The sequence below is a fragment of the Kitasatospora sp. NPDC001540 genome, assembly GCF_042894345.1.
GTDB classification, from domain to species: domain Bacteria; phylum Actinomycetota; class Actinomycetes; order Streptomycetales; family Streptomycetaceae; genus Kitasatospora; species Kitasatospora phosalacinea_C.
This window is the reverse complement of record NZ_JBIAVO010000015.1, coordinates 56,084-112,130: the sequence shown is the minus strand read 5'-3', so window position 1 is coordinate 112,130 and position 56,047 is coordinate 56,084. Positions and strand designations below refer to the sequence as shown.

The 56,047-nt window shown below is 73.6% G+C and carries 49 protein-coding genes, 7 tRNA genes and 2 pseudogenes (2 of these 58 cut by a window edge); 14 read left to right on the top strand and 44 right to left on the bottom strand.

From position 1 onward, the window contains the following. From ACFY00_RS19525 to pgsA, 16 genes and pseudogenes are all read right to left on the bottom strand, one after another. A pseudogene (locus ACFY00_RS19525) lies at window positions 1-1,173 on the bottom strand (RelA/SpoT family protein); its annotated part reaches 1,119 nt to the left of the window's first position; the annotation flags it as partial. A 188-nt stretch (window positions 1,174-1,361) separates the two neighbouring features. Further along, window positions 1,362-1,916: an adenine phosphoribosyltransferase gene (locus ACFY00_RS19520; protein WP_388032737.1), complete on the bottom strand. Its 555-nt coding sequence runs from the start codon at window positions 1,914-1,916 to the stop codon at window positions 1,362-1,364. A gap of 19 nt (window positions 1,917-1,935) precedes the next feature. Beyond that, entirely contained in the window at window positions 1,936-3,048 is a 1,113-nt protein-coding gene (gene secF / locus ACFY00_RS19515; protein ID WP_388032736.1) for a protein translocase subunit SecF, read from the bottom strand. Between the two features lie 3 nt (window positions 3,049-3,051). After that, a complete protein-coding gene (secD, locus tag ACFY00_RS19510) occupies window positions 3,052-4,845 on the bottom strand; it encodes a protein translocase subunit SecD (protein ID WP_388032735.1) in 1,794 nt (597 codons plus the stop codon). Between the two features lie 147 nt (window positions 4,846-4,992). Further along, window positions 4,993-5,394, bottom strand: a complete 402-nt coding sequence (gene yajC / locus ACFY00_RS19505) for a preprotein translocase subunit YajC (protein WP_388032734.1) — start codon at window positions 5,392-5,394, stop codon at window positions 4,993-4,995. Between the two features lie 215 nt (window positions 5,395-5,609). After that, window positions 5,610-6,713 carry a Holliday junction branch migration DNA helicase RuvB gene (gene ruvB, locus ACFY00_RS19500; protein WP_388032733.1) on the bottom strand — a complete coding sequence of 368 codons (1,104 nt, stop codon included), beginning with the start codon at window positions 6,711-6,713 and terminating at the stop codon, window positions 5,610-5,612. Between the two features lie 40 nt (window positions 6,714-6,753). Then, complete coding sequence (gene ruvA / locus ACFY00_RS19495) at window positions 6,754-7,365, bottom strand: Holliday junction branch migration protein RuvA (protein WP_388032732.1); 612 nt, start codon at window positions 7,363-7,365, stop codon at window positions 6,754-6,756. A 51-nt stretch (window positions 7,366-7,416) separates the two neighbouring features. Then, entirely contained in the window at window positions 7,417-7,989 is a 573-nt protein-coding gene (gene ruvC / locus ACFY00_RS19490; RefSeq protein WP_388032731.1) for a crossover junction endodeoxyribonuclease RuvC, read from the bottom strand. 115 nt (window positions 7,990-8,104) lie between these two features. Continuing rightward, window positions 8,105-8,860, bottom strand: a complete 756-nt coding sequence (locus ACFY00_RS19485) for a YebC/PmpR family DNA-binding transcriptional regulator (RefSeq protein ID WP_388032730.1) — start codon at window positions 8,858-8,860, stop codon at window positions 8,105-8,107. Window positions 8,861-8,958: 98 nt separating this feature from the next. Further along, the gene (pdxT, locus tag ACFY00_RS19480; RefSeq protein WP_388032729.1) at window positions 8,959-9,567 is read right to left on the bottom strand and encodes a pyridoxal 5'-phosphate synthase glutaminase subunit PdxT; all 609 of its coding nucleotides are present in this window, start codon (window positions 9,565-9,567) and stop codon (window positions 8,959-8,961) included. Window positions 9,568-9,666: 99 nt separating this feature from the next. Next, on the bottom strand, window positions 9,667-10,578 hold the full coding sequence (gene pdxS / locus ACFY00_RS19475; protein WP_285738255.1) for a pyridoxal 5'-phosphate synthase lyase subunit PdxS: 912 nt from the start codon (window positions 10,576-10,578) through the stop codon (window positions 9,667-9,669). Window positions 10,579-10,724: 146 nt separating this feature from the next. Then, window positions 10,725-11,270 carry a hypothetical protein gene (locus ACFY00_RS19470; RefSeq protein ID WP_388032728.1) on the bottom strand — a complete coding sequence of 182 codons (546 nt, stop codon included), beginning with the start codon at window positions 11,268-11,270 and terminating at the stop codon, window positions 10,725-10,727. A 19-nt stretch (window positions 11,271-11,289) separates the two neighbouring features. Beyond that, a complete protein-coding gene (locus tag ACFY00_RS19465; protein ID WP_388032727.1) occupies window positions 11,290-11,652 on the bottom strand; it encodes an isomerase in 363 nt (120 codons plus the stop codon). A 65-nt stretch (window positions 11,653-11,717) separates the two neighbouring features. Further along, the gene (locus ACFY00_RS19460) at window positions 11,718-12,890 is read right to left on the bottom strand and encodes a glycosyltransferase family 4 protein (RefSeq protein ID WP_388032726.1); all 1,173 of its coding nucleotides are present in this window, start codon (window positions 12,888-12,890) and stop codon (window positions 11,718-11,720) included. Next, window positions 12,887-13,792, bottom strand: a complete 906-nt coding sequence (locus ACFY00_RS19455; RefSeq protein WP_388032725.1) for a phosphatidylinositol mannoside acyltransferase — start codon at window positions 13,790-13,792, stop codon at window positions 12,887-12,889. The genes ACFY00_RS19460 and ACFY00_RS19455 overlap by 4 nt, the downstream gene beginning before the upstream one ends. Beyond that, window positions 13,789-14,445 (bottom strand): phosphatidylinositol phosphate synthase, encoded by a 657-nt coding sequence (pgsA, locus tag ACFY00_RS19450; RefSeq protein ID WP_388032724.1) that lies wholly within the window; start codon window positions 14,443-14,445, stop codon window positions 13,789-13,791. Before pgsA ends, ACFY00_RS19455 begins: the two co-directional genes overlap by 4 nt. 127 nt (window positions 14,446-14,572) lie before the next feature. Between pgsA and ACFY00_RS19445 the strand changes: the two genes are divergently transcribed. Continuing rightward, window positions 14,573-16,597 (top strand): elongation factor G, encoded by a 2,025-nt coding sequence (locus ACFY00_RS19445; protein WP_388032723.1) that lies wholly within the window; start codon window positions 14,573-14,575, stop codon window positions 16,595-16,597. A gap of 16 nt (window positions 16,598-16,613) precedes the next feature. Here the strand turns inward: ACFY00_RS19445 and ACFY00_RS19440 are convergent, their stop codons facing one another. Then, a complete protein-coding gene (locus tag ACFY00_RS19440) occupies window positions 16,614-17,036 on the bottom strand; it encodes a thiol-disulfide oxidoreductase DCC family protein (RefSeq protein WP_388032722.1) in 423 nt (140 codons plus the stop codon). Between the two features lie 191 nt (window positions 17,037-17,227). Here ACFY00_RS19440 and ACFY00_RS19435 point away from each other — a divergent pair, with 191 nt between their 5' ends. Continuing rightward, window positions 17,228-18,871, top strand: a complete 1,644-nt coding sequence (locus tag ACFY00_RS19435; RefSeq protein WP_388032721.1) for a hypothetical protein — start codon at window positions 17,228-17,230, stop codon at window positions 18,869-18,871. A 66-nt stretch (window positions 18,872-18,937) separates the two neighbouring features. Here ACFY00_RS19435 and ACFY00_RS19430 read toward each other — a convergent pair whose 3' ends face one another. Together ACFY00_RS19430 and thrS are read right to left on the bottom strand one after the other, a co-directional pair. Next, the gene (locus tag ACFY00_RS19430; protein WP_388032787.1) at window positions 18,938-19,495 is read right to left on the bottom strand and encodes an HIT family protein; all 558 of its coding nucleotides are present in this window, start codon (window positions 19,493-19,495) and stop codon (window positions 18,938-18,940) included. Between the two features lie 83 nt (window positions 19,496-19,578). Next, window positions 19,579-21,558 (bottom strand): threonine--tRNA ligase, encoded by a 1,980-nt coding sequence (thrS, locus tag ACFY00_RS19425; RefSeq protein ID WP_388032720.1) that lies wholly within the window; start codon window positions 21,556-21,558, stop codon window positions 19,579-19,581. Between the two features lie 268 nt (window positions 21,559-21,826). On the opposite strand from thrS, the gene ACFY00_RS19420 reads away from it, so the two are divergent. Continuing rightward, entirely contained in the window at window positions 21,827-22,591 is a 765-nt protein-coding gene (locus ACFY00_RS19420) for an exonuclease domain-containing protein (protein WP_388032786.1), read from the top strand. Between the two features lie 75 nt (window positions 22,592-22,666). On the opposite strand, the gene ACFY00_RS19415 is transcribed toward ACFY00_RS19420, so the two are convergent. Then, window positions 22,667-22,738, bottom strand: a tRNA-Val gene (locus tag ACFY00_RS19415). Window positions 22,739-22,935: 197 nt separating this feature from the next. Further along, window positions 22,936-23,007: transfer RNA gene (locus ACFY00_RS19410), tRNA-Val, on the bottom strand. Between the two features lie 434 nt (window positions 23,008-23,441). Between ACFY00_RS19410 and ACFY00_RS19405 the strand changes: the two genes are divergently transcribed. The 3 genes from ACFY00_RS19405 (at window position 23,442) to ACFY00_RS19395 (ending at window position 25,270) form a co-directional block, all read left to right on the top strand. Beyond that, window positions 23,442-23,855 carry an SsgA family sporulation/cell division regulator gene (locus tag ACFY00_RS19405; protein WP_030459107.1) on the top strand — a complete coding sequence of 138 codons (414 nt, stop codon included), beginning with the start codon at window positions 23,442-23,444 and terminating at the stop codon, window positions 23,853-23,855. A gap of 265 nt (window positions 23,856-24,120) precedes the next feature. Beyond that, complete coding sequence (locus ACFY00_RS19400) at window positions 24,121-24,702, top strand: CGNR zinc finger domain-containing protein (RefSeq protein WP_388032719.1); 582 nt, start codon at window positions 24,121-24,123, stop codon at window positions 24,700-24,702. A gap of 79 nt (window positions 24,703-24,781) precedes the next feature. Beyond that, a complete protein-coding gene (locus ACFY00_RS19395; RefSeq protein WP_388032718.1) occupies window positions 24,782-25,270 on the top strand; it encodes a DsbA family protein in 489 nt (162 codons plus the stop codon). A gap of 33 nt (window positions 25,271-25,303) precedes the next feature. On the opposite strand, the gene ACFY00_RS19390 is transcribed toward ACFY00_RS19395, so the two are convergent. From ACFY00_RS19390 to ACFY00_RS19380, 3 genes are all read right to left on the bottom strand, one after another. Then, the gene (locus ACFY00_RS19390; protein WP_388032717.1) at window positions 25,304-26,149 is read right to left on the bottom strand and encodes a GNAT family N-acetyltransferase; all 846 of its coding nucleotides are present in this window, start codon (window positions 26,147-26,149) and stop codon (window positions 25,304-25,306) included. A gap of 388 nt (window positions 26,150-26,537) precedes the next feature. Further along, complete coding sequence (locus tag ACFY00_RS19385; RefSeq protein WP_388032716.1) at window positions 26,538-27,356, bottom strand: aminotransferase class IV; 819 nt, start codon at window positions 27,354-27,356, stop codon at window positions 26,538-26,540. Beyond that, the gene (locus ACFY00_RS19380; protein ID WP_388032785.1) at window positions 27,353-28,405 is read right to left on the bottom strand and encodes a chorismate-binding protein; all 1,053 of its coding nucleotides are present in this window, start codon (window positions 28,403-28,405) and stop codon (window positions 27,353-27,355) included. Before ACFY00_RS19380 ends, ACFY00_RS19385 begins: the two co-directional genes overlap by 4 nt. A 322-nt stretch (window positions 28,406-28,727) precedes the next feature. Here ACFY00_RS19380 and ACFY00_RS19375 point away from each other — a divergent pair. The 5 genes from ACFY00_RS19375 to ACFY00_RS19355 all read left to right on the top strand — a co-directional run bounded on the left by ACFY00_RS19375 (window position 28,728) and on the right by ACFY00_RS19355 (window position 29,256). Next, window positions 28,728-28,800 (top strand) — tRNA-Gly (locus ACFY00_RS19375). Between the two features lie 57 nt (window positions 28,801-28,857). Further along, window positions 28,858-28,931 (top strand) — tRNA-Cys (locus ACFY00_RS19370). 36 nt (window positions 28,932-28,967) lie between these two features. Next, window positions 28,968-29,039, top strand: a tRNA-Val gene (locus tag ACFY00_RS19365). A 34-nt stretch (window positions 29,040-29,073) separates the two neighbouring features. Beyond that, window positions 29,074-29,145 (top strand) — tRNA-Val (locus ACFY00_RS19360). A gap of 36 nt (window positions 29,146-29,181) precedes the next feature. After that, a tRNA-Val gene (locus tag ACFY00_RS19355) sits at window positions 29,182-29,256 on the top strand. A 229-nt stretch (window positions 29,257-29,485) separates the two neighbouring features. On the opposite strand, the gene ACFY00_RS19350 is transcribed toward ACFY00_RS19355, so the two are convergent. After that, entirely contained in the window at window positions 29,486-29,662 is a 177-nt protein-coding gene (locus tag ACFY00_RS19350) for a hypothetical protein (RefSeq protein ID WP_285738240.1), read from the bottom strand. Between the two features lie 578 nt (window positions 29,663-30,240). On the opposite strand from ACFY00_RS19350, the pseudogene ACFY00_RS19345 reads away from it, so the two are divergent. After that, window positions 30,241-31,452 (top strand): annotated as a pseudogene (locus ACFY00_RS19345) (serine/threonine-protein kinase); the annotation flags it as partial. Between the two features lie 764 nt (window positions 31,453-32,216). Here ACFY00_RS19345 and ACFY00_RS19340 read toward each other — a convergent pair. Then, window positions 32,217-33,653, bottom strand: coding sequence for a hypothetical protein (locus ACFY00_RS19340; RefSeq protein ID WP_388032715.1), 1,437 nt, complete (start codon window positions 33,651-33,653; stop codon window positions 32,217-32,219). 14 nt (window positions 33,654-33,667) lie between these two features. Then, a complete protein-coding gene (locus ACFY00_RS19335; RefSeq protein WP_388032714.1) occupies window positions 33,668-34,231 on the bottom strand; it encodes a GNAT family N-acetyltransferase in 564 nt (187 codons plus the stop codon). A gap of 63 nt (window positions 34,232-34,294) precedes the next feature. On the opposite strand from ACFY00_RS19335, the gene ACFY00_RS19330 reads away from it, so the two are divergent. After that, the gene (locus ACFY00_RS19330; protein WP_388032713.1) at window positions 34,295-34,861 is read left to right on the top strand and encodes a hypothetical protein; all 567 of its coding nucleotides are present in this window, start codon (window positions 34,295-34,297) and stop codon (window positions 34,859-34,861) included. Between the two features lie 12 nt (window positions 34,862-34,873). Here ACFY00_RS19330 and ACFY00_RS19325 read toward each other — a convergent pair whose 3' ends face one another. Next, window positions 34,874-35,692, bottom strand: a complete 819-nt coding sequence (locus tag ACFY00_RS19325) for a hypothetical protein (RefSeq protein WP_388032712.1) — start codon at window positions 35,690-35,692, stop codon at window positions 34,874-34,876. 127 nt (window positions 35,693-35,819) lie between these two features. Between ACFY00_RS19325 and ACFY00_RS19320 the strand changes: the two genes are divergently transcribed. Further along, window positions 35,820-36,194, top strand: a complete 375-nt coding sequence (locus ACFY00_RS19320; protein WP_388032711.1) for a hypothetical protein — start codon at window positions 35,820-35,822, stop codon at window positions 36,192-36,194. A 16-nt stretch (window positions 36,195-36,210) separates the two neighbouring features. Here ACFY00_RS19320 and ACFY00_RS19315 read toward each other — a convergent pair whose 3' ends face one another. From ACFY00_RS19315 to argJ, 16 genes are all read right to left on the bottom strand, one after another. Beyond that, the gene (locus tag ACFY00_RS19315; protein ID WP_388032710.1) at window positions 36,211-37,014 is read right to left on the bottom strand and encodes a TrmH family RNA methyltransferase; all 804 of its coding nucleotides are present in this window, start codon (window positions 37,012-37,014) and stop codon (window positions 36,211-36,213) included. A 43-nt stretch (window positions 37,015-37,057) separates the two neighbouring features. Continuing rightward, window positions 37,058-38,290 (bottom strand): uroporphyrinogen-III C-methyltransferase, encoded by a 1,233-nt coding sequence (gene cobA / locus ACFY00_RS19310; RefSeq protein WP_388032709.1) that lies wholly within the window; start codon window positions 38,288-38,290, stop codon window positions 37,058-37,060. A 163-nt stretch (window positions 38,291-38,453) separates the two neighbouring features. Beyond that, window positions 38,454-41,987 (bottom strand): nicotinate-nucleotide--dimethylbenzimidazole phosphoribosyltransferase, encoded by a 3,534-nt coding sequence (gene cobT / locus ACFY00_RS19305; protein ID WP_388032708.1) that lies wholly within the window; start codon window positions 41,985-41,987, stop codon window positions 38,454-38,456. Between the two features lie 427 nt (window positions 41,988-42,414). After that, a complete protein-coding gene (gene cbiE, locus ACFY00_RS19300) occupies window positions 42,415-43,653 on the bottom strand; it encodes a precorrin-6y C5,15-methyltransferase (decarboxylating) subunit CbiE (RefSeq protein ID WP_388032707.1) in 1,239 nt (412 codons plus the stop codon). A gap of 89 nt (window positions 43,654-43,742) precedes the next feature. Continuing rightward, window positions 43,743-44,369, bottom strand: a complete 627-nt coding sequence (locus ACFY00_RS19295) for a GNAT family N-acetyltransferase (RefSeq protein WP_388032706.1) — start codon at window positions 44,367-44,369, stop codon at window positions 43,743-43,745. A 155-nt stretch (window positions 44,370-44,524) separates the two neighbouring features. Then, window positions 44,525-45,361, bottom strand: a complete 837-nt coding sequence (locus ACFY00_RS19290; protein ID WP_388032705.1) for a MetQ/NlpA family ABC transporter substrate-binding protein — start codon at window positions 45,359-45,361, stop codon at window positions 44,525-44,527. A gap of 74 nt (window positions 45,362-45,435) precedes the next feature. Further along, the gene (locus ACFY00_RS19285; protein ID WP_388032704.1) at window positions 45,436-46,176 is read right to left on the bottom strand and encodes a methionine ABC transporter permease; all 741 of its coding nucleotides are present in this window, start codon (window positions 46,174-46,176) and stop codon (window positions 45,436-45,438) included. After that, window positions 46,173-47,198, bottom strand: a complete 1,026-nt coding sequence (locus ACFY00_RS19280; RefSeq protein WP_388032703.1) for a methionine ABC transporter ATP-binding protein — start codon at window positions 47,196-47,198, stop codon at window positions 46,173-46,175. The genes ACFY00_RS19285 and ACFY00_RS19280 overlap by 4 nt, the downstream gene beginning before the upstream one ends. 418 nt (window positions 47,199-47,616) lie before the next feature. Beyond that, window positions 47,617-48,111 carry a GNAT family N-acetyltransferase gene (locus tag ACFY00_RS19275; protein WP_388032702.1) on the bottom strand — a complete coding sequence of 165 codons (495 nt, stop codon included), beginning with the start codon at window positions 48,109-48,111 and terminating at the stop codon, window positions 47,617-47,619. A gap of 286 nt (window positions 48,112-48,397) precedes the next feature. Continuing rightward, window positions 48,398-49,762: an FAD-binding oxidoreductase gene (locus ACFY00_RS19270; protein WP_388032701.1), complete on the bottom strand. Its 1,365-nt coding sequence runs from the start codon at window positions 49,760-49,762 to the stop codon at window positions 48,398-48,400. A gap of 239 nt (window positions 49,763-50,001) precedes the next feature. Continuing rightward, a complete protein-coding gene (argH, locus tag ACFY00_RS19265; protein WP_388032700.1) occupies window positions 50,002-51,423 on the bottom strand; it encodes an argininosuccinate lyase in 1,422 nt (473 codons plus the stop codon). 82 nt (window positions 51,424-51,505) lie between these two features. Then, the gene (locus ACFY00_RS19260) at window positions 51,506-52,699 is read right to left on the bottom strand and encodes an argininosuccinate synthase (RefSeq protein WP_388032699.1); all 1,194 of its coding nucleotides are present in this window, start codon (window positions 52,697-52,699) and stop codon (window positions 51,506-51,508) included. A gap of 111 nt (window positions 52,700-52,810) precedes the next feature. Continuing rightward, window positions 52,811-53,365: an arginine repressor gene (locus tag ACFY00_RS19255; protein ID WP_033211503.1), complete on the bottom strand. Its 555-nt coding sequence runs from the start codon at window positions 53,363-53,365 to the stop codon at window positions 52,811-52,813. Window positions 53,366-53,390: 25 nt separating this feature from the next. Further along, window positions 53,391-54,593, bottom strand: coding sequence for an acetylornithine transaminase (locus ACFY00_RS19250; RefSeq protein WP_388032698.1), 1,203 nt, complete (start codon window positions 54,591-54,593; stop codon window positions 53,391-53,393). Then, window positions 54,590-55,522 carry an acetylglutamate kinase gene (gene argB, locus ACFY00_RS19245; protein WP_388032697.1) on the bottom strand — a complete coding sequence of 311 codons (933 nt, stop codon included), beginning with the start codon at window positions 55,520-55,522 and terminating at the stop codon, window positions 54,590-54,592. The genes ACFY00_RS19250 and argB overlap by 4 nt, the downstream gene beginning before the upstream one ends. A gap of 24 nt (window positions 55,523-55,546) precedes the next feature. Beyond that, window positions 55,547-56,047 carry the 3' end of a bifunctional glutamate N-acetyltransferase/amino-acid acetyltransferase ArgJ gene (gene argJ, locus ACFY00_RS19240; protein ID WP_388032784.1) on the bottom strand. The gene runs 654 nt beyond the window's last position, so only the last 501 of its 1,155 coding nucleotides appear in the window; its start codon lies off the right edge, out of view; the stop codon is at window positions 55,547-55,549.

Sequence of the window (56,047 nt, the reverse complement as noted above, 5' to 3'; positions counted from 1 at the left end):
CCAGGCCATCTCGTTGACCGCGTCGGCCTTGTCGTGCTGCCGCCCGTGGGTGGGCGTGTCGGTGCGCACCTTGGACGCCCCGGCCACCGCGCGCTGCTTGTACTTCCAGTGCGCGGCGATGCCGTACTCGGCGCGGCGGTGCATGTCGAAGGTGCGGATCTGCAGTTCGACGGGCTTGCCGCCCGGGCCGATCACCGTGGTGTGCAGCGACTGGTACATGTTGAACTTGGGCATCGCGATGTAGTCCTTGAACCGCCCCGGCACCGGGTTCCACCGCGCGTGGATGGTGCCCAGCGCCGCGTAGCAGTCGCGGACGGTGTCGACCAGGACCCGGATGCCCACCAGGTCGTAGATCTCGGCGAAGTCCCGGCCCCGGACGATCATCTTCTGGTAGACCGAGTAGTAGTGCTTGGGGCGGCCGGTGACCTGCGCGGTGATCCGGGCCCCGCGCAGGTCGCCCTGCACCTGGTCGATCACGGTGGCCAGGTACTCGTCGCGCTTGGGGGCGCGCTCGGCCACCAGCCGGACGATCTCGTCGTACATCTTGGGGTAGAGGATGGCGAAGGCCAGGTCCTCCAGCTCCCACTTGATGGTGTTCATGCCCAGCCGGTGCGCCAGCGGGGCGTAGATCTCCAGCGTCTCGCGGGCCTTCTTCTCCTGCTTCTCCCGCTTCAGGTAGCGCATCGTGCGCATGTTGTGCAGCCGGTCGGCGAGCTTGATCACCAGGACCCGCGGGTCCTTGGCCATCGCCACGACCATCTTGCGGACGGTCTCCGCCTGCGCGGCCTCGCCGAACTTCACCCGGTCCAGCTTGGTCACGCCGTCGACCAGCAGCGCCACCGCGTCGCCGAAGTCGACCCGGAGCGTCTCCAGGCCGTAGTCGGTGTCCTCCACGGTGTCGTGCAGCAGGCCCGCCATCAGCGTCGGCGCGTCCATCCCCAGCTCGGCCAGGATGGTCGCCACCGCCAGCGGGTGGGTGATGTACGGGTCGCCGCTCTTGCGCTTCTGCCCGCGGTGCCACTTCTCCGCGACGGCGTACGCCCGCTCGATGTCCTTCAGCAGCCCGGGGTCGGCCTTGGGGTCGTTGGCCCGGATCGTCCGGAACAGCGGTTCCAGCACCGGGTTGACCATCGAACTGCGCTGACCGCCCAGCCGCGCAAGCCGAGCCCGCATCCCGCCCGGCGAGGGACGGGAACTGGCGGCAGCGGCCGTGGGCACAACCTCGTCGGGCAAGGACACTCCTACGTCGGATCAACCTTCATCGTACCGACAGCGCGCGCCCCCGCGGCGGCGCGTCCGCCCCGGGAACGCGAGCGCCCGGGAACGGTCGCGTTCCCGGGCGGCTCTCGAACAGGGCGGCGTCACACCACGACGAGGGTCTCCAGCGGTGCGCCGCGCAGGTGCGAAGCGAGCTTCGCGCGCCCCGGCAGGAAGCCGAGCTCCATCAGCACGACCACGCCGACCAGCTCGGCCCCGGCCTCCTGCACGAGGTCCAGCGAGGCGGCGATCGTCCCGCCGGTGGCCAGCACGTCGTCCACCACCAGGACCCGCTCGCCCGGCTCGAAGGCGTCGCACTGGACCTCCAGCGTCGCCGACCCGTACTCCAGGTCGTACGAGCGGGAGAACACCTCGCCGGGCAGCTTGCCCTTCTTGCGGATCGGGACGAACCCAAGGCCCGCGGCGAACGCGGCGGGCGCGGCGAGGACGAACCCCCGCGCCTCCAGCCCGACCACCTTGGTGGCACCGAGCTCCTTGGCCCGATCGGCCAGCGCCCGGGTCAGCGCGCCGAACGCCTCGGCGTCGGCGAGCAGGGGGGCGATGTCCTTGAACAGGACGCCCGGCTTCGGGTAGTCCTGCACGTCCCGGATCCGGCTGTTGAGCAGCTCGGACAGGACGGGATCGGTGGTGGAGGTCACGGGGGTTCCTTCGCGGGGGTCAGCGCTTGCCGGACGGCCGGCCCTTGCCCCTGGCGCGGCTGGTCGGCTGGTTACGCTGTCCGACCATACCGGCCGGGACCCCGTCCTCGGCGTCCTGGCCGCTGTCGGGCTCCTCACCCCGGGCGGCGGCCTCGGCCGCGGCCTTGGCCTCGGAGGCCCGGCGCTGGGCGACCCGCTTGGCCAGCGCCTTCATGTCCGGGGCCTGCTCCTTGAGCTGCGCGAGCAGCGGGGTGGCCACGCAGATGGAGGAGTAGGCACCGGCCGCGAGGCCGATGAACAGGGCCAGCGAGATGTCGTTCAGGGTGCCCGCGCCGAGCAGGCCGCCGCCGATGAACAGCAGCGCGGAGACCGGCAGCAGCGCCACGACCGTGGTGTTGATGGAGCGCACCAGGGTCTGGTTGAGGCCGTGGTTGGCGGCCTCGCTGTAGGTGCGGCGGCTCTGCTTGGTGAGGCCCCGGGTGTTCTCCTTCACGGTGTCGAAGACGACCACCGTGTCGTAGAGCGAGTAGCCGAGGATGGTCAGGAAGCCGATCACGGTGCCCGGGGTGACCTCGAAGCCGACCAGGGCGTACACGCCGATGGTGATCAGGAGGTCGTGGATCAGGGCGACCAGGGCGGCCACCGCCATCCGCCACTCGAAGGCGATCGCCATGTAGACGGTCACCAGCACCATGAAGACGATCAGGCCGGTCAGCGCCTTCTTGGAGATGTCGGCACCCCAGGAGGGGCCGATCACCTGGGCGTTGATGTCCTTCTCCTGGACGCCGATCGCCTGCGAGAACTCCTTGGTGAAGGTGGTCGCCGGGATCGACTCCTGCGCGCTGACCTGGACCCGGACGTCGCCCTTGTCCGTGGTCTGCACCAGCGCGGTCTTGGAGCCGATGATCTTGTCGGCGGTCTCCTTCGCCTGCGAGGCCGACAGGCCGGGCTTGTGCACGGTGTAGACCGAGCCGCCCTTGAACTCGATGCCCAGGTGCAGGCCCATGGCCAGGCCGACGGCCGCCACCAGGACGATCACCGCCGAGATCGAATACCAGATCTTCCGCTTGCCCACGAAGTCGAAGGAGACCTCGCCCTGGTAGAGGCGGTGACCGATGTTGCGGAGCGACATGGGTCAGACCTCCTGGGTCGTGGTGGGACGGCGGCGGGAGCCGCGGATCGGCGGACGGGCGCCGAGCCGCTTCGGGTCCAGGCCGGACATCGGGTGGCCGCCGGCGAAGAACTTGGTGCGGGCGAGCAGGCTGATCAGCGGCTTGGTGAACAGGAAGATCACCACGACGTCGAGCAGGGTGGTCAGGCCCAGCGTGAAGGCGAAGCCCTGCACCTTGCCGACCGACACCAGGTACAGCACCGCGGCGCACAGGAAGGACACGAAGTCCGAGACCAGGATGGTGCGCCGGGCCCGCGGCCAGGCGCGCTGCACGGCGGCCCGCAGCTGGGCGCCCTCGCGGACCTCGTCCCGGATGCGCTCGAAGTACACGATGAAGGAGTCCGCGGTGATGCCGATCGCGACGATCGCGCCGCAGACCGCGGGCAGGTTCAGCGCGAAGCCGATGCCCGCGCCGAGCAGGCTCATGATCGACCAGGTCAGGACCGCCGAGACGACCAGACCGGCGATCGAGACCAGGCCCAGGCCGCGGTAGTAGACCAGCGAGTACGCGACCACCAGGACCATGCCGATCAGACCGGCGACCAGGCCGGCCTTCAGCTGCTCGGAGCCGAGCTGCGGGGAGACGGTGGTGACGTCGCTCTTCACGAAGTCCAGCGGGAGCGCGCCGTAGCTCAGCACGTTCGCCAGCGACTTGGCGTCGTCCGCGGTGAAGGTGCCGCTGATCACGGCGCTGCCGCCGGTGATCGACTCCGACACGTACGGGTGCGAGACGACCTGGCCGTCCAGCACGATCGCGAACTGGTTGGCCGGGGAGGTCTGGGCGGCCAGCTGCTTGGTGGTGTCGGCGAAGGCCTTGGAGCCGGCGTCGTTGAACGACAGGTCGACCATCCAGCCCTTGCCGCCCTGGGGGTCGAGGACGGCCTGCGCCTTGGTGACGTCCGAGCCGTTCACCGCGACGCCGCCGAGCACGAACTTGTACCAGATGCCGCTCTCGGCGTCGTACGAGCAGGCGATCGCCGGGGCGCTCGGGTCGTTGGCCTTCTGGTAGTTCACCCGCTGCGACTCGTTGGTGCAGTCCAGCGCGGCGTACTGCTGCTGCAGGGCGAGGGTCGCGGCGTCCGGGGTCGGCGCGGCGCTCGGGTCGGCCGCGGGGGCCGAGGCGGCGGCGCTCGGCTGGGCCGAGGCGGAGCCGCCCGCGGAGGCGGAGGCCGACGGGTCGGCCTGCAGCGCGCCGGAGAGGGCGCGGCCGGCCTTGGTGGCGGAGGCGGAGGCGCTCGCGGAGGCGCCGGCCGAGGCGGAGGCGCCGCTGCCCGCGCTCGCGGAGGCGCTCGCGCTCGGGGCGGCCGAGGCCCCGGCGCCCGAGGAGGCGGAGGCCGACGGCTGGGGCTGCTGGGCGGCCGCGCCGGACGGCTCCAGGGTCAGCACCGGGCGGAAGTAGAGCTTGGCGGTGTCGCCGACCTTGTCGACGGACTGCTGCGTGTTACCACCGTCGGGAATGTTGACGATGATGTTCGCATTGCCCTGGGTCTGCACCTCCGCCTCGGAGACGCCCATGCCGTTGACGCGCTTCTGGATGATGCTGACCGCGGTGTCCAGATTGGTCTTGTTGACCGCGGAAGGATCATCGGACTTAGCGGTCAGCGTGACGCTGGTGCCACCGGCGAGGTCGATTCCGAGACGCGGCTTGGTGCTGCCCGTCCCGAACATGAGGGCCACAAGGCCGACGGTGACCACCAGGATGAGCGCCAGCGCCCGTCCCGGGTATCCGTCGCGCGACCGCGACTTGGGTGTTGCCACCTTGCTCGTTTCTCCCTGTCCATGCCGCCCGGCGGCCGGCCTCCGGCTCCGCGCTGGGCGGGTGCCGGAAGGCGGCGGACGCACGACGGCCCAAGAGTCCTGTTGGGCTTGCGGCGGATGCCGCTGGTCGAGGGTGCCCCGACCGTACTACTTGCTCTCGGGAGCCTCGGCGTCGGCCTTCGCCTCGTCCTTGGACAGGCTCAGCGGCTTCTCGTCGGCGTCCGCGACCTGCCCGGCGTCCTCGGCGTCCGCGACGGCCTCGTCCTCCGCGGGGCGACCGTTGATGATCGCGTCGTACTCCAGCGGCTCCAGGACGGCCGCGATCGCGCCCTTGGTGTAGTGGGCCACCACGCCGGGGGAGACCTCCAGCTCGACCGTCTCGTCGTTGACCGCCTTCACCAGCGCGTACATGCCGCCGATGGTGCGCACGCCCGACCCCGGCTGCAGCGCGGTCTGCATGCTCTGCATCTGGGCCTGACGCTTCTTCTGCGAGCGCATCATCATGAAGATGGCGAGCAGGGGGAGGAGAAGGATGATGTAAGAGAACACAGCCAGGGTCCTTTGTGGGCCGCCTTCCGGCAGCCAGTGCGTGTACGTCGGCCCGTCGGGCGAGAGGGGCGGTCCGGCGGAGTCTAGGCGACCCGCACTGAACGGACAACGCCAAGCATGCCAGTGTGCCGCCGAAAGTGGCGAGCCTTGGCATGCACATAAACTCCCGATAAGGCGCCGGAGTTATCCCCGGAACCTCCCGCGCGGCGGCCGCGTCATGCCTGGCCCTCGACCCACAGCCCGTTCTGCTGCCCGCCCGGCGCCGCCTTCGGCGCCCGCGCCGACTGCGGCGGGGTCAGCCCCAGGTGCTGCCAGGCCGCCGCGGTGGCGATCCGCCCGCGCGGGGTGCGCGCCAGCAGGCCCTCCCGGACGAGGAAAGGTTCAGCCACCTCCTCGACCGTCTCCGCCTCCTCCCCCACCGCCACCGCCAGCGTGGACAGGCCCACCGGGCCGCCGCCGAACAGCTTCAGCAGCGCCGCCAGCACCGCCCGGTCCAGCCGGTCCAGGCCGCGGGCGTCCACCTCGTAGACCTCCAGCGCCTGCGCGGCGATCTCCCGGGTGACCAGGCCGTCGTGCCGGACCTGCGCGAAATCCCTCACCCGGCGCAACAGCCGGTTGGCGATCCGCGGCGTGCCGCGCGAGCGCCCGGCGATCTCGGCCGCGCCCGCCGGGTCGATCTCCACGTCCAGCAGGCCCGCCGAGCGGTGCACCACCCGCTCCAGCTCGGCCGGGGCGTAGAACTCCATGTGGCCGGTGAAACCGAACCGGTCGCGCAGCGGCGGCGGCAGCAGACCCGCCCGGGTGGTCGCGCCGACCAGGGTGAACGGCGGCAGCTCCAGCGGGATCGCGGTGGCGCCGGGGCCCTTGCCGACGATCACGTCGACCCGGAAGTCCTCCATCGCCATGTACAGCATCTCCTCGGCGGGCCGGGACATCCGGTGGATCTCGTCGAGGAACAGCACCTCGCCCTCGGTCAGCGAGGAGAGGATCGCGGCCAGGTCGCCCGCGTGCTGGATCGCCGGGCCGGAGGTGATCCGGATCGGGGCGTTCAGCTCGGCCGCGATGATCATCGACAGGGTGGTCTTGCCCAGCCCGGGCGGGCCGCTCAGCAGCACGTGGTCCGGCGCGGCGCCGCGCTTGCGGGCCGCCTGCAGGACCAGCGAGAGCTGCTCGCGCACCCGCTCCTGCCCGATGAACTCCTCCAGCAGCTTGGGCCGCAGCGCGGCCTCCACCGCCTGGTCCTCACCGTCGGCGGACGCCGTCACCAGGCGGTCGGCGGGGTCGGACTCGTACGGGTTCATCGGGAAACCGCTCTCCATGTCGACTTGGTGACGTGTCGTCACATTGCTTCGGCGCTGTTCAGCGGGCCCGGTTCAGGCCGCGCAGGGCCAGCCGGAGCAGGGCGCCCACGTCCGGCACGGACTGCGCCTCGGCGTCCGGCGCGACCCGGGCCACCGCCTCGTCCGCCTCCCGCGGAGCGTAGCCCAGGCCCACCAGCGCGGAGTGCAACTGCTCGTGCCAGGGGGCCGGACCGGAGGCGATCGGCTTCTGCGCGGGGACGGTGCCGTGCGGGGCGCCGAGCTTGTCCTTGTACTCCAGCAGCAGCTTGGCCGCCTTCGCCTTGCCGATGCCGGGCACCGCGATCAGCGCCTTCTCGTCGCCGCCCGCGACCGCCACCCGCAGCGCCTCCGGCGAGTGCACCCCCAGGATCGCCTGGGCCAGTTTCGGCCCGACCCCGGGCGCGGCCTGCAGCACCTCGAACGTCGCCCGCTCGTCGTCGTCCACGAAGCCGAACAGCGTCAGCGAGTCCTCCCGGACCACCAGCGAGGTCGCCAGCCGGGCCACCTCCCCCACCCGCAGCGTCGCCAGCGTGGTCGGCGTGCACTGCACAGCCATCCCCACCCCGCCGACCTCCACCACGGCCACCCCGGCCCCCACCACCGCAACCGGCCCCTGCACAAAGGCGATCATGGTGAAGTCGTTCCTCTCGATGGTTCCGATGCTTGCCGTGCGCCGAGCCCGTCAGGGGCGCGGGGAACTGCGCGAGCGGCCCGGCGCCGCGCCGTGCCAGGAACCGCCGCCCGGGCCGTGGGCCTTGATCGCGGCGGTCAGGCGGTTGGTGGTGCCGCCGCGCCAGATGTGGCAGATGGCCAGGGCCAGGGCGTCCGCCGCGTCGGCGGGCTTGGGCGGGGCGTCGAGCCGCAGGATGCGGGTGACCATGGCGGTGACCTGCGCCTTGTCGGCGCGGCCGGAGCCGGTGACGGCGGCCTTGACCTCGCTGGGGGTGTGCAGCGTGACGGGGATGCCGCGGCGGGTCGCGCACAGCACGGCGACCGCGGAGGCCTGCGCGGTGCCCATCACGGTGCGCACGTTGTGCTGGGCGAACACCCGCTCCACCGCGACGAGTTCGGGCTCGTACCGGTCGAGCCAGGACTCCAGGCCCTGCTCGATGGCGAGCAGCCGCGGACCGATCTCGTCCTCCGCGGGCGTGCGCACCACGCCGACGCCGAGCATCGCCAACTGCCGCCCGGGCAGCCCTTCGACCACCCCGACGCCGCACCTGGTCAGCCCAGGGTCCACACCCAGCACTCGCACGGCCCCGCCTCTCTCCGACCTGCGCAGGTTACCCCCGGCCACCGACAACCGGTCCCGGACACGCCTCCGCCCGGCGGCCACCAGCGGGCCGCCGGGCGGGGTTGCCGGAGCGGACTCAGGCGTCCAGCTCGGCCATGACCTCGTCGGAGACGTCGAAGTTGGCGAAGACGTTCTGCACGTCGTCGCTGTCCTCCAGCGCGTCGATCAGCTTGAAGATCTTGCGGGCGCCCTCGGCGTCCAGCTCGACCTGCATGCTGGGGACGAAGTTGGCGTCGGCGGAGTCGTAGTCGATGCCCGCGTCGACCAGCGCGGTGCGGACCGCGACCATGTCGGTGGCCTCGGACATCACCTCGAAGGCCTCGCCGAGGTCGTTGACCTCCTCGGCACCGGCGTCCAGCACGACGTCCAGGATCTTGTCCTCGTCCACGCCGTCGGCCTTGGGGACGATCACGACGCCCTTGCGGTTGAACAGGTAGGAGACCGAGCCCGGGTCGGCCATGCTGCCGCCGTTGCGGGTCATCGCGACGCGCACGTCGGAGGCGGCGCGGTTGCGGTTGTCGGTGAGGCACTCGATCAGCACGGCCACGCCGTTGGGGCCGTAGCCCTCGTACATGATCGTCGAGTAGTCGGCGCCGCCGGCCTCCGCGCCGGAGCCGCGCTTGACGGCGCGGTTGATGTTGTCGATCGGGACGGAGCTCTTCTTCGCCTTCTGGATGGCGTCGTAGAGCGTCGGGTTGCCGGCCGGGTCGCCGCCGCCGGTGCGGGCCGCCACCTCGATGTTCTTGATCATCTTGGCGAAGAGCTTGCCGCGCTTGGCGTCGATCGCGGCCTTCTTGTGCTTGGTGGTAGCCCACTTAGAGTGGCCGGACATCGCCAGCTCCTTTTCGTCGCCAATGGGAAATGAACAGGGGAGATCCTACCGGTGCCGCACCATCAGGTGGCACACGGTCACCGCGCCGCCCGGGGCGCTCAGCGCGCCGCGGCCTCGACCATCCGGACGAAGTACTCGTGGACGCGGTGGTCGCCGGTCAGCTCCGGGTGGAAGGAGGTGGCCAGCAGGTTGCCCTGGCGCACCGCGACGATCCGGGCGTCCGGACCGTCCGCGGCCGGGACCTCGGCGAGCACCTCGACGCCCGCGCCGACCGCCTCGACCCAGGGGGCGCGGATGAACACGCCGGTGACCGGGTCGCCCAGGCCCGCGAACGGGATGGCGGTCTCGAAGGACTCGTTCTGCCGGCCGAAGGCGTTGCGGCGCACGGTCATGTCGATGCCGCCGACGGTCTCCTGGTCGTCCCGGCCGTCCAGGATCTTGTCCGCCAGCATGATCATGCCCGCGCAGGTGCCGTACACCGGCATGCCGGCCGCGACCCGCTCGCGCAGCGGCTCCATCAGGCCGAACAGCACGGCCAGCTTGGAGATGGTGGTGGACTCGCCGCCGGGCATCACCAGCGCGTCCACCTCGGCCAGCTCCTCCGGGCGGCGCACCGGCCGGGCCAGCGCGTCGGCGGCGGCCAGCGCCACCAGGTGCTCGCGGACGTCGCCCTGCAGGGCCAGGACGCCGATGGTGGGGGTGCTCACGGTCTCACTACCTCTTCGTTCTCGAACTACAGGGCCCGGACGCCACGCAGCGGCCCGCCGTGCCGGGAACTCGCACGGCGGGCCGGACGCGTGGAGCGCTTACCAGCCGCGGTTGGCGTAGCGCTCGGTCTCCGGCAGGGTGTCGCAGTTGATGCCGACCATGGCCTCGCCCAGGTTGCGGGAGGCGTCCGCGATGATCTTCGGGTCGTCGTAGAAGGTGGTGGCCTTGACGATGGCGGCGGCGCGCTTGGCCGGGTCGCCCGACTTGAAGATGCCGGAGCCGACGAAGACGCCCTCGGCGCCGAGCTGGCGCATCAGCGCGGCGTCGGCCGGGGTGGCCACGCCACCGGCGGAGAACAGCACGACCGGCAGCTTGCCGAGCTCGGCGACCTCGCGGACCAGCTCGTACGGGGCGCGCAGCTCCTTGGCGGCGGCGTACAGCTCGTTGTTGTCGAAGCCGCGCAGCTTGGCGATCTCGTTCTTGATCTGGCGCAGGTGGCGGACGGCCTCCACCACGTTGCCGGTGCCGGCCTCGCCCTTGGAGCGGATCATGGCCGCACCCTCGGCGATCCGGCGCAGCGCCTCGCCCAGGTTGGTGGCGCCGCAGACGAAGGGGGTGGTGAAGGCCCACTTGTCGGAGTGGTTGACCTCGTCGGCCGGGGTGAGGACCTCGGACTCGTCGATGTAGTCGACGCCCAGCGACTGCAGGACCTGGGCCTCGACGAAGTGGCCGATCCGGGACTTGGCCATCACCGGGATGGAGACGGCGCCGATGATCTCCTCGATCATGTTCGGGTCGGACATCCGGGCCACGCCGCCGTCCTTGCGGATGTCGGCGGGAACGCGCTCCAGCGCCATGACCGCGACCGCACCGGCGTCCTCGGCGATCTTCGCCTGCTCGGCGTTGACCACGTCCATGATCACGCCGCCCTTGAGCTGCTCGGCCATGCCGCGCTTGACCCGGGCGGTGCCGACCTGGGGCTGCTCAGCGGAAGTGGGGGTGGTGGACACGTAAGACCTCACTCAGGGATGAACCGGTGCTATCGATCTATCGTAGGCCCGGAGGCCCGCCGACCCATGCGCCACATGGTCCAGGGCCGTCCCCGACATACGACAATCAGGCCAGCGACCCGGCTGCGGCAGGAAACGGGTTCAGCCTACGCGGGAGCGCCCTCGGGCGTGAGGGCCGCCGGGGGCTCGTCGTCCATCTCGAAGGCCAACGGGAACGGCGCGCGCCCCGCGAGGCGGAAGTAGCGCACCAGCCGGTGCTCGCGCACCGCGCGCGCCGCCCGCACCGCGTCGTTGTGGAAGCGCCGCGCCATCGGCACCCGGCGCACCGCCTCCACCAGGTCCCGCACCGCCTCCTCGCCGCCCGGCGCCGCCCGCAGCGCCGCGACCTGCTCCGGCTCGTCCAGCACCGCCCGCAGCGCCAGGCTCAGCTCGCTCTCCGCCACCTCGCGCTGCTCCGACTCGGCCTGCCGGGCCGCGTGCGCCGCCTCCAGCAGCAGGATCGACGCCGCCGGGTCCAGCAGCGAGGAGGTCGCCAGCTCCACCGCCACCGCGGAACGGCGCAGCAGCTGGGCGTCCAGCGAGGCCCGGGCCGCGTCGATCCGGGCGTGCAGCCGGTCCAGCCTGCCCGCCGTCCAGCTCAGGTAGACGGCGAACAGCACGACGGCCGCAACGGCCCAGATCCAGGTAGCCACGGGGCGCTACGGTACCGGCTCAGACCCCGAGGACCGTCGAGCGGTAGGCGAGGTGGTCCAACTCCTCGACCTGGACGGCCACTTGCACCGGCCCGGCGTCCGGCCCCAGGTACTCGGGCAGCGCCTCCAGCACCGCCTCGGCCAACGCCGCCTTCGCCTCCGCGCTGCGCCCCGGGAAGATCTCCACCTTGACGGCGACCAGCGCGAAGGTGTCGGCGTCCGCCCCGACCACGTTCTCCTCGGTGCGCCGGAACCTGGTCTTGCACTTCGCCGGCGTGGCGTCCAGCAGCTCCGCCGCCAGCCGGTTCAGGGCCAGGCCGAAGCCCCGCCGGTCGAAGGCGGCGGCGAGCCGGTCGGTGTGGTCGACGGTGATCAGCGGCATGCGGGGCTACCTCTTCCGGACGGGACGGGTCAACGGCTCGGGACGGGTCGACACTTCGGGGCGGGTCAACGGCTCGGACGCGAACGGCGGTCGGACGGTTCGACCTCGGCCACCGGCGGACGCCCGTCGGTCACCGTCTCGTACACCGACAGCACCTCGGCGCCGACCGTCTCCCAGTCGAAGCGCCGCACGTGCCGGGAGGCCGCCGCGCGCAGCGCCGCCAGCCGGTCGGGGCTGCCCAGCAGCTTGAGCGCCGAGGCCGCCAGCGCGTCCGCGTCCTCCACCGGGAACAGCTCCCCGGCCGCGCCGCCGTCCAGCACCTGGCGGAACGCGTCCAGGTCGCTGGCCAGCACCGGGGCGCCCGCCGACATCGCCTCGACCAGGATGATGCCGAAGGACTCGCCGCCGGTGTTCGGCGCCACGTACAGGTCGACCGAGCGCAGCAGCCGGGCCTTGTCCCGGTCCGAGACCATGCCGAGGAACTCGACCTGGGCCCGCACCTCGGGCGCCAGGCCCGCGACCGCCTCCTCCTCGTCGCCCTTGCCGGCGACCAGCAGCCGCACGCCCGGGCGCTCGGCCAGGATCCGCGGCAGCGCCGCCAGCAGCGTCGGCAGGCCCTTGCGCGGCTCGTTGATCCGCCCGATGAAGCCGATGGTGCCCGGCCCGCCCGCCGACGCCCCGCCCTGCCAGCGCGGGTCCGGCTCGGCGTCCGCGAAGAACCGCACGTCCACGCCGTTCGGGATCACCACCGCGTCGCCGCCCAGGTGCTCCACCAGCGTGCGCCGGGCGTACTCCGACACCGCGATCCGGCCCGACATCTTCTCCAGGCCCGGCTGCAGGATCGGCGAGGCGGCGATCATCGCCCGCGAGCGCGGGTTCGAGGTGTGGAACGTCCCCACCATCGGCCCGGACGCCGCCCAGGCCGCCAGCATCGACAGCGACGGCGAGTTCGGCTCGTGCACGTGCAGCACGTCGAACCGGCCCTCGCGCAGCCAGCGCCGCACCCGCGCCGCCGACAGGATCCCGAAGCTCAGCCGCGCCACCGACCCGTTGTACGGCACCGCCACCGCCCGCCCCGCCGAGACCACGTACGGCGGCAGCGCCTCCTCGTCCTCCGCCGGGGCCAGCACCGACACCTCGTGCCCCCGCCGGATCAGGTGCTCCGCCAGGTCCCGGATGTGGAACTGCACCCCGCCCGGGACGTCCCAGTCGTACGGGCACACCACGCCGATCCTCACGCTTCCGCCTTCCGCGGGGTCAGGTCGGCCAGCCACAGCTTCTGCAGCATGTGCCAGTCCACCGAGTGCTCACGGATCGCGCCCGCCCACACGTCCGCCATCGCCTGGGTCATCGCCGCGGTCTGCTCCTGCCGGGTGCCCTCCCCGGACGGCACCACCTCCGGGTGCACCTCCGCCCGCAGCATCGCCCCGTCGTACCAGAGCGACACCGGGAACAGCGCCGCCCCCGTCCGCTGGGCCAGCGCCGCCGGACCGGCCGGCATCCGGGTCGGCTCGCCGAAGAAGTCCACCTGGATCCCGGCCTCCGAGAGGTCCCGGTCGCCCACCAGGCACACCAGCCCGCCCTCGCGCAGCCGCCGCGCCAGCGTCCCCACCACCGAGACCTGGGAGCCGGTCAGCGCCAGCACCTCCATGCCCAGGCTCTCCCGGTACGCCACGAACCGGTCGAACAGCGACTCCGGCTTCAACCGCTCCGCGACCGTGGTGAACGGGTGCCCGCCCGCCGAGGCGATCCACGCCCCCGCCAGGTCCCAGTTCGCCATGTGCGGCAGCGCCAGCACCGCGCCCCGCCCGGCCGCCATCGCCTCGTTCAGCAGCTCCAGGTTCTTCACCGTTATGGCGCCGGCGATCCGCTCCCGGCTCCAGGTCGGCAGCCGGAACGACTCCATCCAGTACCGCATGTACGAGCGCATCCCGGCCCGGGACAGCTCCCGCAGCCGGATCCCGTCCGCGTCCGGGTGCACCCGCGACAGGTTGGCCTCCAACTGCCGCACCCCCTTGCCCTGCCGCCGCCACGCCGTGTCGGCGATGACGTCGAACAGGCGCCGGGCCACCGGCTCGGGCAGGTGCTTCAGCCCCGCCCAGCCCGCCGCGTAGGCGGCGTCGACCAACCGTTCCCTCACTTGACCCCCTCGGCGGCGGCCGCCGCCTCCAATTCCGCCGACTCCCGGCGCACCGTCAGCATCCGCTGCGCCACCGTCACCAGGCTGCCCGCCGCGACCGCCCACAGGGCGACCGGCAGCAGCCACTCGACGTACGGCACCCCGAACGTGTGCAGGCCCGCGACCCCCGCCGCGGTCAGGCTGATCACCAGCCGCTCCGCCCGCTCCACCAGCCCCGACACGTTCACCGGGAAGCCCAGCGACTCGCCGCGCGCCTTGGTGTACGACACCACCTGGCCGCTGGCCAGGCAGAAGATCGCCACCGCGCACAGCAGGTCGTCGTTCCCGCCCCCCGCGTACCACATCGCCAGGCCGCCGAAGATCGCCGCGTCGGCGACCCGGTCCAGCGTCGAGTCCAGGAACGCGCCCCACTTGCTGGAGCGACCCGCCTGGCGGGCCATGTTGCCGTCCACCAGGTCGGAGAAGATGAACAGCGTGACGGTGATCACGCCCCAGAAGAACTCCCCGCGCGGGAAGAACACCAGGGCGCCCGCCACCGACCCGGCCGTACCGATCAGCGTGACCGCGTCCGGGCTGACACCCCACCGCAGCAGCATCGCGGCGAACGGGGTGAGGACACGTGTGAAGAAGGCACGCGCGTACTTGTTGAGCATGGCCTTCCGGTCCGCTCCGCTCCTCGGATTGGCACCCGCGGACCGCTCGCCCGCCGGGCGGCCGCGCGAATGGACCCGCCCGGCTGGACAATGGTATCCACGCTGATCGAGCGGCAGGAGGCCAACCATGCCGGACCGGACGGCCCACACCCCCGCACCGCCCGCCGACCGACCCGACCGGCTCCGCAACGTGGCCCTGGTCGGGGCCGGCGGAGCCGGGAAGACCACCCTCGCCGAAGCGCTCGCCCGCACCGCTGGCGTCCTGACCAGGGCCGGAACCGTCCCCGACGGCACCACCGCCGCCGACTGGGAGGACATCGAGCACCAGCAGCAGCGCTCCGTCCAGCTCGCCCTGCTCCCCCTGCCCTGGCGCGGCCTCAAGGTCAACCTGGTCGACGCCCCCGGCTACGCCGACTTCGCGGGCGAGCTCCAGGCCGCCCTGCGCGCCGCCGAGGCCGCCCTGTTCGTCCACTCCGCCGCCGACCCCGAGGTCCCCCGCCCCGTCCGCGCCCTGTGGCGGCAGTGCGAGGACGCCCGGCTGCCCCGCGCGATCGTCCTCACCCACCTGAACACCGCCCGCGTCCGCCTCGACGACGTCCTGCGCCTGCTCCAGGACACCCTCGGCACCCCCGACACCGTCCGCCTCCTGCACCACGTCGACCTGCGCGACGGCCGGTTGCACGGCCTCACCGACCTGCTCACCGGCCGCACCCACGGCACCCCCGGGGACGCCCCCGGCCCGGACGCCGACCTGGACGCCGAACGCGCCCGCCTGGTCGAGGCCCTGGCCGGCGAGGACGACACCCTGCTGGCCCGCTACCTCGACGGCGCCCCGCTCGACACCGCCGCCCTCACCGCCGGACTGCGCCGCGAACTCCTGGCCGGCACCCTGCACCCCGTCCTCGCCACCGCCCCCGACGGCACCGGCTGCGACGCCCTGCTCGACCTGCTCGCCGACGCCTTCCCCTCCCCCGCCGACCGCACCGACGAGCTGCCCGCCGCCGACCCCGACGCCCCCCTCACCGCCCAGGTCGTCCACACCGGCGAGGACCCCTACCTCGGCCGCCTCAGCCTGCTCAAGGTCTTCTCCGGCACCCTCCACCCCGACACCACCGCCCACCTCCCCGACGGCACCGAGGAACGCCTCACCGCCCTGCACTCCCCCTTCGGCCACCAGCTGCGCCCCGTCCCGCACGCCGTGGCCGGCGACCTCGCCACCGTCACCAAGCTCACCACCGCCCGCACCGGCGACACCCTCACCACCGGCAGCACCGCCCTACCCCCCTGGCCGCTGCCCGAAGCCCTGCTCCCCACCGCCGTCCGGGCCCGCTCCAAGGCCGACGAGGACAAGCTCTCCCAGGCCCTCGGCCGACTCTCCGCCCAGGACCCGGCGCTGCGCGTCGAACAGAACCCCGACACCGGCCAACTCGTCCTGTGGTGCACCGGCGAGGCCCACCTCGCCGTCGCCCTCGACCGCCTCACCACCCGCCACGGCGTCCACGTCGACACCGTCCCCTACGAGGTCGCCCTCCGCGAGACCTTCGCCGCCCCCGCCACCGGCCACGGCCGCCACGTCAAGCAGTCCGGCGGCCACGGCCAGTACGCGATCTGCGACCTCGCCGTCGAACCGCTGCCCGGCGGCGGCTTCGAGTTCGTCGACCGCGTCGTCGGCGGCGCCGTGCCCCGGCACTTCGTGCCAGCCGTCGAGAAGGGCGTCCGCGCCCAGCTCGCCCAGGGCCTGCACGGCCACCCCATGACCGACGTCAGGGTCACCCTCACCGACGGCAGGGCGCACTCCGTCGACTCCTCCGACGCCGCCTTTCAGACCGCCGCCGCCCTCGCCCTCAAGGAGGCCGCCGAACACACCGCCGTCGAGGTCCTCGAACCCGTCGACGAAGTGCGCGTGCTCCTGCCCGACGAGTACCAGGGCGCCGTCCTCACCGACCTGTCCGCCCGCCGCGGCCACGTCCTGGGCACCGAGATCGGCGGCCCCGGCCTCAGCCTCGTCCGGGCCGAGGTCCCCGAACTCGAACTCACCCGCTACCCGCTCGACCTGCGCTCGCTGTCGCACGGAACCGGCCGGTTCACCCGCAGCTACCTGCGGCACGCCCCGATGCCCGCCCACCTCGCCGCGCGGCACACCGGCGGCTGAACCCCCGCCGCGACCGCTACGAGCGCCGGGGCAGCGCGCACGCCGGGGTGCCGCCCGGCATCCGGTCCCGGTTCCTCGCCACCCAGCGGTAGACCACGTCCGCCACCGGCCGCACCGGCGCCAGCGCCAGCACCCCGCCGGCCCACGCCCACAGCCCGCCCGAACGCATCAGCAGCCGCGCCACCGCCTGCGCCCCGCCGTACACCTTGCGGTCCGGCGTCACCCACAGCACCTCCCGGGTGGCCCGCTCCACCGTCACCTCCCCGCCGGTGAACTCCTCCAGCGCCGCCATGTCCGCGAACTGCCACGCCACCGCCTCCCACCCCGCCGAGGAGAGGCTCTGCCGCGGGTAGCGCTCCGCCCACCGCACGCAGCTGGAGCAGAACGCGCAATCGCCGTCGAAAACCAGCACCGGGCCCGGTGCGTACGCACTCGTCATGCCGGTGATCCTCCACCCCCGCGGCGCCCTACCACAAACCGGGGGCGTCGAACCCGCCCCCACGGGGCAGCATCACCCCGAAACCACCGCACGCGGCCGATATGTGACCCGGAATCAGCCGATGATCCGCACGGCCCGGCCCCCGCGCGGTACCCTGCCGCAGATCGATCAGGGGAGAAGGAGCTGCACAGGTGACTCAGCTCGACATGACGCCGGGCGCGCAGGTACCGCGGACGGACGTCGGCAACCAGACCGCGGTCACCCAGGCGTTCTCCTCCGCCGCGTACCGCACCGGCGAGTACACCGAACTGGAAGTCCTCCCCGGAGTCACGGTCAAGAAGGGCAAGTTCGCGCTCTTCCGCCCCAGCGCGGGCGAGGCCTTCAGCCGCGCCCTGATCGACCGCACCCTCGGCGGCGACCGCAAGCCCCTGGTCCCCTCGCACGGCACCGACGTCCGCATGGTCGTCGAACACTGCCTCGCCGCCCAGGACCTGCGCGAGGCCCGCGACCGCAAACTGGCCGGCCTCAGCCTGCTCTTCGGCGTCCTCTTCCTCCCCGGCACCCTGGTCTGGCTCGCCGCCTACCAGGCCCGCGCCTGGCTCGGCGCCAAGAAGTCCGCCGCCCGGGACGGCTTCGTCGGCACCCTCGCCCTGCTGCTCGCCCTCGGCCTGACCGCGCTGCTGCTGGTCCGCCCGCCGTTCGGCGGCCTGCCCGGCCTCTACTTCCGGGTGGTCATGCTCGGCCCGGTCCTCGGCTGGTACCTCGCCAAGCGCACCGTGGTCGCCGACGTCATGGAGCAGCGCGCCCGCTGGGGGGACCTGGTCGGCGGCAGCCCCGTCGCCGCCGTCGTGCCCAAGGCCGTCCCCAAGGACCACCTGGACAAGAAGGCCAACGCCCTCAAGGCCGCCCTGGACCGCCTCACCACCGAGCAGGCCACCAACATCCAGCACTACGCCGGACCCAAGGGCATCCTCGGCATCGGCGCCCGCTGGTCCGAGTGGTCCATGACCGAGGACCTCCGCCCCGCCGAGGGCCACGACGACTTCCGGACCTTCCACGTCGCCGACCTCACCCGCCGCATCGCCGACCGCCTCTCCGGCCTCACCGCCAGCGACGTCCCCAACGGCGGCCTGCCCCGCCCGCAGATCAGCCACTGGGTGGTGCTCGACATCGGCGAGGGCGCCGACGAGATCGGCCGCCCCTCCGGCCCCGACATGGACGGCGACCGGATGCGCGACTTCGCCGTCCAGGAACTCGCCAGCAAGCAGAGCCTCGGCACCGACACCCGGCACCGCATCGCGGTCCAGTTCGTCCTGCACAAGGGCCAGTTGGTCGCCACCATCGTCATCAACGTGATGGTGCTCTCCCGCAACCTGCAGATCCACGTCACCCCGCACACCCTCGGCCCGATCAACGGCTACTTCACCAGCAAGCCGAAGGTCCCCGAGAAGGACGTCCCGAAGACCTTCCGGTTCTGGGAGACCCGCACCGTCCAGCTCGCGGTCGTCAACGACGACGAGGTGGTCCGGCAGGCGGTCCGCGCCCCCTTCCACAAGATCCCCAGCCTGCTGAAGTGGCTCGGCGGCTCGATCGCCTTCCCCGAACCCTTCTGCCTGCGCCAGGCCTGGGCCGACCCCACCTGGAACAGCCGCTACAAGTCCGACGACACCATCTACCTGCCCCGCCCCGTCGTCGGCATCATCCACGCCGCCGTGATCGAGTTCCTCGACGAGCACGACGTCGCCACCGACCGCTTCACCAACCGCTCCAACATCCTGCGCAGCGAGATCCAGGGTTCCCGCCCCTACCGCGCCGACAAGTACGACGCCGGCTGACCGACCCCACCCGAACGAGCAGCAGGGGCGTGCGGGAACCCTCCCGCACGCCCCTGAACGCTTCCGTCAGACCGGCCACACCTCGGACAGCATCTTCCGGGTGTCCGCCAGCAGTTGCGGCAGCACCTTGGTGTGCCCCACCACCGGCATGAAGTTCGTGTCCCCGCCCCAGCGCGGCACCACGTGCTGGTGCAGGTGCGCGGCGATCCCCGCCCCCGCGGCCGCCCCCTGGTTCATCCCGATGTTGAACCCGTGCGCCCCCGAGGCCGCCCGCAGCGCCGTCATCGCCTTCTTGGTGAACTCCCCGAGCTCCGCCGTCTCCGGCCCGTCCAGCTCGGTGTAGTCCGCGACGTGCCGGTACGGCACCACCATCAAGTGCCCGCCGTTGTACGGGTACAGGTTCAGCACAGCGAACACCGACTCCCCGCGCTGGACGATCAGCCCCTCCTCGTCGCTCAGCTGCGGGATCGAGCAGAACGGACAACCGTCGTCGGGAGCCGGCCCGGTGGGCTTGTTCTCGCCCTGGATGTACGCCATCCGGTGGGGTGTCCACAGGCGCCGGAAGCCGTCCGGCTCCCCCACGCCCCGCTGCAGTTCCGGCTCACTCGTCATGCCCGCCAGCATAAGCGCCACGGCCCACGAACAGAGCAGTGCGGGGCGGAGTCCCGAAGGAGTCCGCCCCGCACCTCACGCCCGTCCTAACGGGATCAGACCTGCACCCGGCTGCGCACCGCTTCGACGATCTCCGCGATCGCCTCGGCCTTCGGCACGCCGTTCTTCTGCTCGCCGTTGCGGTAGCGGAACGACACCGCACCCGCCTCGACGTCGTCGTTGCCCGCGATCAGCATGAACGGCACCTTGGTCTTCTGGGCGTTCCTGATCTTCTTCTGCATCCGGTCGTCCGAGGTGTCGACCTCCACCCGGATCCCGTGCTTCTTCAGCTCGGCCGCCACGTCCAGCAGGTACGGCACGTGCTCGTCGGTGATCGGGATGCCGGTGACGGTGACCGGGGCCAGCCACGGCGGCATCGCGCCCGCGTAGTGCTCCAGCAGCACCGCGAAGAAGCGCTCGATCGAGCCGAACAGCGCCCGGTGGATCATGACCGGCCGCTGCCGCGAGCCGTCCGCCGCGGTGTACTCGAGGTCGAAGCGGTTCGGCAGGTTGAAGTCGAGCTGCACGGTCGACATCTGCCAGGTCCGGCCGATCGCGTCGCGCGCCTGCACCGAGATCTTCGGGCCGTAGAAGGCCGCGCCGCCCGGGTCCGGCACCAGCGGCAGGCCCTGCTTCTCGGCCACGCTGGCGAGGACCGCGGTGGCCTCCTCCCAGTCCTCGTCCGACCCGACGAACTTCTCCGGGTCCTTGGTGGACAGCTCCAGGTAGAAGTCGTTCAGGCCGTAGTCGCGCAGCAGGTCCAGCACGAAGGTCAGCGTGCGGTCCAGCTCGTCGGCCATCTGCTCGCGGGTGCAGTAGATGTGCGCGTCGTCCTGGGTGAAGCCGCGGGCCCGGGTCAGGCCGTGCACGACGCCGGACTTCTCGTAGCGGTAGACCGTCCCGAACTCGAAGAGGCGCAGCGGCAGTTCGCGGTAGGAGCGGCCGCGCGCGTCGAAGATCAGGTTGTGCATCGGGCAGTTCATCGGCTTGAGGTAGTAGTCGACGCCCTCGTCCAGCTGCATGGGGGGGTACATGCCGTCGGCGTACCAGTCGAGGTGGCCGCTGGTCTCGAACAGCTTCCCCTTGGTGGCGTGGGGGGTGTAGACGAACTCGTAGCCCTCCTCCTCGTGCCGCTTGCGCGAGTAGTCCTCCATGGTGCGGCGGATGATGCCGCCCTTGGGGTGGAAGACGGCGAGGCCGGAGCCGATCTGCTCGGGGATGGAGAACAGGTCGAGCTCGTTGCCGAGCTTGCGGTGGTCGCGCTTGGCGGCCTCCTCGAGGAAGTCGAGGTGGGCCTTGAGCTCGTCCTTGGTGGGCCACGCGGTGCCGTAGAGGCGCTGCAGCATGGGGTTCTTCTCGCTGCCGCGCCAGTACGCGGCGGCGGAGCGCATCAGCTTGAAGGCCGGGATGTGCCGGGTGCTGGGCAGGTGCGGGCCGCGGCAGAGGTCGCCCCAGCAGAGTTCGCCGGTCTTCGGGTCGAGGTTGTCGTAGATGGTGAGTTCACCGGCGCCGACCTCGACGTCCGCGCCCTCGCCCGCGGTGGCGGCGGAGCCCTTGAGGCCGATCAGTTCGAGCTTGTAGGGCTCCTTGGCGAGCTCCTCGCGGGCGGCCTCGTCGGTGACCACGCGGCGGGAGAACTTCTGGCCCCGCTTGATGATCTCCTGCATGCGCTTCTCGATGACCTTGAGGTCGTCCGGCTGGAACGGCCGCTCGACGTCGAAGTCGTAGTAGAAGCCGTCGCGGACGGGCGGGCCGATGCCGAGCTTGGCCTCGGGGAAGACCTGCTGGACGGCCTGGGCCATCACGTGGGCGGTGGAGTGCCGCAGGATGTCGAGGCCGTCGGGGCTGGAGATCACGACGGGTTCGACCTCGTCGCCGTCCTGGACGGCGTAGGCGAGGTCCTTGAGCTGGCCGCCGACCCGGGCGGCGATCACGGCGCGGTCGTCGGCGAAGAGCTCGGCGGCCGTAGTGCCCGTGGTCACCACGCGCTCTTCCCGATCGGGTTCGCGGTTGATGATGATCCGGACGTCCGTCACCGGTCTCTCCTGACGTTCTGGCTACCGTGGTGCAGCAAACCGCTGCACCGTGCATGGTACCGAGCCGGGGCGTGTCCACGTCGCCCAAGGCCCGGCGGCCGCCCCCGGGCCCGTTCCGGTCACGTTCCGCCACGATCCGGTCACCGGGACGGTTGACGGGCCGCCGAGTGCGGTATCACTCCAGCACGGTGCGGCCGCTGCACCGGTCCTCGGTGGCAGCGGCGCCCGGCAAGGACCGTGCGACGTCTGAGGGGGCGTCATGCAGCAGCTGGGTTCCTGGTACCACGGTCCGCTGGCGTCCTTCGACACCGAGACCACCGGTGTCGACGTCGAGCGGGACAGAATCGTTTCGGCCGCCCTGGTGGTGCAGTCCGCACCGGGCGGGGCGCCCACCGTCCGGACGTGGCTGGCGGATCCGGGCGTGCCGATCCCGGAGCAGGCCCGGGCGGTGCACGGCATCTCGGACGAGCGGGTGCGGGCGCACGGCCGCCCGCCGCGCGCGGTCGCGGTGGAGGTGGCCGCGGCGCTGGCCGAGCAGTCGCGGGCGGGCGTGCCGCTGGTAGTGATGAACGCGCCGTACGACCTGACGCTGCTGGACCGGGAGTTGCGGCGGCACGGGGCGGGTTCGCTGGCGGAGGCGCTGGGCGGCGCGGAGTTGCTGGTGCTGGACCCGCGGGTGCTGGACAAGCAGGTCGACCGCTACCGCAAGGGCCGGCGCACGCTGACCGACCTGTGCGCGCACTACGGCGTCGAGTTGGTGGGCGCGCACGACGCGGCGGCGGACGCGCTGGCGGCGATGGAGCTGGTGCGGGCGGTGGCGGCCCGGCACCGGGAGCGCCTGGGCGGGCTGACGCCGGCCGAGCTGCACCTGCGGCAGGCGGTGTGGCACGCGGCCCAGGCCCGTGGCCTGGAGCGGTGGTTCGAGCGCTCGGGCACGCCGGAGCGGGTGGACGCGGCCTGGCCGGTGCGTCCGGCCCGCTGCCGCTGCGGTGCGCGCCTGGAGCCGGGCCACGCCTGCGAGTTGGCGGCCTGACGGGGCGTCACGCCGCTCGGGCCCGGAAAAAGCCGCAGGCCCCGACGGCGTGGTCGGGGCCTGCGTGGTGCTCGGTGGGCGATACTGGGATCGAACCAGTGACCCCTTCGGTGTGAACGAAGTGCTCTCCCGCTGAGCTAATCGCCCGGGCAACGAGAAGAACTGTAGCACCACTTGGGTCCGGGTTCACAATCCGTTCCACGATCCGTTCCACGGACGGTCCCCCAGTTCCCCTTCCGGGAGGGCGCGTTGAATGTCCGTCAGAACTCCGCCCGGGGCATGCGGAAAAGGCGCAGGGCCCCGACCTGATAAACAAGTCGGAGCCCCGCGCCTGTGCATTCCGGTGGGCGATACTGGGATCGAACCAGTGACCCCTTCGGTGTGAACGAAGTGCTCTCCCGCTGAGCTAATCGCCCGGGTGCAGGGAAAACATTACCCCATCCGCGCGGGTGCTCCGAACACCCTCACCGCCCGCCGCCGCGTCCCCGCCGCCACCGGGCCCGCCACCTGGCCCGCCACCGGCCACGGCGGGTGACGGCCCCGGTCGGAGCGGTCACCCGACTGGACGACCAGCGCGCGGGAGGGGCGCCGGAGGACGGCTGCCGGGCCAGGTTCGTGGGTTCCTCCAGTCCTTCCGGGGCCCGCCCGGTGCGACCGCCGGTAATGCCCCGCCGTTACCGGCCCGCCGTCCCGGCGGCCGGGCCGCCGGGGGATTCCGCAATGCGCCGGAAGGGGTACGACTCGCACCGGAATCGGGACAGACGGGTTTACATCGGGCTTTCAGGTGGGATGGTCCGTTCGCCGACGTGCGATTCCCCGAGCGCACACTGAGCGAAAGGCCCTGGCGCTTATGAACACCACGGTCAGCTGCGAGCTGCACCTGCGCCTCATCGTGTCTAGCGAGTCGTCACTGCCCGTCCCCGCGGGTCTGCGCTACGACACTGCCGACCCCTATGCCGTGCACGCGACGTTCCACACCGGAGCAGACGAGACCGTGGAGTGGGTGTTCGCCCGCGACCTCCTCGCGGAGGGGCTGCACCGACCGACCGGTACCGGCGACGTCCGGGTGTGGCCGTCCCGCAGTCACGGTCAAGGCGTGGTTTGCATCGCCCTGAGCTCTCCGGAAGGAGAGGCCCTGCTGGAGGCCCCGGCCCGGGCGCTTGAGTCCTTCCTCAAGCGGACGGACGCCGCGGTGCCCCCCGGCACCGAACACCGTCACTTCGACCTCGACCGGGAGCTGTCCCACATCCTCGCCGAGAACTGAACCCCGTACGAGTACGCCCGCCGTCGCGCGGCGGCGGGATCGCCTCGATGCGCACCGTCCTACTCGGGGGCACGGTCGCAGCTCGCAGCCGCCCCAGCGGCCTTCGGGGTCCCGCCCCGGGCGTCACTCCCACCGGAGTGGCCGCCCGGGGCTCAGTCACGTCCTGGGCCGTTCGGCGGTCCCCGGGCGGGCCGGGGCCGGTAGAGTCGGCGCGCGATGACCGACGCGACGGCCCCGGGGCCCTCGCCGCGTGAGGAGCCCCCACGTGCTGATCACCCATGACACCGAGTGCGCGCTGAGCATCCTGGTGGAGCTGCTGAACACGGCGCCGGAGGCGTGCGGCAGCGAACAGCTGCCCGACGTGGCGGCCCTGAGCGCGTTCGTGGTCCGGCAGGAGATCAGCGAGGTCGACTCGCTCGGTCCGGCGGACCTGGCGGTGGTGCACGAGCTGCGCGCCCGGCTGCGCGAGGTGTTCTCGGCCGGGTCGGTCGAGCGGGCCGCGGAGCTGGTGAACGCGGTGGTCGCGGAGGCGGGCACCACGCCCCGGCTGACCAACCACGACCACCACGGCTGGCACGTCCACTACTTCGCCCCGCACGCCGCGATCGGCCCGCACCTGGCCGCCGAGCTGGGCATGGCGCTGGCGTTCATCGTGATGGCGGGCGAGCTGGAACGGCTGCGCCGCTGCGAGGCGCCGGGCTGCGCCCGGGTGTTCGTCGACCTGTCGCGCAACCGCTCGCGCCGCTACTGCGACAGCCGCACCTGCGGCAACCGGTTGCACGTGGCCGCGTACCGGGCCCGGCAGCGGTCGGCGGAGGCGGAGGCGGTGCCGGCCCCGGGGCACTGAGCGGCGGGCGGCGCGGCACCGGCCCCGGGCCGTCGAGCGGCGTTCGGCGGGGCGCTCCCGACCTGGGAGACTGGGCGGCATGAGCGATTCCTCCCTGCCCCGTGTCGAATTCTGGTGCGACCTGCTGTGCCCCGACTGCCGTACCGCGCTGGACGACGTCCGGGCGCTGCGGGAGCGGTTCGGTGACGCGCTGACCGTCGAGCTGCGGCACTTCCCGCTGGAGAAGCACAAGCACGCGTACCCGGCGGCCGAGGCGGCGGCGGAGGCGTTCGAGCAGGGGCGCGGCTGGGAGTTCGCGGAGGCCGTGCTGGCCCGGCTGGAGGACGTCGAGCGGGGCGGGGCGGCGGTGCTGGTGGAGATCGCCGCCGCGGTGGGCGTCGACGCGGACGAGGTGGACACCGCACTGGTCGACGGCCGGCACATGCTGTGGGTCGACGCGGACGTGGCGGAGGGCCGGGCGATCGGGGTCAAGGGCACGCCGACGTACGTGGTGGCCGGGAAGCGGCTGGACGGCGGGCAGTCCCAGGAGGGGCTGCGGGAGCGGATCGTCGAGCTGCTGAACGGCTGAGGCCGCCCGGCTGGGCGGGCGGGGGCGGGCGGGTCAGAGCAGGGGTTTGCCGAGCACGTGCCGGGTGGTCCGGTAGCCGAGCGACTCGTACAGCCCGAGCGCCACCGCGTTGTCGCGGAACACGTTCAGGCCGAGGTGGCGGACGCCCGCGCGCAGGCACTCGCGTTCGGCGATGTGCATCAGGGTGCGGCCGTGGCCCCGGCCGCGGTGCTCGGGGGCGACCTCGACCAGCATCACCCAGGCGAGCGGGCTGCCGTCGGGCAGCCGGTCCTGGTGGAGGGTGACCCAGATCGTGCCGAGGACGCGGCCGTCGGCGTCCAGCAGGCGGCGCAGCACGGTGCCGACGGTGCCGAGGCCGACGGGGAGGGCGCGGCGGTGGTCGCCCTCGGCGCGGGCGGTGGCCTCGTCGGGGCCGAGACCGGCGGTGAGCAGGTCCTGCCGGTAGCCCGCGACGGCGGCCTCCTGCCAGGCCGGGTACTCCTCGGCGGTCATCGGGCGGTCCGTCGACCCGGCTGGCAGCGGCGGGACTCGGTCGAGTTCCTTGCCGAGGTTGCGCATCCGCTCGGTGTACCCGAGGGTGTGCGCGAGGCGCAGCGCGACGGTGGCCCCGGCCGGGACGACGACCTGTGCCCGGGCGCACCCCCAGTACCGGAGCACCTCCTCGGCGGCCAGCACGGCGACGGTCGCCCGCCCGCGGCGGCGGTCGGCCTCGGCGACCTCCAACTCGCAGATCTCCCCCGGGTACTGCCCGCTGCGGGCCCACCCGTTGGTCCGCAGTCCGCCCACCCGCCGCCCGTTCACCATGATGTGCCAGCGCTGCGTCCGCCCACCGCCGACGCCCGCCTCCTCGGGCCCGTCGGGCCGCAACGTGGTGGTCATGCCGTCTCCCTTTCCCGCCCCGGACGCTCTTCTATCCCCGGCCCCACAACCCGCCCGACGCAGCCGGTCGCCCCGCTCTCAGACCGGGTCGCGGTCCTGCGCCGCGCGCTCCGCGAAGACCTCCACCGCCGTGCGGAGCACCGGGCCGGTGCCGGGGAGTTCGCGGCCCTCGAGGCGGGTGACGGCTCCCAATCCCCGCCCTCAAGCCCCCGGCGCAGCCGGTTCCCCCGCCCTCAGACCGGGTCGCGGTCCTGCGCCGCGCGCTCCGCGAAGACCTTCACCGCCATGCGGAGCAGCGGGCCGACGGCAAGGAGTTCGCGGCCCTCGAGGCGGACGACGGCTCCCAATCCCCGCCCTCAAGCCCCCGGCGCAGCCGGTCGCCCCGCTCTCAGACCGGGTCGCGGTCCTGCGCCGCGCGCTCCGCGAAGACCTCCATCGCCTTGCGCGTCACCGGGCCGGTGCCGGGGAGTTCGCGGTCGTCGATGCGGGTGACGGCCTGCACGTCGCGGAGGGTGGAGGTGAGGAAGACCTCTTCGGCGTCGGCGAGGGCTTCGAAGGGGACGTCGGTCTCTTCGGCGCCGATCCAGTCGAGGACGAGGCGGCGGGTGATGCCGGCGAGGCAGCCGGAGGCGAGGGTGGGGGTGAGGAGGCGGCCGTCGAGGACGAGGAAGACGTTGGAGCCGGTGCCTTCGCAGAGGTGGCCGGCGGTGTTGGCGAGGAGGGCTTCGCTGGCGCCGGCGCGGTGGGCGGCGGCGAGGGCGATGACGTTCTCGGCGTAGGAGGTGGTCTTGAGGCCGGTGACGGCGGAGTGTTCGTTGCGGCGCCAGGGGACGGTGACGACGGAGGTGGTCTCGGGGCGGGGGTTGGCGCTGCCGAGGGCGACGATGAGGCTGGGGGCGGCGGTGCCGCGCTCGGAGCCGAGCGGGGAGGGGCCGCCGGTGTAGGTGATGCGCAGGCGGCCGAGCGGCAGCGGCTTGGCGGCGAGGACGGCGGCGCAGGCCTCGCGGACCAGGTCGTGGTCGGGGTCGGGGAGGCCGAGGCCGCGGGCGGAGCGGGTGAGGCGGTCGAGGTGCTGGGTGAGGGCGAAGAGTTCGCCGTTCTCGGCCTTGACGGTTTCGAAGACGCCGTCGCCGACGGTGAGTCCGTGGTCGAGGACGGGGAGTGCGGCGGTGTCCTCGGCGGTGAGGGTTCCGTTGACCCAGATCATCGGCGGCTTGCTCCTTCGGGCGTTTCGGGTGTTTCGGGGCTGCCGGTGGAGGCTATCGCCACCAGGCGGGCGGCCTTGAGTTCGGTTTCCCGCCATTCGCGGTCGGGGTCGGAGTCCCAGGTGATTCCGGCGCCGGTGCCGAATTTCAGCAGGGGTGCGCCGGTGGCGGGCCGTTCGATCCAGAAGGAGCGGATGCCGACGGCGAGTTCGGCTTCGCCGCGGTCGGCGTCGACCCAGCCGACGGCTCCGCAGTAGGGGCCGCGGGGGGCGGTCTCCAGGGCGCGGATGATGCGCAGGGCGCTGCTCTTGGGGGCGCCGGTGACGGAGCCGGGCGGGAAGGTGGCGGCGAACAGTTCGGCCCAGCCGGCGCCGGGGCGGAGGGTGCCCTCGACGGTGGAGACGAGGTGGACCAGGCCGGGGTGCTTCTCGACGACGCACAGGTCGGGGACGGTGACGGTGCCGGTCCCGCAGACCCGGCCGAGGTCGTTGCGGACCAGGTCGACGATCATCACGTTCTCGGCGTGGTCCTTGTCGAGGAGGTCGTGCTCGGTGCGGCCGGTGCCCTTGATCGGGCCGGAGCGGACGGTGCGGCCGCGGCGGCCGAGGTAGAGCTCGGGGGAGGCGGTGGCGATCTCGACGCCGTGTTCGGGGAGGCGGATCGTTCCTGCGTACGGCGCGGGGTTGTGGGCGGCGAGCAGGCCGGTGAGGGCGTCGATGTCGGTGCGGTCGGGGTCGGGCAGGGGTGCGCTCATGACCCGGCAGAGGTTGGCCTGGTAGACCTCGCCCGCGGCGATGTGCTCGCGGATGCGGCGGACCCCGGCGCGGTAGGCGTCGGCGTCGAGGGAGCTGTGCCAGGTGTCGGGGGCGGGGCCGCGCCAGCGGTCGGTGGCGGGCGGGGCCGGGTCGGGGCGGACGTCGGCGAAGCGGGCGCAGGTGAGTCGTCCCTCGAAGTCGTGGGCGACGGCCCAGAGTCCGCCGTGTTCGAGGGCGGCCGGGTCGTGGGTGACTTCGCGCAGCCCGGTGGCGAGGCGGCCGGCGAAGCGGGCCATCGGCTGGTCGGGGCTGGGGGGCGGGGGGCGGCGGGACACGGTTCTCCTGCGCGGGCGTTGCGGTGCCGCCCGCCGTCGGTGCCCGGTCGGGCACCGTTCGCGCACGTGCGTCGGGCGGGCGCCGGGGGATCGCCCCGGTACCGGAAAGTCTAGGTCGGGGCGGGTGGGAACGTCCGGGCCGGGACGGGCGGTTCGGTGGGCGGTGGTCACCCCCGCGCCACGCTGCGGGAACGGATTTTTCAGCTGGGCCGGGAATCCGCTAGAGTTCAACACGTCGCCAGGGAGCACGGCCGGGAAAACCGGAAGGCACCAGGGCAGACAGGCGGACGTGGCTCAGTTGGTAGAGCATCACCTTGCCAAGGTGAGGGTCGCGAGTTCGAATCTCGTCGTCCGCTCGATGGGGAACAGGGTAAGATCGTTCTCCAGGAGTTCGAGAAGTTCAGAAGTTGCCTGGTGGAGTGGCCGAGAGGCGAGGCAACGGCCTGCAAAGCCGTCTACACGGGTTCAAATCCCGTCTCCACCTCCAAGAGGTGCCGTCCGGTTCCGGCCGACGGTCCTCCCCGCGCGATTAGCTCAGCGGGAGAGCACTACCTTGACACGGTAGGGGTCACTGGTTCAATCCCAGTATCGCGCACTGGTCTTCGGATCCCGGTCCTCAGGATCGACCCGCGCGATTAGCTCAGCGGGAGAGCACTACCTTGACACGGTAGGGGTCACTGGTTCAATCCCAGTATCGCGCACTCAGGCTCCCGCTCAGCGGGGTTCCTGGCGCACCCGCGCGATTAGCTCAGCGGGAGAGCACTACCTTGACACGGTAGGGGTCACTGGTTCAATCCCAGTATCGCGCACCAGCTTTGAGAGCCGCAGTCCGATCCGGACTGCGGCTCTCGGCGTTTCCGTGCGGGAAGCGGAACGACGGCGAGCCACGACGAACGACGGTGGCCGGGAACGGCACGCCCTCACCGACGTGTCGTTCCCGGCCATCCGACGGGCCGGAGCTGCAGCCTGTGCCACTCACGCTGTCCGTCCACGACGGTGAGGGCGGCTCCGGCCGGCGAAGACCCCTACCCCATGAGGGGGTCAGCGCCCGATCAGGTCGGCGACCGCTCTGGTCTGGGTCGCCAGTTGGTCCCACGCGCCGAACAGGGCCAGCAGCAGGACGGCGCAGGGCAGGACGATGGCGACGGCGACGGCCGGGTGCCGGGTCTCCGTGGCGGGGAGGTGGCGGCGGCGAAGGGCTCTGGTGAGCGGTGCCATGGTGTGCGGGCTCCTGCCGGGCTGGTGCTGCGGGTCGGGGCGGTCGGGTGGGACGGGTGGTGCGTGCGGTCGGCAGCGGGGGCGGCTTCTCGGGGGACGAGCGGGGCCGCCCTCGCTGTGGACAACGGTATGCGGGAGGGGTGTCGGGGGTCGTCATGCCCGCGTACCGTTCCGATCGCCTCCGCTGGGATGAGGCACGGCGGGGCGGCGTACTCCTGGAGGCGGAGGCGGGGGCGCGGGTACCCCGAGACGGCCCTCGGGGTCGCCCCCGGGAGGCGGTCGGGGTGGGGCCGGGGGCCGGGGCGGTCGGGCGGGACGGGACGGGGTTCTGACGGGGCGTCGGGGGGCGCCGGGCGGCGGTTCGGGTGCGGATCGCCGCCGATGGGGGCGGGCGTCGGGGTGGTCGGGCGGCCCGGACGGCGTGTCGGTCCGACAATCCGACCGGCGGTTCGCGTGTTGCGTGTCGACGCGGGGCCGCTACCTGTCCGTAAGCTGTCCCGAGACAGTTGTCTGACGATGCCCCACATCCGACGGGGCCTCACTCCACGGGCTGACGGAACGGGAACGGGTACGGGCAGATGGCAATGATGCGGCTGAGGCGTGAGGACCCCCGCATCGTCGGCCCGTACCGGCTGCACCGGCGGCTGGGCGCCGGCGGGATGGGCGTGGTGTACCTGGGCTCCGACCGCAAGGGGCAGCGGGTCGCGCTGAAGCTGATCCGGGCCGAGCTGGCCGAGGACGCCGAGTTCCGCACCCGGTTCGCCCGGGAGATCGCCGCCGCCTCGCGGATCCGCGGCGGCTGCACGGCCCGGGTGGTGGGCTCCGACATCGAGGCGGACCGGCCCTGGCTGGCCACCGCGTACGTGCCCGGGCCCTCGCTGTACAAGCAGGTCTCCGAGGAGGGGCCGATGGCCTGGCCGGACGCGGCGCGGATCGGTTCCGCGCTGGCCGACGGCCTGGTGAAGGTGCACGAGGCCGGGGTGGTGCACCGGGACCTGAAGCCGTCGAACATCCTGCTCTCCCCCAAGGGCCCGCGGATCATCGACTTCGGCATCGCCTGGTCGCGCGGCGCCTCCACGCTCACCCACGTCGGCACGGCGGTCGGCTCGCCCGGCTTCCTGGCGCCCGAGCAGGTGCGCGGCGCCGCCGTCACGCCCGCCACCGACGTGTTCGCGTTCGGGGCGACGCTGGCGTTCGCACTGACCGGCGAGTCGCCGTTCGGGTCGGGCGCCTCGTCCGAGGTGATGCTGTACCGGGTGGTGCACGAGGAGCCGGACCTGACCGGCATCCCGCCGGTGCTGGCGCCGCTGGTGCGCGCCTGCCTGGCCAAGGAGTCCTCCGAGCGGCCGCCCGCGGCGGCGCTGCACGAGCGGCTGAGCGAGCTCGCGGCGCGCGGCGGCCGGACCGGACGGGCTGCGGCGGCCGCGCGGACGGACGAGGCGCGGGCGGCGGCCGCGCCCGCCGAGGAGGCGCGCGGCGCGGCGGGCGGGGCGGCGGGCGGGTCCCGTCCGGGTGCGGTGCGCGGCGCGGCGGCGGCCGGTGCGCGGCCGGACGCGGCAGGTGGGCGTCCGCCGGTCGGTGGGCGTCCGGTGAGCGGTGGCCGCCCGGTGAGTGGTGGGCGCCCGGCGGCTGCGAAGGCGGCGGAGGGTGCGGCCGGGGGCCGGGCGGTGGCCGCCCCGGCGATGCCCCGGCAGGAGGCGGCGCGCCCGGAGGGTCGTCCCGGCGGCCCCGGCGTGCGGCGTCCGGCCCGGGACGGGGACACCGTCCGGGAGCGGCGCCCCGCGCCCCCCGGGCGGGAGCGCACCCCGCTCCCCGGCCGGGACCGCACTCCCCCGCCCGGGAGGGCCCCGCACACCCTGGGCGGGCGGCCGACGCCCCGGCAGCGGCTGCTGCGGCAGCGGCTGGTGGTGTTCGTGACGGTCACCCTGGGCGTGGCGCTGGCCATCGCCGTCGCGCAGGGCTGCGAGAACCGCGACGCGCAGGGCCTGGGCCCGCAGCCCGCCGGGGTGGCGACCGCGCCGGTCGAGCCGGTCGGCGGGACGACGCTGTCGGTGGACGGCGCGAACGCCGCCGGGCACGGCGGCACCGGGCTGGCTCCGTCCTTCGGGACCCAGCCGCAGGTCGACTGGCCCAACCTCAGCTACCCCGACCCGTCCGGCGGTCCGGCGATCCGGCTGCGCGACGGGCACTCCGCCGAGGGCGGCGGGCCGCCGGTCTCGCTCTCCGCGGTGCTGCCCGCCCGCTACCGCGACGCGCAGGCCACCCTGGTGGTGCTGCGCCGTCTGGAGGGCGCGGTGCCGGTCGACCTGGTGCAGCTGTACGGCTTCACCGGCGGTGCCCCCGTGCTGCTCGCCGACCGGGCCTCGGCCGCGAACCCGGAGGCGGGCGCGGTGTGGCGGGTGGAGAACGGCGCGCTGATCCGCGAGGAACGGGTGGACCGGACGGGCGCGGTCTCCTCCACCCGGTACACCGTCCGGGCGGACGGCGGGCTGGAGGAATCCTGGCCGGGCTCGGGCGTCTCCGGCTCGGCGAACTGACCTCCCCCGGCGCGGGTTCACAGCCCGGCGGCGTCCAGGCGGGCGCGGATCTCGTCGGCCGGGAGGGCCGGGTTGGCGGCGGCGGCGCGCTGGACGGACGGGGACGGGTCGTCGAGCAGGGCCCGCAGGGTGGCCGGGGCGAGGCGGGGATGGGCGGCGGCGACGCGGCGCACGCGCTCCTCGGGGTCGGCGGCCAGACGTTCCAGCAGATCGGCAGGCAACTCCTGGTCCCGCAGGGCGAGTTGGCGCATGCGGGGGACGGGATCGGTGGCCAGGCGGCGGAGGGTCTCGACGGGCAGCGGGAACGCGTCGGCGGGGCGCCAGCGCATCCGCTTGACGGGGCGGTGCCCGCGGTCGAGGCGCTCGGCGGTGACCGGGTCGATCGGGTCGGGGCTGCTGCGGGCGGCGGCGAGCGCGACCTCGTTGTCGGGGTCGGCCAGCAGGCGGGCCCGGGCCTCGGCGGGGAGGTCTGGCGAGGCGGCGGCGGCGCGGCGGAAGACCGGGTACGGCGAGTCGAGGTGGGGCAGCGGATCGGCGGTGACCCAGGGCAGCTGGAGCATCCAGAGCTCGATGCCGACCCCGATGTGGTCGATCTCCAGCTCGATGGCGGTCTCCTCGTCCACCTCCTCTCCGGGCGGTTCGAACGGGCCGGTGACCGAGTCGTGGAGGACGGCGCGCTCGGCGTCGGGGGTGTCGGGGCGGGCCAGGACGGCGAGGCGGACGAGCGCGCGGGGGTCGGCGGCGAGGCGGGTGCGGAGGTGGGCGGGCAGGCCGGGGTGGGCGGCGAGGACGCGGCGGACGTCCGGGTCGGGGTCGGCCGCGAGGCGTTCGAGGTCGGTGGCGGCCGGGTCGCAGTGCGCGACGGCACCGGCCCGGGTGAGCGGGTCGGCGAGCAGGGCGGGGACGAGGTCGGCGGGCGGGACGGGGTGCGGCAGGCGGCGGAAGTAGGTGGCGCAGGCGGCGGCACGGACACTGCCCTCGGGGTCGGTGAGCAGGGCGCGGCGGACGGGCTCGGGGGCGGCAGTCCACCACTGGGCGAGGGCGGCGCGGACCTCCGGGTCCGGGTCGGCCGCGAGGCGGGCGCGCAGGTCCGCAGGGGTGCGGTCGGACTCGGCGAGTTCCTTGCGCACCTCGGGTGCCGGGTCGGCGGCGAAGCGTTCGAACAGCTCGCGGTCCTCGTCGGAGTCGGTGGCGGAGACGACCAGGGCGACCCTGACGTACGGGTCGGGGTGGGCGGCGAGGCGGTGGCGCGCCTGCGGCGGCAAGTGGCGGTTGAGGGCGACGCGGTACGCACGACGGGCGATCAGGGCGGCGAGCTGGGCTTCGGTCAGGCCGGGGCGGCGGGCGAGTGCGTAGGAGTGGTGCGGGGCGGCGATCAGGCGGTCGACCAGGTCGGCGGGCAGGGCCGGGTTCTCGGCCAGGCCGGCCAGGAGCTCGTACGGGACGTCGGGCATGCGGGCGGGCTCCTTCAGGCGGCGGTGAGGCGGGCCCGGGCGGCGGGCCAGTCGGTGGCGGTCATCGTGTAGTGGAGCAGGCCGTGCGGCGGGGCGTCGGGGTCGGCGGGGCGGGCGCCGAGGCGGGTGACGGCTTCGCGGGAGCGGGTGTTGGCGGCGTCGACGCGCCAGCGGACCTCGGTGAAGCCGAGGGTGTCGAAGGCGTGGGCCAGCAGCAGGAGCTTGGCCTCCCGGTTGGCGCCGGTGCGCCACCAGCGACGGCCGAGCCAGCTGCCGCCGATCTCGATCCGGCCGGTGCGGACGTCCCAGCCGTGCAGGTTGGTGGTGCCGATCGCGGCGCCGCTCGCGCGGTCGAGGACGGCGAGCGGGAGGCGGTGGCCGCGGGCGGCGTCGGCGAGGCGGGCGGCGACGATCGCGTGCAGGTCGTCCTCGGTGTGCGGGGTGGGGGCGCTGAGGTGGCGCCAGACCTCCTCGTCGCGGCCCCCGGCGGCGAACAGGGCGGGGACGTGCGCGGGGGTGAGCGGTTCGAGCCGCACCCGGCGGCCCTCCAGGACGACGGGTATCGGCGCGGTCGGCATGACCGGGAGGCTACCGGAGGGCGTCCGGGCGGCGGTGACGGCTTGTCAGTACGGAGCGGCAGCATGGGCCGCATGATGTGGACGACCGACGCGATGCACGTCGCGTACTGCCAGTACTTCCTGTACGGGCCGGAGCTGCCGGACGGCTGGGACGCGCACGCGCTGGACCGGCTGTTCCACGGGAACGGGGTGGCCGCGGGCTGCCCGGACCACCTGACGGTGCTGTGCGGCACGCACACGGGGCTGATCCGGCTGGGGGTGGAGCGCTGCGCGCAGCGGCCGCCGGAGCCGGGGCCGGAGTGGGAGAGCGTGGTGGAGCTGTCGCTGCACAGCAGCGGTGAGCTGCGGCTGCGCGCCTGGGACGGGGTGGACGTCGACGGGCCGGGGAACCTCGCGCACGCCGGGCCGGGCTGGTACCGGGTGCGGGTGCAGACCCGCGGCCGGGACCGCGGGCGGGAGGCGGACACCGCGGCCCGCCCGGTGGAGGAGCACCGGCTGACGCTGTGGCCCGCTCCCCCGGCGCCGGACGCGGTGCTGCGGGTCGGCGACCTGACCGGCCGCCGGCACCACGACCCGCGGCGGCCCGCGCCGCAGCCGATCCGGCCCCCGGCGGCGCGCCGGGCGGCGTGAGGGGCCGGGCGTTCAGAAGCGGTCGGGGCCCGACCAGCTGTACCAGCCGCCACCGAGTTCGGTGTAGTAGCCGACGGGCTCGCCCGCCGGGGTGCCGTGCGGGAAGTACGCGTAGCCGTGCGGGGCGAAGACGCCGGTGCCCGCGACGGTGAACGTGACGCCGCTGCCGACGAGTTCGGTCTGCTCCAGGCGGTAACCGGCCACCCAGGCGGGTGCGGTGCTGCCGGTGGCGAGGACGTGGTCGGCGTGGGTGGTGAGGGCGGAGCGGGTGGCGGCGAATCGGGCGTCGACCGGGACGTCGTAGTGGACGAGCAGGGCGCCGGTGGCGAGCAGCAGCGGTGCGGCGGCCCAGCGCCAGTGGCCGGGGCGGTCGGGGGTGGTGGCGGCGGTGTTCCGGCGGGCCCGGGGGGTCTGGTGCCAGAGCAGCCAGCCGACCGGGAGGGTGAGCAGGACGAGCGCGCCGAGGCCGAGCAGTCCGGGGTCCTCGCCAGGGACGCTCTCGCCGAGCAGGACGGCCGCGATACCGAGGGCGCAGCAGAGCAGGGCGCTGTTGCCGGGGCGGGCGGGGCGCCGGAGGCGCCTGCGGGGGCCGAGGGCCAGCAGGACGGCCGGCAGGCCGACGATCACCAGCAGCGGGACCAGGATCGGGACGAGGGACCAGAGGTTGCCGCCGAGGACGAACGCCACCGTCAGGGCGTCGTGCAGCACGCCGTACGGCACGCACAGCAGCAGGGCGAGCAGGGCCGCCGCGGCGAGCGGGGCCCGGTAGCCGGGGCGGTGGGCGAAGCGGCGGAGCGGGGCGACGAGCCGGTGCCGCAGGTCGATGATCACACCGCACTGTCTAGCGGACGGGGCGGCCCGGGCGGAAGCCCGACGGCCCGTCGGGCACCGGATAATGGTGCCGCCGGGCGCCGGTCCGGCGGCGGTGCGGAACGAGGCGGGAGAGGTGGCGGGAGCGGTGGCCCTGGTGGAGGGAGAGCGCGTCAGGCTGGTCGAGGACCTGGCGCTGGGCGGGGCGTCCGCCGGGGAGGACGGCCCGCTGGTCGGCTTCCTGCTGCTGGGCGCGGGCGTCGAGGGCACCGTGGTCCGGGTCACCGGGGAGCTGCCGCCGCCCGAGGAGGTCCGCGAGTACGAGCGGTTGCGGGCCCTGTTCGAGGACTACGGGCACACCATGCCCGCGGAGAGCCTGCGCCGCCTGGAGGCGCAGCTCGCCGAACTGGAGCCGCGCTGGCGGGAGTTCGGGGCGCAGGGGCCGCGCAGTTCGGTGCGGGTCCGGTTCGACAACGGCTTCGTGCTGGACGACGCGGACGCGGCGGCGTTCACCGCCCTCTGAGCACGGGGCCCGGCCGTCAGCCGTGGTTGACGGCGTAGAAGGCGATCGCGGCGGCCGCGCCGACGTTCAGTGAGTCGATGCCGTGCGCCATCGGGATGCGCACCCGCTGGTCGGCGGCGGCCAGCGCCTTCGGGGTCAGGCCGTCGCCCTCGGCGCCGAGCATCAGCGCGGCCTTGGGCAGCAGGTGCGGGCGGGCCTCCGTGAAGTCCTCCGCGCCGGAGGGCGTCAGCGCCAGCAGCTCGAACCCGGTCTCCCGGACGGCGTCGAGCGCGGCTGGCCACGGGTCGAGCCGGGCGTACGGCACGGAGAACACCGCGCCCATCGAGGTCTTGACGGCCCGCCGGTACAGCGGGTCCGCGCAGTCCGGGGAGAGCAGCACCGCGTCCATCCCGAGGGCGGCCGCGGAGCGGAAGATCGCCCCCAGGTTGGTGTGGTCCACCAGCCCCTCCAGGACGGCCACCCGGCGGGCCCCGGCGAGCACCTCGGACGCGGTGGGCAGCGGCTTGCGCTCCATCGAGGCGAGCGCGCCGCGGTGCACGTGGTAGCCGGTGACCCGCTCCGCGAGCGCGGGCTCGACCAGGTGGACGGGCGCGTCGGTGGCCGCGATCACGTCCGCCATCACGCCCAGCCACTTGGCGGTCAGCAGCATCGACCGCATCCGGAACCCGGTGGCCAGCGCCCGCCGGATCACCTTCTCCCCCTCGGCGATGAACAGCCCCTCGGCGGGCTCCCGGCGGCGCCGCAGTTCGACGTCGGTCAGGTCGGTGTAGTCGCTCAGCCGGGGGTCGGCGGCGTCGGTGACGGTGAGAGGCTCGGACACCGGACGATTTTCGCACGTCGGGGCCGGGTCCGAGCCGCCCGCCTCAGGGGTTGAGGACGTTGACCACGTCGCCGATCACGATGACCGCCGGGGGCTTGATCCCCTCGGCGGCGACGGTCTCGCCGATGGTGGCGAGGGTGGCGTCGACGCGGCGCTGGGCGGCGGTGGTGCCCTCCTGGACGACGGCGACGGGGGTGTCCGCGGCGCGGCCGTGGGCGACGAGTTCGGCGGCGATCGCACCGATCTTGTCGACGGCCATCAGCAGCACCAGGGTGCCGGTCATCCCGGCGACGGCCGCCCAGTTGGTGAGGGAGCGGTCGCCGGGGCCGACGTGGCCGGAGATGACGGTGAACTCGTGGGTCAGGCCGCGGTGGGTGACCGGGATCCCGGCGGCCGCGGGGACGCTGATCGAGGAGGAGATGCCGGGGACGACCGTGACCGGGACGCCCGCCTCGGCGCAGGCGAGCAGCTCCTCGCCGCCGCGGCCGAAGACGTACGGGTCGCCGCCCTTGAGGCGGACCACGAACCTGCCCGCCTTGGCGTGCTCGATCAGGGTCCGGTTGATCGCCTCCTGCGCCATGTAGCGGCCGTAGGGGATCTTGGAGGCGTCGATCACCTCGACGTGCGGGGGCAGCTCGGCCAGCAGCTCGCGCGGGGCGAGGCGGTCGGCGACGACCACGTCGGCGTCGGCGAGCAGGCGGCGGCCGCGGACGGTGATCAGGTCGGGGTCGCCGGGCCCGCCGCCGACCAGGGCGACGCCCGCGCCGCGGGCGCGGTACTGGCGGGCGGCCAGCGAGCCGTCGCGCAGCCCGGCCACGATGGAGTCGCGCAGCGCGGCGGAGTGCCGGGGGTCGCCGGTGAGGACGGCGACGGTCGCGCCGGAGTCGTGGCCCGAGGCGGGCGTCCAGGCGGTGGCGGCGGAGGCGTCGTCGCTGCGGGAGCAGAAGACCCGCAGGCGCTCGGCCTCGGCGGAGACGGTGGTGTTGACGTCCGGGTCGTCGGTGGCGACCAGGGCGTACCAGGTGTCGACGAGGTCGCCGTCGGCGTACGGGCGCTGGTGCCAGGTGATCTCACCGGCGTCGGCCATCGCGGAGACCGCGGGGGTGGTGGCCGGGGATATCAGGTGGATCTCGGCGCCGGAGGCGATCAGCGCGGGCAGCCGGCGCTGGGCGACCTGTCCGCCGCCGACGACGACGACGCGGCGGCCCGCGAGCAGCAGCCCGACGGGGTACGGGGTGAGGCCCTGGGTGGACGGGTGCGGGGTGGGCGCGGTCATGAGGGGGAGCTCCTGGTCGGGCGGCGGTGCTGGGGCGGTCCGAGACGGGATCGGCGGGACGGCCCCACGGGTGGGAGCCCTGTGCCGGCGCGCCCTTGAGCCGGTACGGGTGCTGCGGGGCGGCCGCCCCCTTCGCACTGCGGGGGCGGCCGGTGCCGGTGGGTCAGGCCTTCTCGGTGACTCCGGCGGAGTCGAAGGTGGCTACATCGTGCATCGCCCGGGCCGCGCTCTGCACCAGCGGGAGGGCCAGCAGGGCACCGGTGCCCTCGCCCAGCCGCAGGTCGAGGTCGATCAGCGGGCGCAGGCCGAGCTTGGCGAGCGCGGTCTGGTGGCCGGGCTCGGCGGAGCGGTGGCCCGCGATGCAGGCGGCCAGCACCTCGGGGGCGATGGCCTTGGCGACCAGGGCCGCCGAGCCCGCGATCACGCCGTCCAGGATCACCGGGACGCGCAGCGAGGCCGCGCCGAGCAGGAACCCGGCGATCGCGGCGTGCTCCAGGCCGCCGACCGCGGACAGCACGCCGATCGGGTCGGCCGGGTCCGGCTTGTGCAGGTCGAGGGCCTGCCGGATGACGGCGACCTTGCGGGCGTGGGTCTCGTCGTCGATGCCGGTGCCGCGGCCGGTGACCTCGGCCGGGTCGGTCTCGGTGAACACCGAGACCAGCGCGGCGGAGGCGGTGGTGTTGGCGATGCCCATGTCGCCGGTGATCAGCACCTTGTTGCCGGCCGCGACCAGGTCGCGGGCGGTCTCGATGCCGACCTCGATCGCGCGCAGCGCCTCGTCCCGGCTCATCGCCGGGCCCTGCGTCATGTCGTCGGTGCCGGGCTTGACCTTGCGCGGCAGCAGGCCGGTGGTGCGGCCCTGCTGGACGGCGTCCGGGAGTTCGGCGGCGACGCCGACGTCGACCACGCACACCTCGGTGCCGACCTGCGCGGCGAAGGAGTTGACCACCGCGCCGCCCGCCAGGAAGTTGCCGACCATCTGCGCGGTGACCTCCTGCGGCCACGGGGTGACGCCCTGGGCGTGCACGCCGTGGTCACCGGCGAAGATCGCCACGCAGCCGGGCTCCGGGACCGGCGGCGGGCACTGCCGGGCCAGGCCGGACAGCTGGGCCGCGATCAGCTCCAGCACGCCGAGCGAGCCGGCGGGCTTGGTCATCCGCTTCTGCCGGTCCCAGGCCTCGCCGAGCGCCTTGGCGTCCAGCGGGCGGATGCCGCGCAGGGTGTCGGTCAGCAGGTCGTGCGGCTCCTCGCCGGGCAGCGCGCGGTTGCCGTACTGCTCCTCGTGCACCACCCAGGACAGCGGGCGCTTCTTCGCCCAGCCCTGCTGCTGCAGCTCCGGCTCGTCCGGGAAGGCGTCCACGTAGCCGACGCACAGGTAGGCGACGACGTCCAGGTGCTCGGGCAGGCCGAGTTCGCGGACCAGCTCCTCCTCGTCGAAGAAGCTCACCCAGCCGACGCCCAGGCCCTCGGCGCGGGCCGCCAGCCACAGGTTCTCCACCGCGAGCGCGGCCGAGTACGGGGCCATCTGCGGCTGGGTGTGCCGGCCCAGGGTGTGCCGACCGCCGCGGGTGCGGTCGGCGGTCACCACGATGTTGACCGGCGTCTCCAGGATCGCCTCGATCTTGATTTCCTTGAACTGCTTCGCCCGGCCCTTGGGAAGCGAGTCCGCGTACGCCTCGCGCTGGCGCTCGGCGAGTTCGTGCATCTTCCGGCGGGTCTTCGCGGAGCGGATCACCACGAAGTCCCACGGCTGCGAGTAGCCGACGCTGGGCGCGGTGTGCGCCGCCTCCAGGACCCGGATCAGCACCTCGTGCGGGATCGCGTCCGGCCGGAAGCCGTTGCGCACGTCGCGCCGCTCCCGGATCACCTGGTGGACGGCCTCCCGCCCGGCCTCGTCGTACCCGGGCGCGGCGGGCGGCCGCTCGTCCTCCGCGGCGGGCTCGGCGGCGGCGTCGGTCGCGTCGTCGGCGTCGGCGGTCTCGGCGGCGGCGGTCGCGTCGTCGGCGGTCTCGGCGGCGGCGGGCTCGGGCTCGGCGGGCGCCTCGGCGGGCGCGACCGGGGCCTCGGGGGCCTCCGCCGGGGCCTGTGCGGCCTGCTCGGCCGTCTGCTCCTCGGCGACGGGCGCGACGACCGGGGCCTCGGGCTCCGGCGCGGCCACGGGCTCGGCGGCCGGGGCCTGCTCGGCCGGGGCTTCAGCGGTCCCGGGGGCCTCGGCCTCCGCCGCGGGTGCCGCGGGCGCCGCGGGCTCCACCACGACAGGCTCGGTGGCCTCCGCGACGGCGGGTGCGGCCTGCTCGGCCTCGGGCTGCTGCGGTTCGGCCGCGGCCGGGGCCTCGGGCTCCAGCAACGGCAGGCCCGCCGGGGCGGCGAGGAAGGCGGAGATGCGCCGGTGCGCCCCCCGTCCGGACGACTTCGCGGCCGGGTCGGGGATCGGCTCCGCGACGGCCTCGCCGCTCACCGTCTCCGCGGGCACGGCCTGCTCGGGCGCGATCTGCGCGGCCTCGGGCTGCACGGTCTCGGGCTGCACGGCCCCGGGTTCGACGGGCGCGGGCTGCTCGGTCAACGGCGCGTCAACTGCCGCCCCGACCGCGACGTCGGCCACGGCGGCCGCCTCGGGCTGCGGCTCCGACGGCACGACCTCGGCCGGAACCGCCTCGACCGCAACGGCCCCGGCGGCGGCGGCGGCGGGCGCGGCAGCATCCGCAGCGACAACCGACTCGGCCGGCTCGACCGACTCGACCGGCTCGACCGGCTCGACGAACACCGGCGCCAGGTTGGCGGCGGGCCCGGCCACCGCTTCGGCGGTCGGCTCGGCGACCGGCTCCGCGGCGGGCTCGACAGGCGCGGGCTGCTCGGCGACCGGCGCGACGGCGATCGGCTCGGCCTCCACCGCGGGCGCCACGGCCACCGGCTCGGCCACGGCCGCCGCCGCGGCGGCCTCCACCACCTGCGGCTGCACCGGCGCGGGCACCTGGACGGCGGGGGCCTGCACCGCGACCGGCACGCCGTGCGCGGGGGTGGCGGTCGGCACCTGCGGCCCGGGCGCCTGCAGCGGCTGCTGCACCGTTTCGGCGGTCGGGAGCGGCACCCCGTACGCGGGCGTGCCGCCGGGCGCGGACGGGCCGCGGTCGGCGAGGGACCGGACGGGGACGTGACCGGTCATCAGGGACGGGTCGGGGATCGGCGGCCCGGCGTGCAGCGGGCGGCGCGGCTGCGGCGGCACGGGCTGCTGCACGGCGGCCGCGGCGGGCTGCGCCTGCGGGCCGCCGAGGTGCAGGGTGCCGCTGCCGCCGATCTGCTCGGCGGGCGGCTGGGCGCCCTCGGCGACCGGCCCGGCCACGGAGGCCTCGACCGCCTCGACGGGCGGGACGACGGTCAGGAGGGGCGGCGCGAGCGGCGGCCAGGACGGTGCGACGGGGGTGCCGGGCGGCTGTTCGCCCTCGGCGGCGGTGTTCTCGGCGCCCTGCGCGGCCTCGCCCCAGGCGGTCTGCGGGCCGGGCATCAGCAGGACGTCGTCCTCGTCGTCGCCGTCGGGCTGGTCGAGGAAGGTGTACGCGGGCCGCTGGTCGCCGTGCCAGGGCCCGGCGGGCGCGGCGGGCTGGAGGGGCGCGCCGAGGTGGGGCTCCGGTACGGCTCCGCCGGGCCCGGGTTCGGGCGCGAGGGGACCGGCACTGGGGGCGTGTCCGCCGTCGGTCATGTCAATGCTCCTTCCAGGCCGCTTGCGCGTCCTCGGCGAGGTCCCCGGAGGCCCCGCCCACTTCGCCGGAACGGGACCGCACCGACCCGTCCCTTACTCCATCGGCCGTCACCCGCCCGGGTGGCGTGCCATCAGAAACAACGACGGCCCCGGGCAACCGGCACGACGGCGCGGCCGCTCCGGACCCTCACGGCATTCTTCCGGGCGGGTGCGCACCGCGTCGAATGCCCGCGAAGCGGGCCGTTCGGGTTGCAACACGTCAAATGGGTGGCAACCGTGCCGGATCGGACACGGTGCTGCTTCGACGGGATGGTCCCCCGGGGAAACCCTACCGGCCGCGGCCGGGCCGATCTCGAAACCCTGTCCGGATGCGACGGGGATCACCGTACCGCCCGGGTCGGACGGTCCGCGGGGGCGGAAACGGAGATCAGTCGTACGGTTCTCCCCAGATCAACAGGGTGTAGTCGCCGCGGCCGAAGGAGGGCCCGGCACCCTCGTCGGCCTCGGCGCGCAGCGGGGCGGACTGCAGCAGCAGGCCGTCGGTGCGGTACCCGGCGGCGTCCAGGACGCGGCGGGTCTCGGTGGCTTCGGCGAGGCTGCGGGCGACGGCGACGACGCGTTCGGGCTTGCGGGCGACGACGGCGCGGACCATCGCGGGGTCGCCGTGTTCGACGGCGACGGCGTCGGGTTCGGGGAGCGCGCCGAGGACCTCGGGCCCGGTTCCGGCGGCGGTCTCGACCTCGACGCCGGCCTTGCGGGCGTTGGCGGAGATCCGGGCGCAGTCGGCGGGTTCGGCCTCGACGGCGACCACGGCGGCGCCGAACCGGGCGGCTTCGACGGCGAGCGCGCCGTCCCCGGCGCCGACGGTCCACAGCAGGTCGCCGGGGGCGGGCGCGAGCCGGGCCAGCGCCAGCGCGCGGACGTGCGGCGGGAGTGCGCGGGGACGCCTGCCCTCGGCGCCCGCTCCGGCGTACGCCCGGCTGGGGAGGGCCCAGCCGCGCTGGGCGCCGGGGTGGTCGAGCGGTTTGCCGGCCAGCCAGCCGGAGGCGGCGTCGGCGGGCGGGACGTTGCCGATCACCAGGACGACCGAGGGGTCGCGCCAGTCGTGGTCGGGGACGCGTTCGGAGGTGAGGACGGTGACGTCCTCCTCGGGGGTGCCGAGCGCCTCGCAGACCACGAAGGTGCGGGGGACGCCGCGGAGCATCAGGGCGAGTTCGCTGGGCCCGGCGCCGCCGGTGGTGAGGACGGCGACCTTGGGGTGGGCGCGGCAGATGTTGGCGGCGCGGCGCAGGCGGCCGCCGTGGGCGGAGACCACCTGGGCGTCCTCCCAGGCCATCCCGGCGCGGGCGAAGGCGGTGGCCACCGAGGAGACGGCGGGCAGGACTTCGAGTTCGAGGCCGTACTCGGGGCGCCGCAGGGTGCGCACGACGCCGAAGAAGCCGGGGTCGCCCTCGGCGACGACGACGGCGGTGCCGCGGTGCTCGGCGATCCGCCGGGCGGCGGCCCGCAGGTCGGCGAGACCGATGCGTTCGGCGCGTTCGGGCACGGGGAGGGCGGCGAGCTGGTAGCCCGCTCCGGCGACCAGGGTGGCTCCGGCGAGCGCGCCGGCGGCGGCCTGGGTCAGTGGGGTGCCGTCCCACCCGATGACCGTGATCCGGTCAGCCATCTGCGGCAGTTCTCCCTACGCCGTGTTCCGCCCCTGGTGGGGTGCGCCGCGGGCGCCCCCTCGGCAGAGGCTACCCCCTGCTCGGGGTTTCAGCGGCGCAGGGCGTGGTAGCGGTCGTCGGGGTGGGCGGGCTCGGGCGGGTCGAGGTCCTCGGGGAGCAGGCTCCACACGATCAGGTCGGTGTGCTCCTCGGGCCCGGGGCCCCATTCGCCGCCGCGGACTATCGCGGCGTTGCGCAGCACGCCCTCGCTGATCGCGCCGGTCTTCTGGGCGACCTGCTGGGCGGCGGTGTTGCCCGCGGCGGTGCGCAGTTCGAGGCGCTGGAAGCCGCGGTCCTCGAACAGCCACTGGGCGGTGCCGAGGACGGCCTCGGGGGCGTAGCCCTCGCCGCGGGCCCAGGGGGCGGTGACGAAGCGGACCTCGGTGGCGCGCAGGTGCCAGTCGGTGCGGTCGAGTTCGAGCAGGCCGACCAGCCGCTGGGTGAGGTGCTCGGTGACGGCGAAGACGATGCCGCGTCCCCGGGCGCGCCGTTCGGGCGCGTGACGGGAGATCAGCTCGTGGGCGTCGGCCTGCCGGTAGGGGCGGGGGTGGCCGGTCCAGGTCTGGACGAGTTCGTCGTCGAGCATGGCGGCCAGTCCGGGGGCGTCCTGCTCCTCAAGGGCGCGCAGCAGCAGCCGTTCGGTGCTGATGGCTGTCTCGGGGAAGTTCGCAACCATGCCGTCTCTCCTCGCCGGGTCGTGGACACACCGTACGCCCCGCCCTTCGTCGGGCGTGCCAGCGTACCCGCTCCGCACCTCACGGCTCGTCAGCACGGTGCCCCCGGCGGGGAGGCCGGGGGCACCGTGGGAATGCCGGGGGGACGGGGCGGGGGTCAGAACGCCGGGATGACGGCGCCCTGGAAGTTGTCGTTGATGTACTTCTTCACCTCGTCGGAGTGCAGCAGCTCGGCGAGCTTCTGCACCCGCGGGTCGTTCTCGTGGCCCTTCTTGACGGCGAGGATGTTGGCGTAGGGGTTGCCCTCGGCCTTCTCCAGCACCAGGGCGTCGGTGGCGGGCTTGAGGTTGGCGCCCAGGGCGTAGTTGCCGTTGATGACGGCGGCGTCGACGTCGTCCAGGGCGCGCGGCAGCTGGGCCGCCTCCAGCTCCTTGAACTTGAGGTTCTTCGGGTTGGCGGAGATGTCCTGGACGGTGGCGGTGGTGCCGGCGCCGCTCTTGAGGGTGATCACGCCGTTGTCGGCGAGCAGCTTGAGCGCCCGGCCCTCGTTGGTGGCGTCGTTGGGGACGGCGACCTGGGCGCCGTCCTTGAGCTCGCCGACGCTCTTGACCTTCTTGGAGTAGACGCCGAGCGGCTCCAGGTGCACGGTCTCGACCGGGACGATGTTGGTGCCGTTCTTCTTGTTGAAGTCGTCCAGGTAGGGCTGGTGCTGGAAGTAGTTCGCGTCCGCGGAGCCGTCCTGGACCGAGGTGTTGGGGGTCACGTAGTCGCTGACCTCCTTGATGTCCAGCTTGAGGCCCGCCTTGGCCGCCAGGTTGTCCTGCACGAACTTGAGGATCTGCGCGTGCGGGGTGGGGCTGGCGGCGACCACCAGGGGCTTGTTCGGGTCGGCGGAGGCGCCGGAGTCGGAGGAGCCGGAGGAGCAGGCGGCGAGGGTGAGCGCGAGGCCTGCGGCGGTGGCGGTCAGGGCGGTGGTCTTCAGGACGTTACGCACGAAAAGTGCCTTTCTGCGGGATGCGAACGGCCCTGGTGGGGCCGGGGCCCGTCCGGTGGTGCGGGACGGGGGGTTCAGGGGGAGGAGAGCAGGTCTTCCTCGGTGTCCTCCGGCTTCGCGCTGGCGGAGCGGAAGAAGCTGAGCGGGCTGCGGTAGTCGCCGCGGTGCGAGAGCCGGCGGGCGGCGAAGTCGCCGAGCAGCTGGATCGCGGTGACGATGATCACGATCTCGGCGACGATGACCCACATGAAGGCGGTCTCGAACCGCAGGTAGCCGTAGGTGATGGCGAGGCTGCCGAGCCCGCCGCCGCCGACCGTGCCGGCCATCGCGGAGTAGCCGATCAGGGCGATCACCGTGGTGGTGGCGGAGGCGACCAGCGAGGGCAGCGCCTCGGGCAGCAGGGTCTTGCGGACGATGGTGCCGGTGCTCGCGCCCATCGACTTGAGCGCCTCGACCAGTCCGCCGTCCACCTCGCGGACGGAGGTCTCCACCAGCCGGGCGAAGAACGGGATCGCGCCGATCGCCAGCGGGACGCTGGCGGACTGCCAGCCGAGCGAGGTGCCCATGACCAGCTTGGTGAACGGGATCACCGCGACGATCAGGATGACGAACGGGATGGAGCGGCCGATGTTGACGACCGTGCCGAGCACCCGGCTGACCGCCAGGTTCTGCAGCAGGCCGCCCTTGTCGGTGAGCACCAGCAGCAGCCCGAGCGGCAGGCCGATCACCAGGCTGGCGAGCCCGGCGATGCCGACCATCCCGAGGGTCTCCCAGGTGGCGGGCCACATCAGTTCCTGCATCTGGTCCCAGGTCATGCGGCCGCTCCGTTCGACGGGTCGAGGACGTCCACCTGGAGCCCCTGTTGGCGCAGGTAGCCGATCGGCACCACGTTGTCGGTGTGGCTGCCGGGCAGTTCGACCCGCATCCGGCCGACCAGGCGGCCCGCGATGGTCTCGACGGCCGCACCGAGGATGTTGATGTCGATCTGGTAGGTGCGGGCCAGCTGGGAGACGAACGGCTGGGCGGGCGCGTCGCCCTGGAAGGTGATCTCCAGGACGGTGCGGTCCGGGGTCCGGGTGCCGAAGTCGCCGAGCGGGAAGAGGTCCCGGGCGATCCGCGAGTGGCCGTCGGCGAGCAGGTCGGTGAGCTGCCCGGTCTCCACGACCCTGCCGCCGCGCATCAGGGCGGCGGAGTCGCAGACCGACTTGATGACGTCCATCTCGTGGGTGATCAGCAGGATCGTCAGGCCGAGCTGCTGGTTGAGCTCGCGCAGCAGCTTGAGGATCGAGCGGGTGGTCTCCGGGTCGAGGGCGCTGGTGGCCTCGTCGGAGAGCAGCACCTTGGGGTCGCCGGCCAGGGCGCGGGCGATGCCCACGCGCTGCTTCTGGCCGCCGGAGAGCTGGGCGGGGTAGCTGCGGGCCTTGTCGCCGAGGCCGACCAGGTCGAGCAGTTCGGCGGCCTTGCGGCGGCGCTCGCGCCGGTCCAGGCCGGTGATCTCCAGCGGGAGTTCGACGTTCTGCTGGACGGTGCGCGAGGAGAGCAGGTTGAAGTGCTGGAAGACCATGCCGATCCGCTGCCGGGCGGCGCGCAGGTCGCGTCCGGCGCGCTGCTCGCTGCCGGACAGTGCGGTCAGCTCCACGCCGTCGACGGTGACGGTGCCGGAGGTGGGCCGCTCCAGCAGGTTGACGCACCGGATCAGGGTGGACTTGCCGGCGCCGCTGGTGCCGACGACCCCGAACACCTCGCCCTGTCGCACGTGCAGGTCCACGTCGTCCAGCGCCCGGACCTCGCGGCCCTGGGAGCGGTAGACCTTGGTCAGGCCCTTGGTGGTGATCACAGCTGCTTCCGTTGTTCGTCTGCGGACGGCCGCGGGGGCGTCCGCGCCAATGGCGGGATGGGCACGCGGGTGCCTGGGAAGAGTGGGTTGCCGACGCTGTCTCGATCATGGCCGCCGGTCGGGCGGGCCGCCCGTGGGCGTGGCCCTAACGAGTCATCAGCGGAGCGGGCGTCAGCGGGCCCCGGGGGCCGGGCCTCAGCGGCGACACATTCGACGGCCGCACATGCGCGACTCACCTGCCGGCGTCGCGCCGGTGGGGATGCATGTCGTCGTCGTGGTCATGGAAACCAGTAAATCAGACATTTGGTTTACGTCCCAATTCTCAGGACGCCCCGTCCACGATGCGGTCACGACCCTTGCGGCACAAGCACTGCGGCGCCCGACCCCGTGTTCGGGGCGGGCGCCGCAGTGGGTGTGCTCAGGCGGCCAGGGTGGTCGCCACCGGCTTGGCCAGCGTCACGATCGACAGGCGGCGGGACACCTCGCGCACCTCGGTCTCGCGGTAGCCGAGTCGGCGGTACAGGCGCAGGTTGCCCAGGCTGCGGTGGCCGGTGAACAGCTCGAAGCCGCCCGTGGCGCCGTCGGCGGCCAGCTGGGCCTCCAGCGCCTCCAGCAGGCGGCGGCCCAGGCCGTGCCGCTGCATCCGCGGGTGCACCACCAGTCGGCCGATCCGGCCCACGCCGTCGCCGTCCACCCAGCCGCGGGCGCTGCCCACGACCTCGTCGCCGAGCCGGGCCACCAGTACCCGGTGCTCGGCCAGTTCGGCCTTCAGGCTCTCCAGGGTCTGGGTCAGCGGCTCCAGCGTCCAGTCGCCGTACAGCTCCGCCTCGCTCTGGTAGCCGAGGTACTGGAGCTTGAGGATCTGCTCCGCCTCTTCCGGTCGTGCCGCTGCGATGATCACACTCATGCCCATGTGCGGGGGCCTCCATCGTTAAGTGCCCGGCGCGTGCGAGTGAGGGTCTTGCACCGGTTCCTGTCCGAGGTGTGCCCGGACGGGGATCGGCCCGGCCCGGGAAAAGCGCGACGCGTCCCGCCGGACGGTGGTCCGGACAGTCGGAACTGACGCGCTCACGCTCAGTATCCGGGCAGCCGGACGGCCGTCAAGAGAGACGTTCGCCACCGCTCTACCCAGCCGCCAACCGTTCTCAACCTTCCCGACGCCCGACGTGGCGAGCGTCACGCCCCCGCGGACGGTGCCGTCACCCGCTCGGCCGGACGTTCTGGTTGACCCGGAACAGGTTCGCCGGGTCGTACCGGTCCTTCAGCGCCACCAGCCGCTCGTACTTCGCCAGCCCGTACGCCTCCACCACCCGGGCCGGCCCCTCCCGGCCCATCAGGTTGACGTACGCCCCGCCCGAGGAGAACGGCCGCATCGCCTCCCAGCACCGCCGCACCCACGCCACCTGCGGCTCCGCCGGGCCGTCCGTCCACCGCCCCACCGCGTTCAGCAGGTACGGCGCCGTCCGGTAGGTGTACGCGGTGTCCTCCGGGCCGACCCGGGCCACCGCGCCGCCCAGGAACGCCAGCTGCAGGTGCGCCCCCGGCCCCGGCATCGCGTCGACCTGCTCGGCCAGCCGCCCGATCGCCGCCCCGTCCAGCACCGACAGGAACTCGGAGCGCGAGTAGCTGCCCGCGCCGGGCCCCCGGTCCGCGTCCAGCATCTGCTGCCACTGCACGTACGGCCGGGTCTGCACCGTGTCCACCAGCACCCCCGGCAGGGCGCGCAGCGGGGCCACCGCCTCCCGCCCCCGGTCCGCCCGGCCCGACCAGCACAGGCCGATCCGCAGCACCGTCCGGTCCGGCAGTTGCGACACGCCCCGCGGCCGCCCGAACCCCACCCCCACCGTCAGGCCGTCCGGCGCCTGCGCCATGAAGTCCCGCAGCGCGGCCAGGGTCTGCGCCGTCAGCTCCACCGGCACGTACAGCGCCCCGCACAGCACGTGCGGGCCCACCGGGTGCAGCCGGTACGTGAACGAGGTCACCACCCCGAAGTTGCCGCCGCCGCCGCGCAGCCCCGCGAACAGATCCGGGTGCGCGGCCGCGCTCGTCGTCAGCAGCCGCCCCTCGGCGGTCACCACGTCCGCCTCCACCAGGTTGTCGCAGGTCAGCCCGTACGCCCGGGCCAGCCAGCCCACTCCCCCGCCGAGCGTCACCCCGGCGATGCCCGCCACCGAGTACGGCGCGCCCGGCGTCGCCAGGTCGAACGCCTGCGTCTCGTGGTCGAACGCACCCCAGGTCACCCCCGGCTGCGCCCGGGCGAGCCGCCGGACCGGGTCCACCCGGACGCCGCGCAGCCGCGACAGGTCGACCAGCATCCCGCCGTCGCAGGTGCCCATCCCGGCCAGACCGCGCCCCGCGCCCCGCACCCCCACGTGCAGGCCGTGCTCCCGGGCCACCACGACGGCCTGCAGCACGTCCGCGACGCCCGTGCAGCGCGCGATCACCTCCGGGCGCCGGTCCACCGCGGCGTTCCACACCGCCCGCGCCGCGTCGTACCCCTCGTCCCCGGGCACCACGATCTCGCCCCGGAACCCCTCGGCGAGCGCCATGGCTGCTTTGGACATGGCTCCAGCGTAGGACGGGGCCGCCGTTCGGGCAGGACGAGCGGGAGCGGCCAGGGGCCCGGGGAACGGCGGGGCCGTGCTGCTGGCGGCCGGAGTCCGCGGGAGGTTCGTGCTGCTTCGGGCCGTGGTGACGGAACCCGAAGCAACGGCACGCACCGGCAGTGCACCGCCGGCAGACCCGGGCTCGCCGTTCCCCGAGCCCCTGACGGGGCTCTCTGCCGGGGCTCTGCGCGAGGAACTCAGCCGAGCCAGGCCTGCTGCGCCGCGAGGTCCTCCTTGATCTCGGCGAGCTGGACGGCGACGGCCGACGGGGCGGTGCCGCCGCGGCCGTTGCGGGAGGCGATGGCGCCGTGGACGGACAGCACGGTGCGGACCTCGGGGGTGAGGTGGGGGGAGATCTCGGCGAACTGGGCGTCGGTGAGGTCGGAGAGCTCGATGCCCTCGGCCTCGCAGACCTTGACGCAGGCGCCGGCCACCTCGTGCGCGACCCGGAACGGGACGCCCTGCTTGACCAGCCACTCGGCGATGTCGGTGGCGAGCGAGAAGCCGGCCGGGGCCAGTTCCTCGAGGCGCTCGCGGTGGACGGTCAGGGTGGCGACCATGCCGGTGAAGGCGGGCAGCAGGACCTCCAGGGTGTCGCAGGAGTCGAAGACCGGCTCCTTGTCCTCCTGGAGGTCGCGGTTGTAGGCGAGCGGCAGGGCCTTGAGGGTGGCGAGCAGACCGGTCAGGTTGCCGATCAGGCGGCCGGACTTGCCGCGGGCGAGCTCCGCGATGTCGGGGTTCTTCTTCTGCGGCATGATCGACGACCCGGTGGAGAAGGCGTCGTGCAGCGTGATGAAGCCGAACTCCTTGGTGTTCCAGATGATGATCTCCTCCGCGATCCGCGAGAGGTTGATGCCGATCATCGCGGTGACGAAGGCGAACTCGGCGACGAAGTCGCGCGAGGCGGTGCCGTCGATCGAGTTGCCCACCGAGCCGCGCTCGAAGCCGAGCTCCGCGGCGACGGCCTGCGGGTCGAGGCCGAGCGAGGAGCCGGCCAGCGCGCCGGAGCCGTACGGGGAGACGGCGGTGCGGGCGTCCCACTGGCGCAGCCGCTCGGCGTCCCGGCCGAGGGCCTGGACGTGGGCGAGGACGTGGTGGGCGAAGAGCACCGGCTGGGCGTGCTGGAGGTGGGTGCGGCCGGGCATCGCGGTGGTCGGGTGGGCCTCGGCGAGGCCGACCAGGGCGTGCTGGAGGTCGAGGACCAGGGCGCCGATGGTCTTGGCGTGGTCGCGCAGGTACATCCGGAACAGGGTGGCGATCTGGTCGTTGCGCGAGCGCCCGGCGCGGAGCTTGCCGCCGAGGTCGGGGCCCAGGCGCTCCAGCAGGCCGCGCTCCAGGGCGGTGTGGACGTCCTCGTCGGCGACGGTGCCGACGAACGCGCCGGACTCGACGTCGGCCAGCAGCTGGTCCAACCCGGCCAGCATGCCGTCGAGTTCGGCGTCGCTGAGCAGCCCGGCCTTGTGCAGGACGCGGGCGTGCGCCTTGGAGCCGGCGATGTCGTACGGGGCGAGCCGCCAGTCGAAGTGGACGGAGGCGGAGAGCTTGGCCAGGGCCTCGGAGGGGCCGTCGGCGAAGCGCGCGCCCCAGAGGCGGACGTCTGCGGGCTGGTCGGCGGTCATCGCGTGGGCTCCTTCGAAGGTGGGTCTGGGTGCGGCGGTGCCCCGGCCGCCGCGGGCGGCCGGGGCGGGAACTGCGGGTCGGTCAGGCCAGGTCGCGGCGGGCGGCGATCTTCGAGGACATGCCGAAGATCTCGATGAAGCCCTTGGACATGGACTGGTCGAAGGTGTCGCCGGTGTCGTAGGTGGCGAGGTTGAAGTCGTACAGCGACTGGTCCGACTTGCGGCCGTTGACCACGGCGCGGCCGCCGTGCAGGACCATCCGGATCTCGCCGGAGACGTGCTGGTTGGCCTCGTTGACGAAGCCGTCCAGGGCGCGCTTGAGCGGGGAGAACCACAGGCCGTCGTAGACCAGCTCGGCCCAGCGCTGCTCGACCTGCCGCTTGTAGCGGGCGAGTTCGCGCTCGACGGTGACGTTCTCCAGGGCCTGGTGGGCGGTGATCAGGGCGATCGCGCCGGGGGCCTCGTAGATCTCGCGGGACTTGATGCCGACCAGGCGGTCCTCGACCATGTCCAGGCGGCCGATGCCCTGGGCGCCGGCCCGCTTGTTGAGCTCCTCGATGGCCTGCAGCACGGTGACCTTGCGGCCGTCGATCGCGGCCGGGACACCGGCCTCGAAGGTGATGACGACCTCGTCGGCCTCGCGCGGGGTGGCCGGGTTCTGGGTGTACTCGTAGACGTCCTCGATCGGGGCGTTCCAGATGTCTTCCAGGAAGCCGGTCTCGACGGCGCGGCCGAAGACGTTCTGGTCGATCGAGTACGGGTTCTTCTTGGTGGTGACGATCGGGAGGTTCTTGGCCTCGGCGAAGGCGATCGCCTTGTCGCGGGTCATCGCGTAGTCGCGGACCGGGGCGATGCACTTCAGGCTCGGGGCCAGCGACTGGATGCCGACCTCGAAGCGGACCTGGTCGTTGCCCTTGCCGGTGCAGCCGTGGGCGACGGTGGTGGCGCCGTGCTTCTGCGCGGCGGCGACCAGGTGCTTGACGATCACCGGGCGGGAGAGCGCGGAGACCAGCGGGTACTGGCCCTGGTACAGGGCGTTGGCCTTGAGGGCCGGCAGGCAGTACTCGTTGGCGAACTCGTCGCGGGCGTCGGCCACCTCGGCCTCGACGGCGCCGCAGTCGAGCGCGCGCTGGCGGATGACCTCCAGGTCCTCGCCGCCCTGGCCGACGTCGACGGCGACGGCGATGACCTCGGCGCCGGTCTCCTCGGCGATCCAACCGATGCAGACGGACGTGTCCAGACCGCCCGAGTAGGCGAGTACGACGCGATCGGTCACGGCTATCTCCATTCACAAACAAGGTTCCATGCGGCGTTAGGCATAAGTATGCACCACCGCGTATGAGTTCACAAACCAGTACCGCACAGCGCGTTTGAAACGGGCGGGAGGCTACTGCGACTTGGCCTGGGCGAGTTGCATCAGGTGGTCGGCCAGCGCCTGCCCGCCCGCCGCGTCGCGGCTGATCAGCAGCACGGTGTCGTCCCCGGCGATGGTGCCGAGGATCTCGAACACCTCGGCGGTGTCGATCGCGGAGGCCAGGAACTGGGCCGCGCCGGGCGGGGTGCGCAGCACCACCAGGTTGCCGGAGGCGGTGGCGGAGACCATCAGCTCGCCCGCCAGCCGGGCCATCCGGGCCTCGCTGGCGGACTCGCCCATCGGGGCGCGCGGGGTGCGGTCCCCGCCCTCGGCCGGGACGGCGTAGATGAGCGCGCCGTCCCGGTTGCGGATCTTCACCGCTCCGAGCTCGTCCAGGTCCCGGGAGAGGGTGGCCTGGGTGACCACGAGTCCGTCGTCGGCGAGCAGCTTGGCGAGCTGGCTCTGCGAGCGGACGGGCTGACGGGTCAGCAGGTCCACGATCCGCCGGTGGCGCGCGGTGCGGGTCTGCGGGACCTGCGGCGTGGGGCCGGTGGCGGGGGTCGTGTGCTCGGGGCGGGGTTCGGTCATAACTGATGATTCTCCTGAAGGACGCTCAGCTGGTCGCGTCGGGGGCGGCTTCGCGGACCGTCCGGAGGATCGCGGGCAGGGCGGCGAGGAAGGCGTCGGCCTGCTCCTCGGTGAGGATCAGCGGCGGAACCAGCCGGACGGCGTCCGCGACGGCGGCGTTGACCAGGAAGCCCGCCTCCTGCGCGGCGGCCTGGACCTTCCCGGCCACCGGCTCGGTCAGCACGATGCCCAGCAGCAGGCCCTTGCCCCGGACGTGGTCGACCAGCGGGTCGCCGATCGCCTCGATGCCGGTGCGCAGCCGCTCGCCGAGCTTGGCGGCGTGCTCCAGCAGGCCCTGTTCCGTGATGGTGCGCAGCACGGCCAGGCCTGCGGCGGCGACCACCGGGTTGCCGCCGAAGGTGGTGCCGTGGTGGCCGGGGCCGAGCAGGTCGGCGGTCGGGCCGAAGGCGAGCACGGCGCCGATCGGCAGTCCGCCGCCCAGGCCCTTGGCGAGGGTGACGAGGTCGGGGTCGACGCCCTCGTACGCCTGGTGGGCGAACCAGTGGCCGGTGCGGCCGGTGCCGGTCTGGATCTCGTCCAGGACCAGCAGGGTGCCGGTGGCCCGGGTGATCTCGCGGGCCGCCTGCAGGTAGCCGTCCGGGAGCGGGATGGCGCCGTTCTCGCCCTGGATCGGCTCCAGGAAGACCGCGGCGGTCTCGGTGGTGACGGCGGCGCGCAGGGCCTCGACGTCGCCGAACGGGACGTACGTGACGTCGCCGGGCAGCGGCTTGAACGGCTCCTGCTTGCCGGGCTGGGCGGTGAGCGCGAGGGCGCCCATGGTGCGGCCGTGGAAGGCGCCCTGGAGGGAGACCAGGTGGGTGCGGCCGGTCAGCCGGGAGATCTTGAAGGCGGCCTCGTTGGCCTCGGTGCCGGAGTTGCAGAAGAACACCTTGCCCGGGCGGCCGGACAGCTCGATCAGCTTCTCGGCGAGCTCGATCGTCGGCTCGGCCGTGAACAGGTTGGAGACGTGGCCCAGGGTGGTGAGCTGCCGCGTCACGGCCTCGACGATCGCGGGGTGGGCGGTGCCCAGCGCGTTGACCGCGATGCCGCCGACCAGGTCGAGGTACTGCTTGCCGTCGGCGTCCCACAGCAGCGCGCCCTCGCCGCGCGCCAGCGGGATCCGCGGGGTGCCGTAGTTGTTCATCAGGCTGTGCCTGTACCGCTCGATGACGGCGTCGTTGCTGCTCATGCCAGGCCCCCCAGTACGGTGCTGTCGTCGTCCGGCACGACCATGGTGCCGATGCCCTCGTCGGTGAAGATCTCCAGCAGCAGGCTGTGCTGGACGCGGCCGTCCAGGACGCGGGCGGTGCCCACGCCGGAGCGGACGGCGCGCAGGCAGCCCTCCATCTTGGGGAGCATGCCGGAGGCCAGGGTGGGGAGCATCTCCTCCAGCTCGCCGGCGCTCAGCTGGCTGATCACGTCGTCGGAGTTCGGCCAGTCCTTGTACAGGCCCTCGACGTCGGTGAGCACGACCAGCATCTCGGCGCCGAGCGCGACCGCCATCGCGGCGGCGGCGGTGTCGGCGTTGATGTTGTAGACGTGGCCGTCGGCGCTGCGGGCGATCGAGGAGATCACCGGGATCCGGCCGTCGGCGATCAGCGCCTTGACCGCGCCCGCCTCGATGTTGACGATGTCGCCGACCAGGCCGATGTCGACCTGCTCGCCGTCGACCACGGCGTAGCGCTTGACGGCGGTCATGGTGTGGGCGTCCTCGCCGGTCATGCCGACGGCGAACGGGCCGTGCGCGTTGAGCAGGCCGACCAGCTCGCGCTGGACCTGGCCGGCGAGCACCATCCGGACCACGTCCATGGTCTCGGGGGTGGTGACGCGCAGGCCCGCGGTGAAGGAGGATTCCAGGCCGAGCCGGTCGAGCTGGGCGCTGATCTGCGGGCCGCCGCCGTGCACCACGACGGGGTGCAGGCCGGCGTAGCGGAGGAAGACGACGTCCTGGGCGAACGCGGCCTTGAGGTCCTCGTCGACCATGGCGTTGCCGCCGAACTTGATGACCACGGTCTTGCCGTGGAAGCGCTCCAGCCAGGGCAGCGCCTCGATCAGGGTGCGGGCCTTGGGCAGGGCGGCGTTGCTGCGGGCCTGTTCGCCCTTGGGTGCGATCTGCATGGCGGTGGGAGGACCCCCCTCGGGTCAGCTGGAGTAGGCGCTGTTCTCGTGCACGTACTCGGCGGTCAGGTCGTTGGTCCAGACGGTGGCCGAGGCCTGACCGGCCTTCAGGTCGGCGGTGATGACGACCTCGCGGTCCTTCATCGAGACCAGGTCGCGGTCCTCGCCGACGCCGCCGTTGCGGCAGACCCAGACGCCGTTGATGGCGACGTCCAGCCGGTCGGGGTCGAAGGCGGCGGAGGTGGTGCCGATCGCGGACAGCACCCGGCCCCAGTTGGGGTCCTCGCCGTGGATGGCGCACTTGAGCAGGTTGCTGCGGGAGACGGTGCGGGCGACGTCGACGGCCTCGTCCTCGGTCGCGGCGTTGACGACCTCGATCCGGATGTCCTTGGAGGCGCCCTCGGCGTCGCCGATCAGCTGGCGGGCCAGGTCGGCGCAGACGGCGCGCACGGCCTCGGCGAACTCGGCCCGCCCGGGGGCGACGCCGGAGGCGCCGGAGGCCAGCAGCAGCACGGTGTCGTTGGT

What these genes read in the sequence shown, in the direction of transcription:
- secF (WP_388032736.1), bottom strand. Translation starts at nt 3,048, where the DNA reads ATGTCGCTCCGCAACATCGGTCACCGCCTCTACCAGGGCGAGGTCTCC.
- ruvB (WP_388032733.1), bottom strand. Translation starts at nt 6,713, where the DNA reads ATGGAGAGCGGTTTCCCGATGAACCCGTACGAGTCCGACCCCGCCGAC.
- ruvA (WP_388032732.1), bottom strand. Translation starts at nt 7,365, where the DNA reads ATGATCGCCTTTGTGCAGGGGCCGGTTGCGGTGGTGGGGGCCGGGGTG.
- ACFY00_RS19485 (WP_388032730.1), bottom strand. Translation starts at nt 8,860, where the DNA reads ATGTCCGGCCACTCTAAGTGGGCTACCACCAAGCACAAGAAGGCCGCG.
- ACFY00_RS19465 (WP_388032727.1), bottom strand. Translation starts at nt 11,652, where the DNA reads ATGCCGCTGATCACCGTCGACCACACCGACCGGCTCGCCGCCGCCTTC.
- pgsA (WP_388032724.1), bottom strand. Translation starts at nt 14,445, where the DNA reads ATGCTCAACAAGTACGCGCGTGCCTTCTTCACACGTGTCCTCACCCCG.
- ACFY00_RS19445 (WP_388032723.1), top strand. Translation starts at nt 14,573, where the DNA reads ATGCCGGACCGGACGGCCCACACCCCCGCACCGCCCGCCGACCGACCC.
- ACFY00_RS19440 (WP_388032722.1), bottom strand. Translation starts at nt 17,036, where the DNA reads ATGACGAGTGCGTACGCACCGGGCCCGGTGCTGGTTTTCGACGGCGAT.
- ACFY00_RS19430 (WP_388032787.1), bottom strand. Translation starts at nt 19,495, where the DNA reads ATGCTGGCGGGCATGACGAGTGAGCCGGAACTGCAGCGGGGCGTGGGG.
- ACFY00_RS19405 (WP_030459107.1), top strand. Translation starts at nt 23,442, where the DNA reads ATGAACACCACGGTCAGCTGCGAGCTGCACCTGCGCCTCATCGTGTCT.
- ACFY00_RS19395 (WP_388032718.1), top strand. Translation starts at nt 24,782, where the DNA reads ATGAGCGATTCCTCCCTGCCCCGTGTCGAATTCTGGTGCGACCTGCTG.
- ACFY00_RS19390 (WP_388032717.1), bottom strand. Translation starts at nt 26,149, where the DNA reads ATGACCACCACGTTGCGGCCCGACGGGCCCGAGGAGGCGGGCGTCGGC.
- ACFY00_RS19385 (WP_388032716.1), bottom strand. Translation starts at nt 27,356, where the DNA reads ATGATCTGGGTCAACGGAACCCTCACCGCCGAGGACACCGCCGCACTC.
- ACFY00_RS19380 (WP_388032785.1), bottom strand. Translation starts at nt 28,405, where the DNA reads ATGGCCCGCTTCGCCGGCCGCCTCGCCACCGGGCTGCGCGAAGTCACC.
- ACFY00_RS19350 (WP_285738240.1), bottom strand. Translation starts at nt 29,662, where the DNA reads ATGGCACCGCTCACCAGAGCCCTTCGCCGCCGCCACCTCCCCGCCACG.
- ACFY00_RS19340 (WP_388032715.1), bottom strand. Translation starts at nt 33,653, where the DNA reads ATGCCCGACGTCCCGTACGAGCTCCTGGCCGGCCTGGCCGAGAACCCG.
- ACFY00_RS19335 (WP_388032714.1), bottom strand. Translation starts at nt 34,231, where the DNA reads ATGCCGACCGCGCCGATACCCGTCGTCCTGGAGGGCCGCCGGGTGCGG.
- ACFY00_RS19330 (WP_388032713.1), top strand. Translation starts at nt 34,295, where the DNA reads ATGGGCCGCATGATGTGGACGACCGACGCGATGCACGTCGCGTACTGC.
- cobA (WP_388032709.1), bottom strand. Translation starts at nt 38,290, where the DNA reads ATGACCGCGCCCACCCCGCACCCGTCCACCCAGGGCCTCACCCCGTAC.
- cobT (WP_388032708.1), bottom strand. Translation starts at nt 41,987, where the DNA reads ATGACCGACGGCGGACACGCCCCCAGTGCCGGTCCCCTCGCGCCCGAA.
- cbiE (WP_388032707.1), bottom strand. Translation starts at nt 43,653, where the DNA reads ATGGCTGACCGGATCACGGTCATCGGGTGGGACGGCACCCCACTGACC.
- ACFY00_RS19295 (WP_388032706.1), bottom strand. Translation starts at nt 44,369, where the DNA reads ATGGTTGCGAACTTCCCCGAGACAGCCATCAGCACCGAACGGCTGCTG.
- ACFY00_RS19285 (WP_388032704.1), bottom strand. Translation starts at nt 46,176, where the DNA reads ATGACCTGGGACCAGATGCAGGAACTGATGTGGCCCGCCACCTGGGAG.
- ACFY00_RS19275 (WP_388032702.1), bottom strand. Translation starts at nt 48,111, where the DNA reads ATGGGCATGAGTGTGATCATCGCAGCGGCACGACCGGAAGAGGCGGAG.
- ACFY00_RS19270 (WP_388032701.1), bottom strand. Translation starts at nt 49,762, where the DNA reads ATGTCCAAAGCAGCCATGGCGCTCGCCGAGGGGTTCCGGGGCGAGATC.
- argH (WP_388032700.1), bottom strand. Translation starts at nt 51,423, where the DNA reads ATGACCGCCGACCAGCCCGCAGACGTCCGCCTCTGGGGCGCGCGCTTC.
- ACFY00_RS19255 (WP_033211503.1), bottom strand. Translation starts at nt 53,365, where the DNA reads ATGACCGAACCCCGCCCCGAGCACACGACCCCCGCCACCGGCCCCACG.
- ACFY00_RS19250 (WP_388032698.1), bottom strand. Translation starts at nt 54,593, where the DNA reads ATGAGCAGCAACGACGCCGTCATCGAGCGGTACAGGCACAGCCTGATG.
- argB (WP_388032697.1), bottom strand. Translation starts at nt 55,522, where the DNA reads ATGCAGATCGCACCCAAGGGCGAACAGGCCCGCAGCAACGCCGCCCTG.